Here is a 44,924-nt window from a genome sequence, read left to right as displayed (position 1 = left end):
CGAGCGGAAGGGCACTCCCGGGTCGCGCAAGGGGGGCAAGCGCGACCCGGGGCCGCATCGTCGGGATCGGGCTAGAGGGCCCGCGCGATCACGACGATGAGGGTCCAAAGACCAAGGTTCACGGCCAGCAGGCCCAGGCGATACAGGGCCACGGCCGAGGGCTCGGCGGTGAGGGCGACAGCGGTGGCGGCGGGGCGCTTCACGTTGGTTTCCATCCTGCGGCGCTCTGAAATCGCGCCTTGACCAAAGAATAGGCGCTCGGCGCCTGCGCACCCATGCGACAAAAGCGACGGATCGGTCCAAATGGCCGGACCGATTGTCGCAGTTCGTTCACGGAGGGCCGCATGCCGGTCTGGGATCCCGACGTCTACCAGCGCTACAAGGCCTATCGCGACCGGCCGGCCCTGGACCTGATGCTGCAGATCCCCCGCGGCCTGGCGCCGCGCGAGATCTGGGACCTGGGCTGCGGGACGGGCGAGCACGCGGCCCTGCTAGCCAGCCGCCATCCCGGCGCCCGGGTGCACGGCCTGGACTCCAGCCCGGAGATGCTGGCGCGCGGGCAGGCGATGCGAGGTGACATCAACTGGGTGCTCGGCGACATCGCGACCTTCGCCCCCGAGGTGCCGCCCGACCTGATCTTCACCAACGCCGCCCTGCAATGGGTGGACGGCCACGAGGCGCTGTTCCCGCGCCTGATGGGGCTGCTGGCGCCGGGCGGTGTGCTGGCCTGCCAGATCCCGGTGGTGGCCGACGACGGCTGGCGGCGCAGCCTGCGCGAGACGGCGCTGGACGGGCCCTGGGCCGCGCGGCTGGCCGATGTCGAGCGCGTGCGCTCCGGCGCCGATCCGCGGCCCTACCACGACTGGCTGTCGCCGCTGAGCCAGGACCTCGACGTCTGGGTGACGACCTATGTCCACGCCCTCGGCGGCGAGGATCCCATCATCGACTGGACCTCGGGGACCAGCCTGCGGCCTTACCTGGAAGCGCTGGGCGATCCGGCCGAACAGGCGGCGTTCCTGGCGGCGTGGCGCGCGCGGCTGGCGGTCGACTATCCGCGCCGCGAGGATGGAGTGACCCTGTTCCCGTTCAGCCGCCTGTTCGTGGTCGCCCGCCGCTACTGAGGGGCGTCCCAAGACCGCCTCGCTCGGCCAGGTCGGCCAGGCTGGGCCGGCGGCGCAGCTCGGTCACGGGCTTGCCCAGGCTGTCCAGGGCCAGGGCGGCGGCCGCGCGGCCTGCCGCGACCGCGGGGTCGAAGGCCTTCCAGTCACGAATGTCGATCTCGTTGAGCTTGGGGGTGATCAGCACGTCCGAGGCCTCGCGGCTGGCGGCCAGGTCGCGGCCCGTCGACACAGTGGCGGCCCGCATCAGCAGGGCGACGATCGGCGGGCCCTTGCGCCATTCGCCCGACCACAGCCAGCGCCACAGCGAGGCCGGGCGGTCGACGTCGTCGGCGGTGATGCTGCGGCCGCGGGTGACGTCCACCCCGACGATCGGCCCCAGCTGGAAGGCGCGCATGACGTCGGCCGGAAAGTTCTTCATCACCGCCCCGTCGACCAGCACCGAATTGCCGTCCGCCACCGGCGGCAGCACGCCGGGCAGCGAGATCGAGGCCCGCAGCGCCTCGCGCAGCACGCCCTGGCGGTGCAGGTGATAGGCGCCCGAGGTCAGGTTCGACGACACGCAGAAGAACGGCAGCCACAGGTCGGCGATCTCGATGTCGTCGAAGTGCTCGGCCAGCCGCGCCTTGACCTTCAGGCCCTGGGTCATGGCCACCAGGGGGAAGGCGATGTCGTCCAGGGGGCTGGTGTCGACGAAGGCCTTGCGGATGCGGGTCTCCATCTCGCCGTCGTCCCAGCCCATGGCCAGGCCCGCGGCGACGACCGCGCCCATCGAGGCGCCGCCCACGAAGTCGATCGGCACGCCGCGCTCACGCAGGGCCTGGATGGCGCCGATATGGGCGTAGGCCCGCGCTCCGCCGCCGGACAGCACCAGGCCCACCGACTGCCCGGTCAACACCCGCGCCAGGCGCTGCACGTCGGCCATGCCGTTCTCGCGCAGATGGAACAGCCGCGCGGCCCGGGTGGCGTCCAGCCATTCGCCCGAGCCCTTGGGATGGGTGACCTTGGCCGGCTGCAGCAGGATCAGGTCGACCAGCCGCTGGTCCTGCAGCGGACCCGAAGCGTAGGACGGGATGACGGCCGGCGGCCGGTGGTCGCCCAGGCCGACGCGGAACAGCCGGTCCACCTGGCGGCCGACCACGTGCTTCCAGGCGGTCTCCTCGGCCTCGGCGACATACAGGACAAAGTCGTGCTCGCGCTCGACGGTGCTGAACCATTCGGTCGGGGCCAGCAGCGACGCCGCGCCCTCGACAGTGACCGAATAGCCCAGTACGGCGATGGCGTGGGCGATGCGCTCGACGATCGGCCGGATCGCCTTGCCGGGCTCGACCGCGATGAAGCCGAACACCGACGGGTCGCCGATCGAGGCGTGGGCCCCGGCGTTGCGCGCCCGGCGGATCATCAGCCGCGACAGCTCGATCATCACGTCCGGATCGCGCTCGACGGCCTCGAAGAAGGCGGCGCGGGGCAGGGCCAGGACTTCCGAATCACGCAGGGCCACCAGGTTGGCCGAGTGGGCCGAGCCGGCGATCATCGCCATCTCGCCGGCCGGCTCACCGGGGCGGATCACGCCGAGGAACTGCGGCTCCTGGCCTTCCTCCCGCCGGAAAGCGCCCAGCCGCCCGGTGCGCAGGAAGTAGAGATAGTCCGCCGCCTCGCCGGGCGCGTACAGTGTCGCGCCGCCCGGCAAGGAGAACCAGGCGGCGTCGCCTTCGCGGTGTTCTTGCGCGAAGAGCCGGGCGAGGGCCGTATCGGCCATGAAGTCGGGCAGGGTGACCACGGGTGGGACGCTAACTTGAACCGCGGATCTTGGCCATCGAAGGTCAAAAACTGCGGCTTTCGGTGGGAAACGGAAAAGGCTATGCCTCGCTAATGCCGAAGATGAACACGGGTATCGACAAAAACGGCGAGACTTTCGCCAAAAACGCCGCGCACAATCGCGCACTGGTGGAGACCCTGCGCGAAAGGGTCGCGCAGGCGGCCCTGGGCGGTCCCGAAAGCGCCCGGACGCGCCACGCGGCCCGCGGCAAGCTCCTGCCCCGCCAGCGGGTCGAGCGCCTGCTGGATCCCGGCTCGCCGTTCCTGGAGATCGGCCAGCTGGCCGCCTGCGACCTCTATAACGGCGAGGCGCCGGGCGCGGGCCTGATCACCGGCGTCGGCCGGGTGTCCGGCCGCGAGGTGATGATCGTCGCCAACGACGCCACGGTGAAGGGCGGCGCCTATTTTCCGATGACGGTGAAGAAGCACCTGCGGGCCCAGGAGATCGCCCAGCAGAACCGCCTGCCGTGCGTCTATCTGGTCGACAGCGGCGGGGCCAACCTGCCGCACCAGGCCGAGGTCTTCCCCGACCGCGACCATTTCGGCCGCATCTTCTTCAACCAGGCCCGGATGAGCGCGGCGGGCATCGCGCAGATCGCCTGCGTCATGGGCTCGTGCACGGCCGGCGGCGCCTATGTGCCGGCGATGAGCGACGAGACGGTGATCGTCCGTGACCAGGGCACGATCTTCCTGGCCGGACCGCCGCTGGTGAAGGCCGCCACCGGCGAGGTGATCAGCGCCGAGGAACTGGGCGGGGCCGACACCCACGGCCGTCGCTCGGGCGTCGTCGACCACGTGGCCAATGACGACGAGCACGCGCTGGAGATCGTCCGCTCGATCGTCGCCAACCTGAACACCACCAAGCGGGTCGAGACCGAGATCCGCGACGCCCGGCCGCCGCTGTTCGACGCCGAGGACCTGTACGGCATCGTACCCACCGACGTGCGCGCGCCCTATGACGTGCGCGAGGTGATCGCCCGCGTCGTCGATGGCAGCGAGTTCGACGAGTTCAAGGCGCTGTACGGCGCGACCCTGGTCTGCGGCTTCGCCCGCATCTGGGGCTTTCCGGTGGCGATCCTGGCCAACAACGGCGTGCTGTTCAGCGAAAGCGCCGTGAAGGGCGCGCACTTCATCGAGCTGGCCTGCAAGCGCAAGATCCCGCTGGTGTTCCTGCAGAACATCTCGGGCTTCATGGTCGGCGGCAAGTACGAGGCCGGCGGCATCGCCAAGGACGGGGCCAAGCTGGTGACCGCGGTCGCCAGCGCCGAGGTCCCCAAGTTCACCGTGCTGATCGGCGGCAGCTTCGGGGCCGGCAACTACGGCATGTGCGGCCGGGCCTACAGCCCGCGCTTCCTGTTCACCTGGCCCAACAGCCGCATCAGCGTGATGGGCGGCGAGCAGGCGGCGAGCGTGCTGTCCACGATCAAGCGCGACGGGATGGAGGCCAAGGGCGAGACCTGGGCGGCCGAGGAGGAGGAGGCGTTCAAGGCCCCGATCCGCGCCCGCTACGAGGCCGAGGGCGACCCCTACCACGCTACCGCCCGCCTGTGGGACGATGGGATCATCGACCCGGCCCAGACCCGCGACGTGCTGGGCCTGGCGATCAGCGCCAGCCTGAACGCCTCGATCCCCGAGACCACCTTTGGCGTCTTCCGGATGTAAGCCGGGAAAGGACAAGCCATGACCAACCCCATCGCCGACCCGATCGTCGAGGTTCCCGACACCAACGCCATGACCCCGCTGGTCCACCTGGACTCCACGCCGGAGGGCGCGGTCACCGTCTGGATCAACCGTCCCGCCCGGAAGAACGCCTTCGATGCGGCGACCATCGCCGCCCTGCACCAGGCGTTCGAAACCCTGCATGGGGCCGAAGGCGTGCGGATCGTCTTCCTGCGCGGGGTGGGCGGGGCGTTCTGCGCCGGGGCCGACCTGGAGTGGATGAAGGCGGCCGCCGACTGGAGCGAGGACGACAACCGCGACGACGCCCTGGCCCTGGCCCAGATGCTGAAGGCCCTGCACGACATCCCGGCCCTGACCGTGGCCCTGGTCGAGGGGCCGGCCTTTGGCGGCGGAGCCGGCCTGGTGGCGGCCTGCGACCACGCCCTGGCGACGGCCGACGCGCGGTTCGCCTTCTCCGAGGTCAAGCTGGGCCTGACCCCGGCCACCATCAGTCCCTATGTGATCGCCGCCCTGGGGCCGCGCACCGCCAAGCTGCTGTTCGCCACCGGCCGGGTGTTCGACGCCGACCAGGCCTGGAGCTACGGCCTGGTCGACGAGGTGTTCGACGACGCGGCCGGGCTGGTCGCCGCCCAGGACGCCCTGGTCGAGGAGGTCGCGGCCTGCGCCCCCGGCGCGATCGGCGACGCCAAGGCCCTGGTCAACGACTTCGTCGGCCAGAAGATCGACCGCGGCCTGCTCGACGAGACGGCAAGACGCATCGCCCGCCGCCGTGTGTCGGACGAAGGCCAAGAAGGCGTGCGCGCCTTCCTCGAACGCCGTAAACCCGGCTGGACCATCTAGAGTCGAGCAGGGGGCCATATGACGGGCGAAATGGAAGCAGCGGCTGCGGACTCGTTCAGCGCGTTCTTCAAGCGACGCAAGAAGCACGCCTTCGAAGGCGTCGGAAGGCCGTGCGCCAACTGCGAGACCACGCTTGAAGGCCCTTATTGCCACGCCTGCGGCCAGAACGCCGACACCCACCATCGCTCGATCGGCCACCTGATCTGGGAGGCGATCGAGGGGATGTTCCACCTCGACGGCCGCCTGGCCCTGACCCTGCCGGCCCTGTTCTTCCGCCCCGGGACGCTGGCCAAGGATTACATGGAGGGCCGGATCGTGCGGCACGTGCCGCCGTTCCGCACCTTCCTGGTGGCCCTGCTGCTGTTCATCTTCGCGGCCGAGCACGCCATCCATTCGGCCCAGCACCACGCCGAGGAAGAGGCCCACAAGCGCGCCGAGGCCCTGGCCACGCCACAAGGCCGGGCCGCCGAGGCCGCTCGCCTGCGCGCCGAAGCCCTCAAGGACCGCAACGCCAGCCTGAAGGAAGCGGCGACCGACCGCGACGCCGCCCTGGCCGAGGCCGCCGTCGACCGCGACGCGGACCTGAAGGATCCCGACGAGGACAAGGCTCGGGTCCTGGAGCGCTACCAGAAGGTCGCGACCAAGGCGCCTGCCGACTACCAGGAAGCCGTCGCCAAGGTCCAGGCTGACTACGCCAAGACGATCGCCACGGCCGACCTGCTGGCGGCGGGCAAGCTGCCCGACGGTATGGGCCAGACGCCGGAGGAGAAGCGCAAGGCCGAGGCCGAGCAGATTCGCGGCTTGTCGTTCAGCGGCGACGGCGACGTTCCTTCCGTGACGATCCACGACAACGGCAAGGCGGAAACCGGCGCGACGGCCCTCCCGCCGGAAGCCCAAGCCGCGATCAAGGACGCGAGGGCCAAGGGGCACGATCCGTCCAAGGCTCTCCGCTGGAGCGGCGGCTGGCTAAAGGAAAGCATCGCCAAGGCTCGCGAGAACCCCGAATTCTACGTGTTGGTGCTGTTCACCTGGGGCCACCGCATGGCGGTGCTGCTGCTGCCGATCGTCGGCCTAGCCCTGGCCCTGGTCTATCGCAACAAGCCCAAGTTCTTCATCTACGACCACCTGTTGGTGGCGATGAACCTGCTGTCCTTCGCGTTCCTGACCAACGCCCTGGGCCTGGTCCTACCCGACGCCGTCAAGACCTGGTGGTTCGGGCTCCTGGTGCTCTGGACGCCGGTGAACCTGTTCCAGACGCTGCGGGGCGCCTACGGGTCCAGCATCGTGGGCGCGGCGCTCAAGACGCTGATCGTCTGGTGGGCCACCGTGTTTTCCTTCTCCCTCCTGCTCGTCGGCCTGGCGCTTCTGGCCCTGGCGCAGATCTAGGAATATCGTCTTGATCTCGTCTGTCCTCATCGCCAATCGCGGCGAAATCGCCCGTCGGATCATCCGCACCGCCCGCGAGCTGGGCGTGCGGACGATCGCGGTCTATTCCGAGGCGGACGCGCAGGCGCCGTTCGTGATGGAGGCCGACGTCGCCATCCTGATCGGCCCGGCCCCGGCCCGCGAGAGCTACCTGGTCCCGGAAAAGATCCTGGCCGCCGCCCGCCAGACCGGCGCCGAGGCGATCCACCCGGGCTACGGCTTCCTGTCCGAGAACGCCGACTTCGCCCAGGCGGTGATCGACGCCGGCCTGGTCTGGATAGGCCCGCCGCCCTCGGCGATCCGGGCCATGGGCCGGAAGGACGCGGCCAAGAAGCTCATGATCCAAGCTGGCGTGCCCACCACCCCCGGCTATCTGGGCGAGGACCAGGCGGCCGAGCGCTTGGCGGCCGAGGCGGCCAAGATTGGCTTCCCGGTGCTGATCAAGGCCGTGGCCGGCGGCGGCGGCAAGGGCATGCGCAAGGTCGGCAAGGCCGAGGATTTCGCCGCCCTGCTCGCCTCGTGCCAGCGCGAGGCCGCCGCCAGCTTCGGCGACGACCGCGTGCTGCTGGAAAAGTACGTCACCCGTCCGCGCCACATCGAGGTGCAGGTGTTCGGCGACAGCCACGGCAATGTCGTCCATCTGTTCGAGCGCGACTGCTCGCTGCAGCGCCGTCACCAGAAGGTCATCGAGGAGGCCCCGGCCCCGGGCATGGACGAAGCCACCCGGGCCGCCGTCTGCGACGCGGCGGTCAAGGCGGCCAAGGCGGTGGGCTATGTCGGGGCCGGCACGGTGGAGTTCATCGCCGACGCCTCCGAGGGCCTGCGCGCCGACCGCATCTGGTTCATGGAGATGAACACCCGCCTGCAGGTCGAGCACCCGGTCACCGAGATGGTCACCGGCCAGGACCTGGTTGAGTGGCAGTTGCTGGTCGCCTCGGGCGAGCCCCTGCCGCTGGCCCAGGACGAGATCACGCTGGACGGCTGGGCCATGGAGGCCCGCCTCTATGCCGAGAACCCCGCCACCGGCTTCCTGCCCAGCACCGGGCCGTTGACCCACTTCCGCCTGCCCGAGGGCGACGTGCGAATCGACAGCGCGGTGGAGGAGGGCGGCGAGGTCACCCCGTTTTACGACCCGATGATCGCCAAGCTGATCGCCCACGGCGTCGATCGCGAGGACGCCGCCGCCCGCCTGGCCGAGGCTTGCCGCTTGGTCGAGGTATATCCGGTCAAGACCAACGCCGCCTTCCTGGTCCAGTGCGCCAGCCATCCCGACTTCGTCGACGGCGACGTCGACACCGGCTTCATCGAGGCGCGGCTGGAGGAGTTGACCCAGCGGACCTTTTCGGACGCCCCGACCCTGGCGGCGATCGGCCAGCGCCTGGAGGCCTTCATGGAGGTCGACCAGCCCCGGGCCGACGTCTGGGCCAGCGCGCCGTCGCGCCTCTTGGGCTTCCGGATGAACGCGCCCCGGGCGGCGATGGACCTGCCTCTGCGCATCGACGGCAAGCCCGTGCCGCTGCGCGTGGCCTTGGCGGGCGGAACGGGCGACGACTGGTCGTGGGACATCACGGTCGAGGACGGCCGGCCGCTGGACGATGTCGACGTGCTGCCCTCGGCGTTCGGCGACGATCCGCTCTATGTGTTCGAGGGCGGCGACGTGCGCGAGTTCGACTTCGCCTACCAGGCCGGCGGGGCCCATGCCGCCGCCTCGGACGGCGCGATCCTGTCGCCGATGCCGGGCAAGATCGTCTCGGTGGCCGTCGAGGCCGGCCAGGCGGTGGTCAAGGGCCAGACCCTGCTGACGCTGGAGGCCATGAAGATGGAGCACGCCCTGGCCGCGCCGTTCGACGGCGTGGTCACCGAGCTGTCGGCCGTCGCCGGCGGCCAGGTCAGCGAAGGCGTGGTGCTGGCGAAGCTGGAGCCGGTCGCCTAAGTACCCGCCATGCCCCTGCACATCATCAAGCTGGTCGTCGGTTGCGACAACATCGACGAACTCGTCGCCTGGCACGCCGAGGCTGACCGCCCGTGGATCATGCACACCCGCATGACGCCCAAGCGCGTCGACGAGGTGCTGGACGGCGGCTCGCTGTACCGGGTGATGAAGGGCCAGATCCTGTGCCGCCAGACGATCCTGAGGATCGACACGGTCGGCGAGGGCCAAGCCTCGCGCTGCGAGGTGACGGTCGATCCGACCATCGTCCGCGTCGCGCCCACGCCGCGTCGCCCGTTCCAGGGCTGGCGGTATCTCAAGCACGAGGACGTTCCGCCGGACCTCACCGAGGCCGAGGCGGCCGAGATGCCGGCCGACCTGGCGCGTCAGTTGCGGGAGCTGGGGGCTTGGTAATACCCCATAATCCGCTCATCCCGGCGAATGCCGGGATCCAGATGGGATAGCTGGGAGGCGGGTTCCTCTAGCTCCGAGTTCATCCAATCAGGCACAACGCCATAGGATCTGGGTCCCGGCATTCGCCGGGATGAGCGGGTTCTTGAGCTAGACCGCCATGTTGTCGATCAGTCGGGTCCTGCCCAGCCAGGCCGCCACCAGGATGCGGCCGTCGGCCTGGCCGATCGGGCCTGGGCCCAGGCGCGACAGGTCGCCGGCCTCGCGGACATCGACATAGTCCACCTGGCGGAAGCCCGCGGCGAGGATGGCGGCCTTGGCCGTCGCCTCGGCCTCGTCGATGCGCCCGCCCGCCGCCACGGCCCGGGCCGCGGTCTTCATGGCGTTGGGTAGGGCGACGGCGGCGGCGCGCTCTTGCGGACTGAGATAGGCGTTGCGCGAGGACAGGGCCAGGCCGTCGGCCGCCCGGGCGGTGGGCGCGCCGACGATCTCGACCGGGATGTCCAGGTCCCGAACCACCCGCTTGATGACCTGAAGCTGCTGGTAGTCCTTCTCGCCGAAGATCGCGATGTCGGGCTGCGACTGCATCAGCAGCTTGGTCACCACCGTGGCCACCCCGCCGAAGAACTGCGGACGCGCCGCGCCTTCCAGCGGCTCGGACACGCCGGTCAGGTCGACGGTGGTGGAAAAGCCTGGGGCGTACATCTCCTCGACGCCGGGCGCGAACATCAGGTCGCAGCCGGCCCCGGCCAGCAGATCGGCGTCGCGGGCCTCGCCGCGCGGATAGGAGTCGAAGTCCTCGTGCGGGGCGAATTGCCTGGGATTGACGAAGACGCTGGCCACGGTGCGCTGGACGCGGCTCTGGCCCAGGGCGATCAGCGACAGGTGGCCCTCGTGCAGGGCGCCCATGGTCGGGATCAGCGCCGCGCGCTCGCCGGCAGCCTTCCAGGCGCGGACCTGGGCGCGCAGGTCGGCGACGGTGCGGACGATGGTCAGCGCCTTGTTCGGCTTCTGGTCGGCCACGGCGAACTCCTGTCTCGAACAGGCGTTGGCTTATGACGGACGCGGGCCCGGGCGTCCACCTGCGACAATGGGTCCACAGGGAAGCGACCCCGGGATTGACGTGGCGTCCTCTCAGGGCGTCTCCTGCATGTTAATCTTTCATTGAGAGTCGCCGAGTCGGGCGAAAAGAAGGAAAGAAGGCATGGCCGAAACGCGTGTCATCGTCGTCGGCAACGAGAAGGGCGGGGCGGGCAAGTCCACCATCGCCGTCCATCTCGCCACGGCGCTGCTCTATGGCGGCGCCAAGATCGCGCTGCTGGATCTCGACCTGCGCCAATGCACCTCGATGCGGTTCTTCGAGAACCGCAAGGCGTGGGTGGCCGGCAACGGCGTGACCCTGCCCGAGCCGCTGCCGTTCCGGCTCAGCGACGACGACGTCGCCCTGGCCGCCGCGCCGGAAACCGACCAGGTGGCCCGGTTCGAGGCCGCCTTCGTCGCCGCGCGCGAGGCCGCCGATTTCGTGCTGATCGACACCCCCGGCGGCGACACGGCCATCTCGCGCATGGCCCACGGCCTGGCCGACCTGATCGTCACGCCGATGAACGACAGCTTCGTCGACTTCGACATGCTGGGCCATGTCGACCCGGTGACCATGGAGCTGCAGAAGCCCAGCCTCTACTCCCTGACCGTCTGGGAGGCCCGCAAGGCCCGCGCCCTGTCCGGCCAGCGCCAGGCGCTGGACTGGGTGGTGCTGCGCAACCGCCTGGCCACGACCGAGGCCCGCAACCGCAAGCGCGTCGAGGATCGGCTGACGGCCCTGTCCAAGCGGGTCGGCTTCCGCATGGGCCCCGGCCTGCGCGACCGGGTGATTTATCGCGAGCTGTTCCCGTTCGGCCTGACCATCGCTGACCTGTCGCCGCAGGTGCGCCCGGTGCCGGTGTCATTGCAGCACCTGGCCGCGCGCCAGGAACTGCGGGCCCTGATGCACGCCCTTGGCCTTTCGGCCTATTCCGGGGAAACTCTGCTCGCCGCCCAATAGCGCAAGGGTCGGCGCCGGGATTCACGTCTCATGTTTTATCTGCTGCTGGGCGGCGCGATCCTGCTGTTCGTCCTGTCGGGCCGCGCCACCCGCGTCTTGAAAGGCGACGGCTGGCGGATCGGCGCGGGCATAACGGCGCTGCTGGCCTTCGCGGGCGCGGCCTATGGCGGCGTGCGCAGCGAGTGGCCGATCTGCATCGTGCTGCTGGTGATCGGCGCCTGGAGCGCCACGACCGCCCGCCAGCGCCCGACGGTCCGCAAGGCGACGCCGGTGAGTTCAGGACCCAGCGCCTCCGAGGCGCGGGCGATCCTGGGCGTGGGCCCGCGGGCTTCGAAGGCGGAGATCCAGGCGGCCTATTCGCGCCTGATCCGCATGGCCCACCCGGACAAGGGCGGCACCGCCGGCCTCGCCGCGCAGCTCAACGCCGCGCGGGACCGGTTGCTGGACGGGAAGTAGGAGTTGCGATTCCAGGTTTCGCCATTTCCGGGGTAGCGCAGCGAAGACCCGGGATCCAGGTCAACCGCGCCGTCTTCGCCCAGTCCTCTGGGTCCCGGACAGCCTCTGCGAGGCTTCCGGGATGACAACGGGGAGAGTGCGCCCGCCCGGCGTGACCGCCTACTGCGGGGCCAGCACAATGCAGGGCTGGCGCTTGGCGCTGATCGCGCGGCAGGCGCCGCGGGCCGCGTCGGCGGTCAGGCCCTGAAACTGGGCGCGGAAGGTGCTGCTGGCGGCGCCCTCGACCGCGCCTTCGGCGTCGGCCACGAACTTCGAGAAGCGTGAGCGGACCAGCATCAGCTGTTCGTTGGCCAGGCTCTTGGACTTGAACGCCCCGACCTGCACGGCCCATTCGCCCCTGGCCTTCTTCGGCGCGGGCTTGGCCTGGGCGGTCTTCAGGGTCGGCGAGACCTTCAGGGCGGCGGGGGGGCGGGGATTGTCGGTCAGCACGATCTTCAGCCCGGCCTGGTCGCCGTCGCCTTCCTCGGTGGAGGGGCGCATGATCGGGCCGGTCGGCTCGTCTTCGTAGAGGTTGGCGGCGATGGTCGTACGCTCGCCGTGCGAGCGACGCTTGAGCACGTCGAAGCCCGTGGTCAGCAGGTCTTCCATGTTGTTGTCGCGCCAGGCGGTGGACGAGCCGCCCAGGACCACGGCGATCAGGCGGCGACCGTCGCGCACGGCCGAGCCGGCGAGGTTGAAGCCCGAGGCGTTGGTGTAACCGGTCTTCAGGCCGTCGAAGCCTTCCATGTTGGTCAGCAGGCGGTTGTGGCCGGGGATATAGCGGCCTCGGAACTCGAAGCCCTTGATGCTGAAGTAGGAATAGTACTGCGGGAAGTCGCGCATGGTGGCGCGCGACAGGATGGCCAGGTCGCGGGCGGTGCTGATCTGGCGGCTGTCGGGCAGGCCCGAGGCGTTGACGAAGCGGCTGTTGCGCATGCCCAGTTCCTGGCCGCGCAGGGTCATCAGGGCGGCGAACCGCGACTCGCTGCCGCCGAGTCGCTCGGCCATGGCAACGGCGGCGTCGTTGGCCGATTTCACCGTCATGGCGCGGATCGCCTCGTCGACGCTGATGCTGTCGCCGGGCTGCAGGCCCAGCTTGGTCGGGCTCTGGGCGGCGGCGTGCGATGAGAATGGCACGCGGTCAGTCAACTTCAGCCGGCCTTCGCTGAGCGCCTCGAAGGTGAGGTACAGCGTCATGATCTTGGTGACCGAGGCCGGGTAGCGCGGGCTGTCGGCCCTCTTGTCGTAGAGCATTTCACCCGAATTGGCGTCGATGACGATCGCCGCGTACTTGGGCTCGGCGCTGTTCATCTGCAGATACGGGATCTGAGCCGAGGCGGCGACCGGGACGGCCAGGCCGCACATCATGGCGCCGGCGAGACCGAGGGCGGCGAGAACGGAGCGGACCGGGATAAGCTTGGCGAACATGGCGAATGCGTCCGTCATTTTGAACTGAGCGGTTCCGCACCGCCACACGCGTGACCCTAGCATGCGCGTCGTGGCCTTTCGCTAAGGTAAACAAGTGGTGAGCGATTTCGCCGCAGAGATGGATAATTTCAAGGCGTTGCGGCGAAGCTTCGCTCTCGCCCGCCGCGCGAGCTGGAATCTACGTCAGGTTTTGGTGCGCTGCACAATTTCCTTGACTGCTGCAGTGCAACATGAGACACCGATGTTGTCCCAACGCATGGTCCGGATCCCGCTTCTCCGCCGCCATGCCCCGCCCATTGCCCAGGAGCCTTCCCCATGGCCGCCGCTGAAACCCTGAAGAACACCGTCGAACAGTTCAGCACCGCCTCGAACCAAGCGTTCAAGGACGGCGTCGAAAAGTCTCTTGCCGCCCTGGCCGAGGCCAACACCCATTCCAAGAAGAACCTCGAGGCCGTGGTCGCTTCGGTGACCGCCGCCACCAAGGGCGCCGAAGCCCTGGGCGCCCAGACCTTCGCCTATTCGAAGAAGGCCGTCGAGGATCAGGTCGCCGCCGCCAAGTCGCTGGCCGGCGCCAAGAGCGTCCAGGAAGCCGTCGAGCTGCAGACCGCCTGGGCCAAGTCGGCCCTGGAAGCCTACATCGCCCAGGTCAGCAAGGCCTCGGAGATCGTCTCGGCCTCGATCAAGGACTCGGTGAAGCCGCTGAACGAGCGCGTCACCGCGACCGTCGAAAAGCTGCAGGCCGCCCGCTAAAGGCGACCGGCTCCTTCCAGAGCCGAGAACAGTTTGAAGGCCCGAGCCGGCAACGGTTCGGGCCTTTTTTCTTGTCCTGCCATCCCGCCGCGCTAAGCATGCGTCCAGGTCATTGGAGCGTATGATGTCGAAGGTCGAACAGCGTCTGGCGGAACTGGGGATCGTGCTGCCGCAACCGGTCGCGCCCGTCGCCAACTATGTGCCCTTCGTCCAGACGGGAAACCTGGTCCACATTTCCGGCCAGATCTCGCTCGACGCCAACGGCGGCCTCAAGGGCACGGTCGGGACCGACGTCGACCTGGAGACCGCCCAGCAGGGCGCGCGGCTGTGCGGGATCAATCTGCTGGCCCAGATGAAGGCGGCGGTCGGCGACCTGGACCGGGTCAAGCGGGTGGTCAAGCTGGGCGGTTTCGTCCAGGTCAGCCAGGACTTCACCGACATTCCCAAGGTCATCAACGGCTGCTCGGACCTGATGGTCGAGGTGTTCGGTGACGCCGGCCGCCACGCCCGCTCGGCGGTGGGCGTCTACAAGCTGCCGCTGGGCTTTTCGGTCGAGGTCGACGCCGTGGTCGAGGTGGACTGATGCGCGCGGCGCGGCCCCGCCCCGGAACCGAGGTCTTCGGCGAGGCGTGGGAGCGCCTGTTCGCGCCGGCCGTGGCCCATCGCGGCCTGTGGTCGCCCGGCGGCCCGCCCGAGAACTCCCTGGCCGCCTTCCAGGCCGCCTGCGCCCACGACTATGCGATCGAGCTGGACGTCCAACTGACCGCCGACAACCACGTCGTGGTCTTCCATGACGACCACCTGGAGCGCCTGACGGGCGCGCCGGGCAGGCTGCGTGACCACACCGCCGCCGACCTGGGCCGGTTGAGCCTGTCGGGCACGGACGAAACCATCCCGACCCTGGCCGACGCCCTGACCGTGATCGGTCACCGGGCGATGGTCTATATCGAGCTGAAGACCCCGTTCGGCGAGGTCGGCGAGCTGGAAAAGCAGGTCAGCCAGATCCTGCTGGACCACAATGGCCCCACGGCCGTGATCGGCTTCAATCCCTATTCCCACGCCTGGTTCGCCGAGCACCAGCCGCAGATCCTGCGCGGCTTGGACAGCTATGGCTGGGCCGACGAGAACGCCCGCAAGCTGGCGCCGGAGCTTCGCAAGTCCCTGGCCAACCTGGAGCAGGTCGAGATCGCTCGGCCCGACTTCCTGGCCCTGGGGGTGGACATGCTGCCGAACGCCCGCGCCGGCGCCCTGCGCGCCCAGGGCATGCCGGTCGTCGCCTGGACCGTGCGCTCGGCCGAGCAGTGGGACAACGTCCGCGGCCATTGCGACAACCTGATTTTCGAGGGTTTCGCCGCGTGACAGCCGTCAAGGCGGAGGTGCGCGTCCACCGGCGCATCGCCGAGATCGGCCGCAACGCCTGGGACGCCTGCGCGGCCCCGCGCGGCGATCCCTTCGTCAGCTTCGACTTCCTGGACGCCCTGGAGGAAAGCGGCTGCGCGGTCGAACGTACCGGCTGGGCGCCGCACCATCTCTCGGTCGAGGACGAGGCGGGCCGCGTGGCGGCGGTCATGCCGCTGTATCTGAAGTCCCACAGCCAGGGCGAATACGTCTTCGACCATAGCTGGGCCGACGCCTACGAGCGGGCCGGTGGGCGTTATTATCCCAAGCTCCAGTGTTCCGCGCCGTTCTCGCCGGTCACCGGTCCGCGGTTGATCGTCAGGCCCGACATCGACGCCGACGACGGCCGCTCGGCGCTGTTGGGTGGAGCCCTGACCCTTTGCGACAGGCTGAAGGCCTCGTCGCTGCACGTGACCTTTCCCAAGGCCGACGAGTGGGCGTGGATGGGCGAGCGCGGGATGCTGCGTCGCCAGGATCAGCAGTATCACTGGTTCAACAACGGCTACGCCAGTTTCGACGACTTCCTGGCGGCTCTGTCGTCCAACCGCCGCAAGACCATCCGCCGCGAGCGCCGCGACGCCCAGGCCGGCCTGGAGATCGTCGGCCTGACCGGCGACCAGTTGACCGAGGATCACTGGGACGCCTTCTTCGGCTTCTATATGGACACCGGCGGCCGCAAGTGGGGCCGGCCCTATCTGAACAGGGCCTTCTATTCGCTGCTGGGCCAGCGGATGGCCGACAAGGTGCTGCTGATCCTGGCCCGCCGGCCGGGCGGGCCCTGGATCGCCGGGGCCCTGAACCTGATCGGCGACGACTGCCTTTACGGCCGCCACTGGGGCTGCAACGAGGACGTGCCGTTCCTGCATTTCGAGCTCTGCTACTACCAGGCCATCGAGCACGGGATCCGCCTGGGCCTGCCGCGCGTCGAGGCCGGGGCCCAGGGGCAGCACAAGATCGCTCGCGGCTACCTGCCCAGCCCGGTCTATTCGGCCCACTGGATCGCCGACCCGGCCCTCCGCGAACCGGTGGCCCGCTATCTGGAGCGTGAGCGCGAGGCGGTCAGCGCCGAGATGGAGATGCTGACCGAGGAATACTCGCCGTTCCGGGAGGAGCGGTAGGGCGCTGTGGACAGGTCGGCGTCTAGCGTGGAGGGCGCCGCCCTCGTCCTTCGACAGGCTCAGGATGAAGGGTTACTGTTGATGAGGGCTACTTTTTAGGACGGTTCAGTAGAATTCCTCATCCTGAGCCTGTCGAAGGACGAGGAATTCGGCCCAAGATCGTCAACTGTCCGCCACGCCTACGGCGGGGCCGGGCGATCGGCTGGGCGCTGGCTATCAGGACCGCTCCCACGCCGCCTTCAGCAGCGCCCGGATCTCGGCGTCGACCTCGGCCGGCGCGGCTAGGGCGACCTTGGCCTTCAGGCGTTCGGACCAGCTTTCGGCCTTCGCCGGCGACAGGCGAGGGGAGGCGTCGGGCGTCACGGCTAGGCCCAGCGTCGCCCCGCCGCCCTTGACGGGCTTGGCCGCCGCGAACTGCACCTTGTGGGACCAGGCGGTGAAGCCCTTGCGCTGGCCGGTGACCAGGCCCTCGAAATCGGCGATCGCCGCCTGCAACGCCTGCAGGATCGCGGCCGAGGCCGGATCGGTCCACAAGGCCGCGCGCAGGGCGCCGGCGTCGTCCCAGCCGGGCCCTTCGGCGGGGAAGGCCTCGCCCAGGATGTAGGCGGCGCGGTTGACGCCCAGGCCATGGGCGGTCTTCAGCCACTGGGTCCGGGCGCGCGGCCGGGTCTCCTGGCAGTCGCGGCGAACGATCTCGACCCACTGGGCCAGGGTCTTGCCGGTGTCGCGCTCGAGGCTGGCCTGCACCGAGGCGAACCACTTCTTCTGGCGTTCGGTGAGGTGTTCGGTGGAGCCGTCCTTCATGCCCATGCTTGCGCCTCCCCGGAGGTTTGCTACGACCGCCTCGCAGGACAGGAGACGACCATGAGCCTTCACGGAATCTACGACACGGACAATATCTTCGCCAGGATCATCCGGGGCGAGATTCCGGCGGTGAAGGTGTTCGAGGACGACCAAGTCCTGGCCTTCATGGACGCCTTCCCGCAGTCGCCCGGCCACCTGCTGGTGATCTCCAAGACCAGCCAGGCCCGCAACCTGCTGGAGGCCGAGACCAAGACCCTGGGCCGGCTGATCGGCGCGGTGCAGAAGGCGGTCCAGGCGGTGACCACCGCTCTGAGCCCCGACGGCGTGGTGGTCACCCAGTTCAACGGCGCCGCCGCCGGCCAGAGCGTGTTCCACCTGCATTTCCACGTCATCCCCCGCTACGCGGACGCGCCGCTCGGCCGGCACGGCGAAGGCATGGCGGACGTCGAGGAACTGAAGGCGCTGGCGGAGAGGATCGCGGCGGCGCTGTGAGAGCGCCCGCCGTCAAGGCCCTAGCTTGAGGATGGCGGTGGCCAAGCCGACGATCGCGGTCACGCCACCCATCAAGGCGAAGCTCTGAAAGCGGAGCCTGTCGTTCAGTTCGGCCAGGATCTGGTTCTTGGTTATGGTCAAGTCCGCCTTCAGACCCTGGATGTCCATCTTGGTCGTGCTGGCCAGATCGGCCAAGTCGGCCTTCGTCGTCATGTCGGCGATATCAGCTTTTCTCACCATGTCGGCGATGTCAGCTTTCGTCGCCATGCTGGCGAAGTCGGCCTTGGTCGCCATGTCGGCGATGTCGATCCTTGTCGCTAAACCACTGACATCTGGAAAGTGCGCCGCCGACTGCACCAGTTCCACGATCGCCTCGGCCGCACGTTCTTCCAAACCCGCGTCGCGGAGGCGTTTCGAGGCGCTGAGGGTGTCGAAGGCGACGTTCATGCGATCAACCTAGTCGCGTGTTCTCGTTTTGTCCAGTCGTCATTCGCGAGCGAGAAAAACAAGAAGGCCCGGATCGCTCCGGGCCTTCCGCTGTCTTGCCGCTGGTAAAGCCTATTCGGCCAGGGCCGGTTCGGCTTCGTCTTCCTTCGAAGCCTTGCCGGGCTTTTCCGGATTGCTCTCGATCTCGAAGTCGATCTTGCTGTCCTTGAGGATGACCTTGACGTGACCGCCGCGGACCAGGCGTCCGAACAGGATGTCGTCGGCCAAGGGCTTCTTGATGTGCTCCTGGATGACCCGCGCCAGGGGGCGGGCGCCGTAGAGCTCGTCGAAGCCGTTCTTGGCCAGCCAGTCGGCGGCGTCGTCGCTCAGAGAGATCGTCACGTTCCGGTCGGCCAGCTGGACTTCCATCTGCAGGACGAACTTCTGCACGACCATCCGGATGATTTCCGGCGTCAGCGACTTGAAGGCCACCACCGCGTCGAGGCGGTTGCGGAACTCCGGGGTGAACAGGCGCTTGAGCGCGGCCTCTTCCTCGCCCTGCACCTTGTCGCGGCCGAAGCCGATCGCCTGGCGCTGGGCGTCCGAAGCGCCGGCGTTGGTGGTCATGATCAGGATGACGTTCCTGAAGTCGACCTTCTTGCCGTTGCTGTCGGTCAGCACCCCGTGGTCCATGACCTGGAGGAGGATGTTGTAGACGTCCGCGTGGGCCTTCTCGATCTCGTCCAGCAGCACCACGGCGTGCGGGTGCTGGTCGACGGCGTCGGTCAGCTGGCCGCCCTGGTCGTAGCCGACATAGCCGGGGGGAGCCCCGATCAGCCGGCTGACGGTGTGGCGCTCCATGTATTCCGACATGTCGAAGCGGATCATCTCGATCCCGAGGGTCGAGGCCAATTGCTTGGCCGCTTCGGTCTTGCCGACGCCGGTCGGGCCGCTGAACAGGTAGCTGCCGATCGGCTTTTCCGGGTCGCGCAGACCGGCCCGCGCCAGCTTCATGGCCGAGGACAGCTGCATGAGCGCCTCGTCCTGGCCGAACACGGCGCGCTTGAGGTCCGCCTCCAGCTCGCGCAGGGACTCGGTGTCGGACTTGGAGACCGACTTGGGCGGGATGCGGGCGATCTTGGCCACGACAGCTTCGATCTCCTTGACGCCCAGGACCTTCTTGCGGCGGCCTTCCGGCAGCAGCATCTGGCCCGCGCCCGCCTCGTCGATCACGTCGATCGCCTTGTCGGGCAGCTTGCGGTCGGTGATGTACTTGGCCGACAGCTCCACCGCCACCTTCAGGGCCTCGTTGGTGTACTTCAGCTTGTGGAAGTCCTCGTAATAGGTCTTCAGGCCCTTGAGGATCTTGATGGTGTCTTCCACCGTCGGTTCGTTGACGTCGATCTTCTGGAAGCGGCGGACCAGGGCCCGATCCTTCTCGAAGTGCTGGCGGAACTCCTTGTAGGTGGTCGAGCCCATGCACCGCAGGGTGCCCGAGGCCAAGGCGGGCTTGAGCAGGTTGGAGGCGTCCATCGCCCCGCCCGAGGTGGCGCCCGCGCCGATCACCGTGTGGATCTCGTCGATGAACAGCACCGCGTTGGGGTGGTTCTCGAGTTCCTTGACCACCTGCTTGACGCGTTCCTCGAAGTCGCCGCGATAGCGGGTGCCGGCCAGCAGCGCGCCCATGTCGAGCGAGTAGATGGTGGCTTCCGCCAGGACTTCGGGGACCTGGTTGGTGATGATCTTGCGGGCCAGGCCCTCGGCGATGGCGGTCTTGCCGACGCCCGGCTCGCCCACCAGCAGCGGGTTGTTCTTGGTCCGGCGGCACAGGATCTGGATCGCGCGTTCCACTTCGTTCGCGCGGCCGATCAGCGGGTCGACCTTGCCCTGGCGGGCCTTCTCGTTGAGGTCGACGCAATAGGCTTCGAGGGCCTCGCCGCCGGTCTTGGCGTTGGGCTTCTCGACGTCTTCCTCGACCGTGGCGCCCTTGGCCGCCTTGGGCTCGGACGCGCCGGCCTTCTTGGCGATGCCGTGGGCGATGAAGTTCACCGCGTCGTAGCGGGTCATGTCCTGCTCTTGCAGGAAGTAGGCGGCGTGGCTCTCGCGTTCCGAGAAGATGGCGACCAGCACGTTGGCGCCGGTCACTTCCTCGCGGCCGGAGGACTGGACGTGGATCACCGCGCGCTGGATCACGCGCTGGAAGCCCGCCGTGGGCTTGGCGTCGTCCTCGTCGTCGACGACCAGCGAGGCCAGTTCGACGTCGAGATAGGTCACGAGGCTCTTCTTCAGAGCGTTGAGGTCGACATCGCAGGCCCGCATGACGCCGGCCGCGTCGTCGTCGTCGGTGAGCGACAGCAGCAGGTGTTCAAGCGTGGCGTACTCGTGCTTGCGCTGATTGGCGTAAGCGACGGCGCGATGCAGGGATTCTTCAAGTGGGCGCGAAAAAGAGGGCAAGGGGAGGCTCCTCAATCCTTTTCCATGGTGCACTGCAGGGGGTGCTGATGCCTGCGCGCCGAGTCGATCACTTGCGCGACCTTGGTCTCGGCAACTTCGTAGGTGAAAACGCCGCAAACGCCGACGCCATGCTGATGAACGTGCAGCATGATCCGGGTCGCATCTTCGCGCGACTTGTTGAAGAAACGTTCAAGTACGTAAACGACGAACTCCATCGGAGTATAATCGTCGTTCAAGATCAGTACGCGATACAGCGAGGGCTTTTGTGTCTTCGGCTTCACTTCCGTGATGACCGAAGAGCCCGCGCCGTTGTTTTGTCCGCCTTGCTTTCGCTCGGCCATTGACCGCTTTCTCCCGGCGGGCCGAACAACCCGCCTTACATGGATTAGATATGGAAACGCGGCAGCATTGGAAGGGGCTGCCGCGCCGCTGCGCCGCTTTAACACAGGGGCGCCGCGCAAAGTGGCGTACCGCTTGGGATAGCGGCGATGAGGGCAGGTTGGTTGCCTGGGGTGAGGAGCGCAAATGGGGGCCGTTTTCACGCTCCGCAAGGGGCGGATGGGGCGACTCAGTGGCGCTCAAAGATCCTCCCCCTGTGGGGGAGGTGTCGGCGCAGCCGACGGAGGGGGGAGTGATCGGGCGTCGCTGACACCCGGACTGACGACCCCAGAACTCCCCCCACCGATCGCTGCGCGATCGCCTCCCCCACAGGGGAGGAGCGACTACCCCAGCTTCACCAGCATCTTCCCCAGGTTCTCGCCCTTGAACAGCTTGATGAAGGCGTCCGGCGCACGCTCGACGCCGTCCTCCACGGTTTCGTTCCACCTGATCTGGCCCGCGCCGATCCAGCCGGCCATGTCCTTGAGGAACTGCGGGGCCAGGTCGTAGTGGTTGGAGACGATGAAGCCCTCCAGCCGCAGGCTCTTGCCCACCGCCTGGATGATGTTGGATGGGCCGGTCAGCTTTCCGGTCTCGTTGTATTGCGAGATCATCCCGCACAGGGCGAAGCGGGCGAACGGCCGGGCCGAGTTCAGGGCGGCTTCCAGGTGCACGCCGCCGACGTTCTCGAAATAGACGTCGATACCCTTGGGCGCGGCCTTCTCCAGTTCGGCGACGACGTCGGGCGTGGCCTTGTAGTCGATCACGTGGTCGACGCCGATGCTCTTGAGGAAGGCGACCTTCTCGGGGCCGCCGGCCGAGCCGATCACCGTGTGGCCCTTCAGCTTGGCGATCTGGCAGACCACCGAGCCCACGGCCCCGGCCGCGGCCGAGACGAACACGACGTCGCCGTCCTTCAAGGCCGCGATCCGCAGCAGGCCGACATAGGCGGTCAGGCCCGGCATGCCGGCCACGCCCAGGAAGGTCTGGGGCGGCAGGCCGTGGGTGTCGATCCTGGTCACCCCGCCCATCCCGCCGGCGGCCAGGGCCTTGGGCGAGACATTGAACACCTCGCGCCAGCCGAACATCGTCGACACGATGTCGCCCGGCTTGAAGTCCGGGTCGTTCGAGGCCGTGACCTCGCCGATCGCGCCCCCCTGCAGGGCCTTGCCCAGCTCGAACGGCGGCACATAGCTCTTCCGGTCGGTCATGCGGCCGCGCATGTAGGGATCGACCGACATCCACAGGTTCCGGACCTGGATCTCGCCGTCGCCGGGCGCGGCGACCTCGACGGTCGCCAGTTCGAAGTTGTCGTGCACGGGCGCGCCCACTGGGCGGCTCTTCAGACGGATTTCGCGCGAGGTGACCATGGTCGTTTCTCCCAGCCCTCGCCATCGAGGTGCGTTGTTCAAACGAACGTTTAGACCGGTCTCGCCCGCGGCTCCAGCGCTTCCCGCACGAAAGCGAACGGTTTAGACAGCGGCCATGACCCAAGATCTTCTCAAGGCGGGCGTCGTCGGCGCCGGCGTGTTCGGCGGCTATCACGCCAAGAAGTATGTCGAGCTGGACGGCGTCGAGCTCGTCGCGGTGTTCGACATCGACCTGGCGCGGGCCCAGGCCCTGGCCGAGCCGCTGGGCGCGCGGGCCTTCGACGACATGGCCGCGTTCCTGGCCGCCGTCGACGTGGTCACCGTCGCCACCCCGGCCGTGCACCACGCCAAGGCGGGCCTGGCGGCGCTGAAGGCCGGCAAGCCGGTCTATTCCGAGAAGCCCCTGGCCGTGACGCCGGCCGACGCCGACGCCCTGGTCGCCGCAGCCGCCAAGGCCGGCCTGCCGCTGGCCTGCGGCCACCAGGAGCGCGTGGTGTTCCAGGCCATGGGCCTGCTGGACATCCCCGAGCAGCCGCTGCGCCTGGAAGCCGTGCGTCGGGGCACGCCCTCGGACCGCAACCTCGACGTCTCGGTGGTGCTGGACCTGATGATCCACGACATCGACCTGGCCCTGGCTCTCTGCGACGGCGAGCCGGTGACCGTGGAAGGCGAGGGGGCGATCACCCGTTCTACCTCGCTGGATTGGGTGAAGGCCGAGGCCACCTTCGACAACGGCTTCACCGCCGTGTTCGACTCATCGCGCGTCGCCGAGGCCCGCGAGCGGACCATGAAGGTCGTCTATCCCTCGGGCGAGGTCGAGATCGATTTTCTGGCCCGAACCTTCCGAAACACCACCCCGTTCCCGCTGATCGAGGACTTCACCGAGACCCCGGCCGGCAAGGACCCCCTGGGCCAGAGCGTCGCCGGCTTCCTCAAGGCCGTGCGCGGCCAGGCGCCCCGCCCGGTGGTGACGGGCGACGAGGCGGCGCGGGCGCTGGACCTGGGACTGGCGGTGGAGCAGGCGGCGAGGGGGTAATCGCTACGCTCTATGGTAAAAGGAAAAGTCTTCTAAAATTCGAGTTGGCGGACATTTTCCTCAATCTCTGGGACATAATATTTACAACAAAGTGATTTACAAAGAACACTCCAAAGAAAATCAGCAGTGAAGCGAAGTACGCTTCCTTTTGTATTCCAGTGTATGCTTCCATAATTTTGGATTTATTGAAGGCGGCTTCCGCTTCATGTTTGTCAATTTTCTTGCATTTTGAAGGGAGGAAACGCATTTTTACCGGGAGGCATGCGATAAAATTCCTATCTTTATTCGGCAATATAAAGTCGTCAGAAGTTATCTGGCGAATTGTAATGATCTCTCCGTTTCTATCTGTATATGTCGGATAATTTGCTTTTCCAGATAGAAAAAATCCTGCAATTAAGACGACGCTTGCCATGATTGTCGACGTCATGATGTTCGCAACCATAAATGGCATGGATGATTTCCAATTTTTTCCTATGGAAACGTCCTTTAAACGCGCAGAAATACTTATTTGGTCAGAGTCAATTTTCTTAATTGTTTGATCTAAAATTCGAACGACGCCCTTTATTTTTACGATTTCTCCAGGCTTCAGGATTGTCCAGCGAAGGTTTCCTAAGCCATTGCTAATTTGAAAATTAACCCCCGCGTCACTAATGGAGCGTGCTTCTGCGGTGATGAGTTCTATGCCGGGCTTCGTCGATACATTTATAGATTGAACAAAATGATCTTTTGTGACATCCATACTTCCAGTATTTTCTATATATCCAAAAAATAGATAAAGCTGTCCGGATATTGGAAATCCATTATGAAGTACTTCGAGACTTATGTCTCCAGTGGCATCCCAGTCGCCAAACTTTGAAACCTCGGTAATATCACAAAATATTCTGGTTCTTCGTGTTAATCTTGGCGATATAAGAGTTGCAGCGACTCCTAAAACCGCGATGGCGGTTCCGACTATGGCGAGTGCTGTGCCGTTCATTCTTCCCCCCGATATGCGCCCGACGTTTGGTCGTGGCCGTAAAGGCCAAAATTCGGCACAATGAATCATTGCTCAGCTCGGGGGAAATTTGAAGTGCCCAGTGAGAATGGCTTTGTAAGGTCGGGAGCAAGAATGCGTGCGAGGCTTCCGGGACGATAATTTTTTGAGAAGCTACGGAACCAGCAACAAACTCCCCGTCGTCCGGCCCGCCTCCAGGTCGGCCTGGGCCTTTCCGGCGTCCTCCAGCGCGTAGGTCCCGCCGATCTCGACCGTCAGGTCGCCGCGGCCGAGCGCGCCCAGCAGGTCGGCCGCCGCGGCCCGGTAGCGGGGAACGTCCGCGACATAGGCCATGACGCTGGGCCGCCACAGGGCCAGGCCGCGCTTGCCGAGGTCGGTGACCAGCACGGGCGGGACGGCGCCGGCCGCCTGGCCGACATTGACCACCAGGCCGAACGGCGCGACGGCGTCGAAGGTCCTGCGCAGATACGCGCCGCCCAGGCCGTCATAGGCGACGTCGACGCCCCGTCCGCCGGTCAGGTCCAGGGTTTGGGCGACGAAGTCGGCGTCGCGGCCGACGATCACCTGCGTCGCCCCGGCCTCGCGCGCCACCTGGGCCTTGGCCTCGGAACTGGCCGTGCCGATCACGGTGAAGCCCAGCCGCGTGGCCCAGCGGGTCAGCACCTGTCCAAGGCCTCCCGCGGCGGCGTGCACCAGCAGGGTCGAGCCCGGGGCCGGCGGACGCGGGCCGCGCAGCAGCATCTGGACCGTCAGGCCGCGCAGCATGGCGCCGGCCGCCAGGCGCGTGTCGATGTCGGCGGGCAGCTTGACGGCGCGCGCGGCCGGCAGGTTGCGGGCTTCGGCGTAGCCGCCCAGCGGCGCGCCGGCATAGGCGATGCGGTCGCCGACCGAGATGTCCTCGACGCCGGCGCCGACCGCTTCCACCACGCCCGCGCCCTCGACGCCGAGCACGCCCGGCAGGGGCAGGGGGTAGAGGCCGGTCCGGTAATAGATATCGAGGAAATTGACGCCGGCCGCGTGCTGGCGGACCCGCACCTCGCCGGCGGCGGGCGGCGCGAGCGGGCGGCGGGCCAGTTGGAGTTGGTCAACGCCGCCGGGGGCGAGAAGTTCGATGCTGCGGATCATGGGGCTCTCCTTGGAGTTCCAGAGTGCGCCGGCGATGATCTCCGGGAAATTCCATGATCTCGCAATCATCATGTGCGAAAACACACGGATGGATTGGGAAGATCTTCGTCATCTCGCCGCCGTCGGACGGCTGGGGTCGCTCTCCGGCGCGGCCCGCGCCCTGGGTGTCGATCACGCCACGGTCGGCCGGCGCGTCGCCGCCCTGGAAGCGCGCACCGGCCTGCGCCTGCTGGAGCGCCGCGGTCGCGGCACGGCCTTGACCGAGGCCGGCGAACGGGTCGCGGCCCTGGCCTTTGACATGGAGGACCGGGTCCTGGCGGTCGAGCGCCTGGTCCAGGCCGAGCGCCAGCCGCCGAGGGTCGAGGTGGTGGTCAGCGCCCCGCCGGCCCTGGCGATGTTCATGCTGGCCGGCGGCCTGGCCGCCCTGCGCCGGGAGCAGCCGTCGATCACCGTCACCCTGCGCGGCGAGGCGTCCCTGGTGTCGCTGACCCGGCGCGAGGCCGACCTGACCCTGCGCCTGCAGGCCCCGGACGAGCCGACCAGCGTCGCGCGCAAGGTGGGCGAGATGGCCTACGCGCTCTACGCCGCCGTCGATTACCCGCACGGGCCGGACGACGACTGGGCGCTGGTCAGCTACGACGCCGAGATGGACCGCCTGCCGCAGCAGGCCTGGCTACGCGCCTTCGCGACAGGGCGGCCGGTCAGCTTCCGCAGCAACGACATGGCCATCCTGCAGCCGGCGGCGCGGGCCGGCCTGGGCGTGGTGCTGCTGCCCTGCTTCATGGCCGACCCGGACCCGGGGCTGCGACGCTGGTCAGGCGCCGCGCCGCCCAACCGCGGCCTGTGGCTGGCCGTGCACGAGGACCTGCGCCGGCTGGCGGCGGTGCGCGCGGTCGGCGACCACCTGGCGGCCGTGATCCACCAGCAGCGCGACCGCCTGCTGGGCGTCTAGCGCGGTTTCTAGGTCAGCCCTGGGGCGAAACCTCGTCCTTCGACAGGCTCAGGATGAGGTTTTCTGCCGTCGGGGCCTATAATCGGGGCCTGTAAATGGTCCTCATCCTGAGCTTGTCGAAGGACGAGGACCACGCACGGTCTTGAATGCCGAGCCCCTATTTCGGCGCCACCTTGACCAGCACCACGTCGTTGGCCCGCATGGTCACCGAGACGCTGGCCGCGCCCGTCTTGCCGACGGTCAGGGCCCGGGTCTCGGGCTTGTCCGTCGTCAGGGCGTTCAGGTCGCGCACCTGCTGCTCGCTCAGCGTCTTGGGCGAACCCATCTCCAGATAGGCCGTGTAGGCGTCGTTGGCCTTGAAGCCGGTGCGGAAGATCTGGACGTCGTAGCGGCCGGGCTTGAGGCCCTTCAGGTCCAGGCTGACGGGCTCGATGTCGCGGGTCGGCTGGACCTTGGTGTAGTAGGGGCGGTTGCTGACCGCCTGGACCGGCTGACGGAAGGCCCAGACCAGGGCCTGGACGCCGCCGTTGTCCGCCGTGGCCCAGGTCTCGGCGTCTGCGACCTTCACCGCCTTGTCGCCCAACTGGTTCAGATACTTGTAGGCGAACCAGGCCGGCTTGCGGATCCCTTGCGGGTTCATCAGGCCAAAGCCGCCCTCGAACGGCGCGGACGGCGGGCCGGGTTCCTCGAACAGGTCGCTGTAGGTCCAGTAGCTCATGCCCTGCAGCAGGCCCTCGCTGGCCCTCAGCTTGCTGAGGATATAGGGCGCGCTGACATAGGAGTCGTGCACCGGGTCGCGCGGCGTGTAGCTGGTGCTCCATTCGGTGAAGTACAGCGGCAGGCCGGGCTTGAACGAGGCCTCGATTTCGCGGCGCACCCGGCGCACGTCGCCGACGATGGCGTCCGGCGAGGGCGACAGCTTGGTGTCCTGCTGGCCCTTCTCGTCCAGGAAGCCGCCATCGACGCCGTAGGTGTGGGTGGTGACGAAATCGACCCCCGCGCCCGAAGCCTGGACGTGGCTCAGGAATTCGGGCGTCCAGGCCGCGCCGGCGGTCGATGGGCCGCCGACCTTCAGGGCCGGGTCGATGGCCTTGATGGTCCGGGCGGTGTTGTCATAGAGCTCGAAATAGGCCTTCTGGTCGGCCTTTTCCCAGAAACCGTCCAGGTTGGGTTCGTTCCAGACCTCGAAATACCAGGACCGCACCTCGGCCTCGCCGTAGCGCTGCTGGCAGTGTCGCACGAAAGCATCGACCAGGGCCGCCCACTGCTTCGGGTCGGGGTGGGAGGTGTTGCCCTTCCAGTAGAAGATCGTCTGTTCCGAGGTCTTCATCGCGTCGGGGGTGAAGCCCAGCTCGACGAACGGCTTGACGCCCATCTTCAGCAGGCGGTCGTACAGCTGGTCGATCTTGGTCCAGTCATAGACCGGCTTGCCGTCGACGACGCGATAGGTCCCCAGCACGTCGTGGAAGATGGCGTGGAAGCGGACATAGCGGAACCCGAGCTCGTCGCGGGCGGTCTTCATCTGGGTCAGGCTGTCGTCGCGCAGCAGGGTGCCCGGATAGTCCGAACCCACCGACAGGTCGTAGAAGCGGTCGCGGGGCGTCGTCGGGGCTTTCGCGTCGATCGCGATGTGGCGGACGGCCGGCTTGTCCTGGGCGAAGGCGGATCCCGCCAGCAGCGCCGCCACGGCCGAGGCCAGGATCGTGGCTCGGAGCAAGGTCCTGGTGAGGTTGGCGTTCATGGCGGCGGGTCCTTCCTGCAAGATGGCCCGCTCTCGTTGTCGGAGCGGTGCTTCTTGGGACCGGTACCATTATTCGTGCGGCGTCGTACAGCCCGCCTTCCGTCGCCGGCGCGGGCGTCGGGTGGGGTCTGTTCGTGCGCGATGACCGTGTCTTCGCGAACGGTTCGCAATGAAACGCGCGTCGAGCGGCCCGTTTCCGGCAAAAACTCGGCGTCGAACCCTTCCGTCGCGCCGCCAGCTGAGCTAACCACGGCGCACTATTTGGAAGGCGTACATCATGACCAAGAAACCCGACGGCACCTGGGACAAGTCGCAACTCCCCAGCCGGCATGTAACCGAAGGGCCGGCCCGCGCGCCGCACCGCTCGTATTACTACGCCATGGGCCTTGGCACGCGCGAGATCGCCCAGCCGTTCGTGGGCGTGGCCTCGTGCTGGAACGAAGCCGCGCCTTGCAACACCGCCCTGATGCGCCAGGCCCACGCGGCCTCGCAAGGCGTCAAGGCGGCCGGCGGCACCCCGCGCGAGTTCTGCACCATCACCGTGACCGACGGCATCGCCATGGGCCACGAGGGCATGCGCAGCTCGCTGGTCAGCCGCGACGTGATCGCTGACTCGGTCGAGCTGACCATGCGCGGCCACGGCTATGACGCCCTCGTCGGCGTCGCCGGCTGCGACAAGAGCCTGCCGGGCATGATGATGGCCATGCTGCGCCTGAACGTGCCGTCGGTGTTCCTGTATGGCGGTTCGATCCTGCCGGGCCGCTTCCAGGGCCGCGACATCACCGTGATGGACGTGTTCGAGGGCGTCGGCGCTCACGCGGCCGGGACCATGGACGCCAAGACCCTGTGCGAGCTGGAGCAGCACGCCTGTCCGTCGGACGGCGCCTGCGGCGGCCAGTTCACCGCCAACACCATGGCCTGCGTGTCGGAAGCCATCGGCCTGGCCCTGCCGCTGTCCTCGGCCCTGCCGGCCCCGTATCTGGACCGCGACCAGTACGCCGTCGCCTCGGGCGAGGCGGTGATGCGGCTGATCGAGCAGAACATCCGCCCGCGCGACATTTGCACCCGCAAGGCGTTCGAGAACGCCGCCGTCGTCGTCGCGGCGACCGGCGGCTCGACCAACGGCGCCCTGCACCTGCCGGCCATGGCCCACGAGTGCGGCATCGAATTCACGCTGAAGGACGTGGCCGAGATCGCCGCCCGCACGCCCTATATCGCCGATCTCAAGCCCGGCGGCCGCTATGTGGCCAAGGACATGGGCGAGGCCGGCGGCGTGCCGATGCTGCTGCGCACCCTGCTGGACGCCGGCCTGCTGCACGGCGACTGCATGACCGTGACCGGCAAGACCCTGGCCGAGAACCTGGCCGACGTGGTCTGGCGCGACGACCAGGACGTGATCCGCCCGGTCTCCAACCCGCTGTCGCCGACCGGCGGCGTGGTCGGCCTGTGGGGCTCGCTGGCCCCCGACGGCGGCATCGTCAAGGTGGCCGGCCTCAAGCACCAGGTGCACCGCGGCCCGGCCCGGGTGTTCGACGGCGAGGCGGCCTGCTTCGAGGCGGTGTCGAACCGCGACTACAAGGAAGGCGACGTCCTGGTCATCCGCTACGAAGGCCCCAAGGGCGGGCCGGGCATGCGCGAGATGCTGTCGACCACCGCCGCCATCTACGGCCAGGGCGTGGAGAACATCGCCCTGATCACCGACGGCCGCTTCTCGGGCGCCACGCGCGGCCTGTGCATCGGCCACGTGGGTCCGGAAGCCGCGGTGGGCGGGCCGATCGCCCTGGTCAAGGATGGCGACATCATCAGCATCGACGCCACCAAGGGCACGATCGACCTCGAGGTCGACCCGATCGAGCTGGAGAACCGCCGCCGGCACTGGGAACCGCGCCGGCACGACTACAACAGCGGCGCGATCTGGAAGTTCGCCCAGCTGGTGGGACCGGCCTATCTCGGCGCCGTCACCCATCCGGGCGCGGCGGAAGAGACCCACGTCTACGCGGATATCTGAACGGCGGCGAGCGCCGCGCGGCCTATTTCTTGACCTTCTTGATCTTCTTGAAGTCCTTGTAGAACAGGTCTTCCGGTGGGCGGTCCTCAGGGGCCGGGGCGCGGAAGTCGTTGGGGCGCAGCAGGCCCTGGTCGAACATCGTGCGGCGCTGCTCCACCGCCGCCGCCGCGCGGGCCGAGGCGCCCAGCCTGACCGGGACGATGACGCCGCGGTCGCGGTCCAGCCAGGCCGCGGCCTCCTCGGAGCTGACCACGCCGTCGCGATCGGTGTCGGCCGGCGCGAGGGCCAGCGGCCGGGGCGCGGCCAGGGCCGGCGCGGCGCAGCAGACGGCGAGGGCGGCGGCGAGAACCAGGCGCATCGATCGGGACTCCGCAAGACCCGCGAGGCAGGCGGGCAACGCATTTGGGCGGTCAAACACGCGAGGAGTCAACGGGATCAGTCGTCCAGGTCGAACGGCAGCTCGTCCTGGTCGTCCCTGGGCGGGCGCGACGCCTTGGAGACCGGCTTGTAGGCCTTTTCCAGGGTCAGCGGCGGATCGTCGTCGAGGTCCTCGTCCGCCTCCCAGGGCGCTTCCAGCGGATCGGCGGTGGTGTCGATCTCGTCGAACAGCGGGGCGGTGGCGGCGGGACGAGCCTGCGGCGCGGCGCTGACCGCCTCCAGGGCCGGGGTGTAGGGCTTCGGGGCGCGAGCGACCTCCGGCTCGGCGACCGGCGGACGGGTCTGGATGGCCGGCTCGGACGATGGCGCGGTCCTGGCCTTGGGAGCCAATGGCCGGCGGACGATGGCGTCGGCGCGCAGCAGCCAGCGGTTGGCCTCCTGGATGGCGTTGGCGGGCGAGCGGCTCTCCCGGTGCTGCTGGTCGCCCTCCAACCACAGGTCCAGTTCGAAGTCGGGATGGCGCGGGTCGTCGAAGATCAGCTTCAGGGTCACCTGGGCGGCCTGCTGGACGATCTGGTCGATGGCCCGGCGCTGCTCGCCACGGAACACCCGGCCGATCACCTGGCCGTCGACCGACAGCTCCGCGCCCATCAGCTCGTCGATGCGGTAGATCAGGCACCAGGCGCCGCTGTCCCAGGCCACGGCGGCCTGGTTGGTGGTGAAGTTGAAGCCCGCGCCCCGGCCGCGCCCCTTGGCGACGATCACGGTCTCCGGCGGCCCCTTCAGCACATGGCGCAGGGCGCGGCGGATCCGGCGCTCCTCGTCCATGAACCAGATGGCGGCGCTGCCCACGAAGGTCACCGCGGAGGCCGACAAGGTCACGAGCAGCAAGAGACGCCAGAGTTCGCTCATGGGATCAGGCTAGCGGGAGTCCGTGTTTTCGAACAGCCGGGGTTTTCCCGGAGACGTCAGAGATTGAGCTCGGCCACCACCGGCACGTGGTCCGAGGGCTTTTCCTTGTCGCGCTCGTCGCGGTGGATCGCCACGCCGGCCAGCCGGTCGGCCGCCTGGGGCGACAGCAGCAGGTGGTCGATGCGGATGCCCAGGTTCCGCGGCCAGGCGCCGGCCTGGTAATCCCAGAAGGTGTAGCCGCCCGGCGCGCCGTCGGCCTGCATGTAGGCGTCGGTGAAGCCCAGGTTCCTCAGGGCCCGGAACGCGGCCCGGCTCTCGGGCTGGAACAGGGCGTCGCCCAGCCAGGCCTCGGGATTGGCCACGTCCTCGGCTTCGGGAATGACGTTGTAGTCGCCGGCGATGACCAGCGGCTCCTCCAGGGCCAGCAGGCCCTGGGCATGGGCGTGCAGGCGCTTCATCCAGGCCAACTTGTAGGCGAACTTCTCGGTCCCGATCGGGTTGCCGTTGGGCAGGTAGATGCCGACCATCCGCACCGGAGTCGGGGCGGCGATCACCGCCTCGATGTAGCGCGCCTGCTCATCGACCTCGTCGTCCTGCAGCAGGGGCAGGCCCTTGCTCACGTCCTCCAGCGGGAATTTCGAGAGCAGCGCCACGCCGTTGTAGGTCTTCTGGCCATGGACGGCGATGTTGTAGCCCAGGCGCTCGAAGGCCTCGGTCGGGAACTTCTCGTCCAGGCACTTGATCTCCTGCAGCACGGCCACGTCGGGCGCGGCCGATTCGAACCATTCCAGGACTCGTTCCAGGCGGGCGTTGACGGAATTGACGTTCCAGGTGGCGATGCGCATCGAGGGCTCCAGTCGGCGGCGGGAGGCTAGGGCGCACGGGGAACGGGCTCAAGTCGCGGCTTTGGATTTGGTGAGGTCGGGCGCCCTGCGTCCTTCGAGGCCCGCTGCGCGGGCGCCTCAGGATGAGGAGCTTTGGAGCTCTGAATCCCTCATCCTGAGGTGCGAGGCGCAGCCGAGCCTCGAAGGACGCAAGGCCGCCTCAGATCGAGAAGCTGACGCCGCAGCCGCAGCTGGACTTGGCGTTGGGGTTGCGCACGCGGAACTCCGCGCCGGCCAGTTCGTCGACGAAATCGATCTCCGAACCCTTGAGCAGGGCCAGGGAGATCACGTCGACCAGGGCCGCGGCCCCGTCGCGCTCGACCTTCAGGTCGTCGGGCTGGGCGCTGTCGACCAGGTCGAACCGGTACTGGAAGCCCGAGCAGCCGCCGCCATCGACGGCGACGCGCAGCATCACCGGATGGCCCTCGGCCTCCGAGATCGTCTGCAGCCGGCGGGCGGCGTTGGGAGAAAGCGTTACGGCGGTGTCGGTCATGGCTGTGGAAAATCCATACTTCGCCTATATGAGGGCGTGCGCGCCCCAGGGAAAGGGGCGATCAGCAAAGGCCTTCCATGTCGTCGTCTCCTTTCTTCGTCCAGCGCGCCCCCTATGCCGAGGATCCGGCCAGGTCCCTGGGCCGCCGCTTCCCGGAAGACGAGAGCCGCACGCGCACGCCGTTCGCCCGCGACCGCGACCGCATCATCCACACCTCGGCCTTTCGCCGACTGAAGGAAAAGACCCAGGTGTTCGTCGCCCACGAGGGCGACAACTTCCGCACCCGTCTGACCCATTCGCTGGAGGTGGCGCAAGTGGCGCGTTCGCTGGCGACCGCGCTGGGCCTGGACAGCGACCTGGCCGAGACCATCGCCCTGGGCCACGATATCGGCCACCCGCCGTTCGGCCACGCCGGCGAGGACGAGCTGCAGTCGTGCATGAAGGCGTTCGGCGGCTTCGACCACAATGTTCAGACCTTCCGCGTCGTCACCGAGCTTGAGCGCCGCTATCCGGACTTCAGCGGCCTGAACCTGACCTGGGAGACCCTGGAAGGGATCATCAAGCACAACGGCCCGGTGACCGAGAAGCTGGGCAAGCCGTCGTGGAAGGCGATCTCCAAGTACGACAGCGAGTACAAGCTGGGCCTGAACACCTGGGCCTCGGCCGAGGCCCAGGTCGCGGCCCTGGCCGACGACATCGCCTACAACAACCACGACATCGACGACGGGGTCGAGGCGGGGCTGTTCACCCTGGACGAGCTGATGGACGTGCCGCTGATCGGCCCGATCCTGGTCGCCGTGCGCAGCGAGCGCCCGGATCTGGACCCGCGCCTGACCCGGCTGGAAGCCGTGCGGCGGATGATCGGGGCGATGGTCGACGACGTGATGGGCGAGACCCTGCAGCGGGCCGCCGCCACCGGCGTGCAGTCGGCCCAGGACGTCCGCGCCCTGGACCACGCCCTGGTCGCCTTCTCGCCGGACATGGCCGAGGACCTGGCGCGGCTGCGCCAGTTCCTGCACGCCCGGATGTACCGCCACTGGCGCGTCAACCGGACGCGCAGCCAGGCGCGCCGTATTCTCGCCGAGATGTTCAATCTCTTCTTGGCCGAGCCCGACGTCCTGCCGTCGGAATGGTTCGCCCGGTCGCAGAACCGCGACGAGGCTGGCCGCGCTCGCGTCGTCTGCGACTACATCGCGGGCATGACCGACCGGTTCGCCATCGAGGAACATCGCAAGCTGTTCCAGCTGGACGTCTGGAACTAGCCCGCGCGAAAGCGGGGCGGCGATGTTCACGGGTAGTTCTGGGCGGGCCCGGGCTCCGATAAACTATGTTGGCGCGCGTCCGATTCGCTGTGAGCGATCCCGCGCGCATGAAGTCTGGAGCCTCGACGCGAATGTCCGATCCCCACCGCGGCGCCTATACGCCGCCCACCGATGCGCCGCTCTCGTTCGACGCGCGTCAGCCTGTTCGCGGCTCGCGGCCCCTGCCCATGACCCTGATCATCAGCGCTGTGGTGCTGGCGACCTTGGTCGTCGCGGTGCTGTTGATCTATCGCGGCGGCGTGCGCGGCCCCAATGAGCCGCCGCGCACCGTCGGCGAGCCCGTCGCCCAGATGAAGGCCGCGCCGCCGGCCGGGACCGCCCAGCCGGCCGATCCGGCCTCGGGCCTGCAGATCTACAAGAGCGAGGCGCCCGAGGCCTCGCCGACCTTCGCCGCCCAGCCGGAGGCGCCGCTGGCCCGTCCGACCCCGCCGCCGCCCAGCGCCCCGGTCCAGACCGCGACCCTGCAGCCGGCCAAGCCGGCGCCGGCCGGTCCCGCCGCGCCGGTCTCGGCCGCCCCGGCCACCAAGCCCGCCGCCAAGCCGGCCCAGACCATCGAAGGCCTGGCCACCGCCGCGGTCTCGCCGCGCGCCACCGCTCCGGCCGCGACCAAGCCCGCCGCCGCGCCGGTCCCCGCCGCCTCGGCCGGCGGCCCGGCCAGCGTGCAGATCGGCGCCCTGTCCTCGACCGCCCTGGCCGACAAGGCCTGGTCCGACGCCGCCCGTATCGCGCCCGGCCTTGCCGCGGGCAAGGGCAAGCGGGTCGAGGCGATCGACAAGAACGGCACGACCCTCTACCGCACCGCCGTCACCGGCTTCGCCTCGCGCGCCGAGGCCAAGGCGTTCTGCGACGCCCTCAGCGCCGCCGGCAAATCCTGCTTCGTGAAGTAAGGGAGCAGGGCGCATGGCCAGCATCTCCGCCGCCATCCTCGGCTGCGCCGGGACCACCCTGACGGCGGAAGAGGTCGCGTTCTTCCGGGACGTGAAGCCTTGGGGCTTCATCCTGTTCAAGCGCAATATCGCCGACCCCAACCAGGTCCGGGCTCTGACGGCGGCGTTGCGGGCGACGGTCGGACGCGCCGACGCCCCGATCCTGATCGACCAGGAGGGCGGCCGCGTCGCCCGCTTGGGCGCCCCCCACTGGAAGACCTATCCGCCCGGCCGCGCCTATGGCGAGCTGGTGGCCAACGACCCCCTGGTCGCCCGCGAGATCACCCGCCTGGGGGCGCGCCTGATCGCCCATGACCTGCTGTCGCTGGGCATCAATGTCGACTGCGTGCCGGTGCTCGACGTGCCCGATCCCAAGGGACACGAGATCATCGGCGACCGCGCCTATGGCGACACGCCGCAGCAGGTGGCGACCCTGGGCCGGGCGGCGGCGGAGGGCCTGCTGGCCGGCGGCGTGCTGCCGATCATCAAGCACATCCCCGGCCACGGCCGCGCCATGAGCGACAGCCATCTGGAGCTGCCGGTGGTGAAGGCCAAGCTGGCCGAGCTGGACGCCCGCGACTTCGCGCCGTTCCGGGTGCTGTCCGACATGCCCATGGCGATGACCGCCCACGTCGTCTACACGGCGATCGATCGGTCCCGTCCGGCCACGACGTCGAAGAAGGCGATCAGGAAGATCATCCGGGAATCCATCGGCTTCGACGGACTTTTGATGAGCGACGATCTGTCGATGAAGGCGCTGTCGGGCGACTTCAAGCAGCGCGCCAAGGACAGCTTGGCCGCCGGCTGCGACGTGGTCCTGCACTGCAACGGCGACATGGCCGAGATGAAGGCGGTGATGTCCGGCGTCGGCAAGCTGTCGCGCGAGGCCCGTCGGCGGGTCCAGGCGGTCATGGGCCGGCTGGTCAAGGTTCCCGAGCCGCTGGACGTGGCCGAGGCCCGCGCCCGCTTCGACGCGGCCTTCAACGGGCGCTTTGCGTGAGCACGGGATTCCAGCCCACCCTCGACTTCGAGGCCGCCAACGAGGCGGCCGAGGACGGCGCGGCGCTGGTCATCGACATCGACGGCTACGAAGGCCCGCTGCACGTGCTGCTGGCCCTGGCGCGCAGCCAGAAGGTCGACCTGCTGCAGCTGTCGATCACCAAGCTGGCCGAGCAGTACCTGGCCTTCGTGCAGCAGGCCCGCCGCGTGCGGTTCTCGCTGGCCGCCGACTATCTGGTGATGGCCGCCTGGCTGGCCTATCTGAAGTCGCGCCTGCTGCTGCCCAAGCCCGAGCGGCCCAAGGCCGAGGAGCCGCCGGCCGAGGAGATGGCCGCCCAGCTGGCCTTCCGCCTGGCCAAGCTGGACGTGATGCGCAAGGCCGTCGAGGCCCTGAAGGAGCAACCGATCCTCAAGCGCGACGTGTTCATGCGCGGCGATCCGGAGGCGGTGAAGATCGTTTCCTCGACCCGCTTCGAGGGCGACCTCTACGCCCTGATGACCGCCTACATCACCCAGCGCAAGCGCGAGCATGGTCGCCACTACGCCCCGCGCCCGCCCCAGGCCTATCCGCTGGAGGACGCCCGCGACCGCCTTCGCGACCTGCTGCCGGAGATGAAGGACTGGACCACCCTGTCGGGCGTCGCCCCGGTCGAGCGCTGGGAGGACGACCCCGACGGCCCCAGCCCCGCCAGCTATCTGGCCTCGACCCTGTCGGCCAGCCTGGAACTGGTGAAGGAGGGGATCCTCGAGGCGCGGCAGATGGAAGCGTTCTCGGACATCTACCTGCGCACGCGGGCCGAGCCGCTGGAGCCGATCGTATGAGCCGCACGATTCAATCCCTCCCCCTGTGGGGGAGGCGGCCCGAATGGGCCGGTGGGGGGAACCGTCCCACTTCGGCCAACTCCCCCCACCGATCGCTGCGCGATCACCTCCCCCACGGGGGGAGGGACTAGGCCATGACCCTCGACCCGCTCTTCACCACCCGCTGCATCGAGGCCCTGCTGTTCGCGGCGGCCGAGCCGCTGAGCGTCGAGGACCTGGCCAAGCGTCTGCCCGAGGGGGCGGACATCGGCGCGGGCCTGGCCGACCTGCACGCGCGCTATGTCGGCCGGGGCATCGAGCTCGTGCAGGTGGCCGGCCGCTGGCGGTTCCAGACCGCGACGGACCTGGCCTTCCTGATGACCGAGGAGCGCGAGGAGCCGCGGCGGCTGTCCAAGGCCGCCCAGGAGACCCTGGCGATCATAGCCTACCACCAGCCCGTCACCCGGGCCGAGATCGAGGCCGTGCGTGGGGTCCAGGCCAGCCGGGGCACGCTGGACGTGCTGCTGGAGCTGGGGCTGGTCAAGATGCGCGGCCGTCGCCGCACGCCCGGCCGCCCGGTGACCTTCGGCACCACCGACGCCTTCCTCGAGCACTACGGCCTGGCGACCCTGGGCGATCTGCCGGGAATCGCCGAGATGCGCGCGGCCGGCCTGCTGGCCCTGGACCTGCCGCCGGGCTTTACCGTGCCCGATCCGATGGGCCTGCGGGCCGGCGAGGACGAGGACCCGCTGGACGACGGCGACGAGGCGCCGGAATTCGCTCAGGATTTCCTGGGAGACCTGGAGCGGGGCTAGGGGCTTTACACATCGTCGCAGGCGCCCGCTTATCGTGCGGCGCCGCTTTGCCCCCCGCCTCGCGTCGGCCTATATTGTCAGAGATATTGTAACGACACGCCACAGCGGCTAATGGGCCGCTGTCGCAAGGAGCATCGTCGTCATGGGTGGTATGAGCTGGATTCACTGGGTGATCGTGATCGCGGTCGTCGCCCTGCTGTTTGGCGGGCGCGGCAAGCTGTCCGGCATCATGGGCGACGCGGCCAAGGGCATCAAAGCCTTCAAGGACGGCCTGAAGGACGATCCGTCCGACGACGTCGCGGCCAACAAGTCCACGGGCGCCCTGCCGCGCACCGAGGCCGAGAAGGAAGACCTGCGCAAGTCGTAGGGGATTTGTCGCGCCGCGCTTCCACGAGGGGAGGGCGGCCGCGACCATCGTTCACTTCGCGCGCGGGCCTTTCAAGGCCGCTCGCTCTAAGGCGCGTCCATGCTCCCTGATATCGGCGGAACGGAACTCCTGGTCATCGCCGCGGTCGCCCTGATCGTGGTGGGTCCCAAGGACCTGCCCGTGCTGCTGCGCAAGCTCGGCCAGTTCGTCGCCAAGATCCGCGGCATGGCCAACGAGTTCCGCGCCAGCTTCGACGAAATGGCCCGCCAATCGGAGCTCGATGAGCTGCGCAAGGAAGTCCAGGCCATGCGCGAGGGGCAGTACACCGCCCCGATGCGCGACGCCGCGGCCCAGGCCGGCGACGCCAGCCACGTCGACCAGGTGTTCGCCGACATCGACGCCAGCCTCAACAGCGGCGCCGTCAAGGTCTCGCCGCACGACGCCTACCAGCCCGCGACCCTGCTGGAAGCGCCCGCCCCCAGCGTCGAGATCGTCTCCAAGCCCAAGCGCAAGGCTCCGGCCAAGAAGGCGGCGGCCGAGCAAGCCGAGATCGTCTCCAAGCCCAAGGCCGCCAAGGCGTCCAAGGCCGACCTGTCGGTCCCGGCCAAGCCGCCCCGTAAGCGCGCCGCCAAGACCTCGACCAATTCGGATAGCGCCTCGTGACCAACGCCATCGGACACGATCCGGAAGACGAGATCGAAGCCTCGCGCGCGCCGCTGATGGACCACCTGATCGAGCTGCGCCGGCGGCTGATCATCTGCGTGGTCGCGCTGTTCGTCGGCTTCGGGATCTGCTTCGCTTTCTCGCAGCAGCTGTTCCTGTTCCTGATCCACCCCTACGAGGTGGCCGCCAACATGGTCGCCGCCAGCAAGGCTGGCGGGCATCACGGCCCGTTCGACCTGATCATGACCCTGGTCGGCCTCAAGGAGGTTCCCTTGGCCGCGGCCGGTCACCAGAAGTTCGTTTTCACGGCCCTGCTGGAGCAGTTTTTCACCAAGCTGAAGCTATCGGCGTTCGGCGCGGTGGTCGTGACCTTCCCCGTCCTGGCGTGGCAGCTCTACCGGTTCGTCGCGCCGGGCCTGTACAAGAACGAGCGCAACGCCTTCCTGCCGTTCCTGGTCGCCTCGCCGGTGCTGTTCGTGATGGGCGCGGCGCTGGTCTATTACATCATGCTGCCGTTCATCGTCTGGTTCTCGCTGAACCAGCAGATCTTCGGTCAAGGCATCTCGGTCGAGCTTCTGCCCAAGGTCAGCGACTATCTGACCCTGGTGACCTCGCTGCTGCTGGCGTTCGGCCTGTGCTTCCAGCTGCCGGTCGTGGTCTCGCTGCTCGGCATGGCCGGGATCATCAGCTCCAAGATGCTGCGCGAGGGCCGTCGCTACGCCATCGTCGGGGTGTTCATCGCCGCCGCCATCCTGACCCCGCCCGACCCGATCAGCCAGATGACCCTGGCGATCCCGATGTGCCTGCTCTACGAGATCTCGATCTGGTGCGTGTGGCTGATCGAGCGCCGCAAGGCCAAGGACGAGCGCGAAGCGGGCAAGGACGTGGTGGCGGTCTAGCGGCCGCCTTTCGATAGCTATTTTCCAACGTCATTCCCGCCCTTGTGGCGGGAATGACGGGCGTTATTTGGAAATGGATGACGCTCAGCGACCGGACACCGCGCTTGGCGCCCCCGCCGACGCGCCTTAGAGAGGTCGCTTCTTAACGACTTCTCTTTCGAGCGTTCCGATGCACGACATCAAGGCCATCCGCGACAATCAGCAAGCCTTCGAAGCCGCCTGGTCGGCCAAGGGCCGCTCGGGCGCGGCCGCCGAGGCGGTCAGGCTGGACGCGACCCTGCGCGCGGCCCTGACCGCCTTGCAGGAGGCCCAGGCCAGGCGCAACGAGAGCTCCAAGCTGATCGGCATGGCCAAGGCCAAGAAAGACGAGGCGGAAGCCGCGCGCCTGATGGCCGAGGTCGAGCATCTGAAGGGCGTGATGGCCTCGGCCGCCCAGACCGAGGCCGAGGTCGGCGGACAGCTGAAGGACCTGCTGGCCAGCCTGCCCAACATCCCCGCGCCCGAAGTGCCCAAGGGCGAGGACGAGGCGGGCAATGTCGAGGTCCGCCGCTGGGGCGACGCGTCCAAGCTCCCCGCCGGCCGCCTGAACAATCCCAAGGACCATGTCGACCTGGGCGCGGCCCTGGGCGGCATGGACTTCGAGGCCGCCGCCCGCATGAGCGGCGCGCGGTTCGTGGTGCTGAAGGGCCAGATCGCCCGGCTGGAACGGGCGCTTGGCCAGTTCATGCTCGACCTGCAGACGGTCCAGAACGGCTACACCGAGATCAGCCCGCCGCTGCTGGTCAAGGACGAGGCGCTGTTCGGGACCGGGCAGCTGCCGAAGTTTGAAGAGGACCTTTTTCAAACTCGACCGGAAACTCAATCGACGCCTGAGGCCGCGCTCGAATTGCGTCAGTCCATTATCGACTCTGCTCGCATGGGCAAAGGTCCGTTGAAGTCGGATGGAGAGGGGTCGCTCGAAGCTAGAGCTGATCGCCTTATTGAATTCATAGCGACGCATGGTCAGGTGACCGCACCGGAGCGCCGCCGCTGGCTCATCCCCACCGCCGAAGTCTCCCTGACCAACATCGTGCGCGAGCAGATCACCGACGAGGCCGAACTGCCGCTGCGGATGACCGCCCTGACGCCGTCGTTCCGCTCGGAAGCCGGGGCCAGCGGCCGCGACACCCGCGGCATGATCCGCCAGCACCAGTTCTACAAGGTCGAGCTGGTCTCGATCACCACCCCCGACCAGTCCGAGGCCGAGCACGAGCGCATGGTCCAGTGCGCCGAGGCCGTGCTGAAGGCCCTGGAGCTGCCGTTCCGCACCATGCTGCTGTGCACCGGCGACATGGGCTTCGGGGCCCGCAAGACCTATGACCTGGAGGTCTGGCTGCCGTCGCAGAACACCTATCGCGAGATCAGCTCGTGCTCCAACTGCGGCGACTTCCAGGCCCGGCGCATGGACGCCCGGTTCAAGAAGGCCGGCGAGAAGGGCACGCACTACGTCCACACCCTGAACGGCTCGGGCCTGGCCGTCGGCCGCACCCTGGTGGCCGTGCTGGAGAACTACCAGGACGAGACCGGGCGGATCACGGTGCCGGATGTGCTGGTCCCATACATGGGCGGCGTGACGCATATCGGGGGCGCCGCGTGACCCCCTCAGTCGCTCCGCGACAGCTCCCCCAGAGGGGGAGCATCTAATGGCCGCCGCACCGTGCAGATCCTCCCCCTCTGGGGGAGGTGGCCCGAAGGGTCGGAGGGGGCTCGCCCGTTAGATGCGCATCCTCCTCACCAACGACGACGGCATCCATGCCGAGGGCCTGCAAAGCCTGGAGCGCATCGCCCGGGCGCTGTCGGACGACATCTGGATCGTCGCGCCGGAGTACGAGCAGTCCGGGGCCGGACGGGCCCTGACCCTGTCGGACCCGATCCGCGTGCGCCGGGTCGAGCCGCGCCGCTTCGCCGTCGAGGGCACGCCCACCGACTGCGTGGCCATGGCCGTCCAGCAACTGATCGAGGGCCCGGCCCCGGATCTGGTGCTGTCGGGCGTCAACCGCGGCCAGAACCTGGCCGAGGACGTCACCCTGTCGGGCACGGTGGCCGGCGCCATCGAGGGCATGGCCTTTGGCATCCCGTCGATCGCCCTGTCCCAGGCCATGACCTATTTCCACGACGAAGTGGTGGCCCACTGGGAGACGGCCGAGCACTTCGGGCCGGGCATCGTCCGCCGCCTGCTGGAGATCGGCTGGCCCAGGGACGTCATCATGAACGTCAACTTCCCGGCCCTTGCCCCGGAACAGGTCACCGAGGTGGAAGTCACCCGCCAGGGCTTCCGCGACTCGCACATGCGGAGCATGGAAAAGCGGACCGACCTGCGCGGTCGCGACTATTACTGGACGGGCTTTGTTCTCAAGCCGTCCACGCCGGCGGAGGGCACGGATCTGAAAGCCGTCTACGAGGGGCGCATCTCGGTCACGCCGCTGCACATCGACCTGACCCACAACCCGACGGTGGCGGCCCTGAAGGGCCTGCTCGGCGGCGCGCCTCCCAAGCTGGAGGCCGCTTCGTGATGGTCCAGGCCAAGGCCGACACGCCCGAGGCCCGGTTGCAGGCGCTGATGAAGGCCCTGCGCGCCCAGGGCGTCACCGACCCGGCCGTGCTGAACGCCATCGAGAAGACCCCGCGCGACCTGTTCACGCCCGACCTGTTCAAGGAGCGGTCGTGGGAGGATTCGGCCCTGCCGATCGCCTGCGGCCAGACGATCAGCCAGCCGTTCATCGTCGGCCTGATGACCCAGGCCCTGACCCTGGAGCCGCGCTGCCGGGTGCTGGAGATCGGCACCGGCTCGGGCTACCAGACCGCCGTGCTCAGCCGCGTCTCGCGCTTGGTCTACACCATCGAGCGCTACCGAACCCTGATGAAGGAGGCCGAGGCCCGCTTCGCGGTGCTGGGCCTGACCAATGTCATCACGAAATTTGGGGATGGATGGGAGGGTTGGCCCAAACAGGCGCCGTTTGACCGCATTCTGGTCACGGCGGCGGCGCAGGATGAACCCGAAGCTCTGCTTTCGCAGCTCAAGCCCCAGGGCGTGCTCGTCGCGCCCGTGGGCAAGGGGCCGGTGCAGAGCCTTCGCCGCTACGCCGGCGACGGAAAGGGGGGCTTCACCGTCGAAGTCCTGTGCGACGTGCGTTTCGTCCCGATCCTGGACGGCGTCGCCCGCGAATAGCGGGCCGCGCCGCCGGGTTTCTCCCGTGAGTCCTGCACGGGGTTCTCGGGGCGGGGCGCTATGTTTAATGATTGATTTACCCTTGCGACGGCGACTGGAGCCTCGCGAGGCAAAGGAGAGGCTATGAGGCAGTTGTGGACGCGCGCGGCGGTGATCGCCCTGACGGCTGGAACCCTCGCGGCCTGCGAGAGCACGGGCGGCGCGCAATATCCCACCCGGTCGCAGACCCCGACGCCGAACTTCCCCATCGTCCAGGCCCCACCGGCCAACCAGCAGCCCGAAGGCCCCTCGACTCCGCCGGACGAGCCGCAGCCCACCTTCTCCGCGCCCGCCGGCAATGTCGGGGTCTCCAGCCAGCCCCTGGCCCCGGCGACCACCACCCAGCCGCCGCCTCCGCCTCCGCCGCCCCCTCCGGTCGCTGAAACCCGTCCGGCCCCAGCGCCGGCCGCGCGTCCCGTGGTGGTCACCACCGTCGGCGGACCCGTGGTGACGATCGCCGGCCCGCCCGAGAGCTACAAGGTCAAGGCGGGCGACAACATCGACGCCATCGCCCGCACCCTGGGCACCACCCGCGCCCAGCTGGCCAAGGACAACGACCTGAAGTCGCCGTACCGGATCCATCCCGGCCTGGTGCTGCAGGGCCCGGAGACCAAGGACGCCAAGGCCTATGTCGTCCAGACCGGCGACACCATGTTCGCCATCGCCAAGCGCTTCTCGGTCTCGGCCGCGGCCCTGGCCGAGGCGAACGACCTGAGCGCCGGCTCGGCCATCCGCAAGGGCCAGAAGCTGCGCCTGCCGGACGGTTACCGGGACAAGGGCCCGACCAGGACCACGGTGATGCAGGCCCAGGCGCCGGCCCAAGCGCCGATCGGCGCGGCCTCGCCGAGCCGCGAGGCGGCCCGCCCATCACCGGCTCCGACCCCGTCGCGCATGGCCGAGACCGAGACCGCGTCCGAGCCGACCACTGTCGTGACGACCAAGGTCACCGGCCCCGTCGTCGAGGTCGCCGGCCCCCGCCGCAGCTATACCGTCAAGCGCGGCGACGCCATCGACTCCATCGCCCGCGAGCTCGACACCACCCGCGCCGACCTGGTCAAGGACAACGGCCTCAAGCCGCCGTACCGCATCAACCCCGGCCAGCGGCTGAAGGGGCCGGAAACCACCGCCAAGGCCTATGTGGCCGGCGGCTTCGACACCCTGACCGACATCGCCAAGCGCTTCAACGTCAAGCCGGCCGCCCTGGCCAGCGAGAACGGCATCCGGGTCGGCTCGACCATCAAGCGCGGCCAAAAGCTGCGCCTGCCGGCAGGCTACAAGGACAAGGGCCCGCTGAAGACCACGGTGACGACCCTGCCGCCCGCGCCGCGCGTGTCTCCGGTCATGCCGGCCCCGACGCCCGCCCCGACCCCCACTGGGCCGGTCCCCTACACCCCGACCCCTTCGTCGCCGCGCCCCTACACGCCGTCGCCCAGCACGAGCTATCCGCGCCCGTCCAGCGGTCCGGTCTCGGCCCAGCCGGTGACGCCGCCGCCGTCGGCCGGCCAGATCATCGGCTCGAGCCCGCCGCCGACCGAGGCCGAGATCACCGCCGCCGGCCGTGGCCGCTTTGTGTGGCCGCTGCAGGGCGAGACGATCTCCGACTTCGGCGCCAAGGGCACGGGCCAGCGCAACGACGGCGTCAACATCCGTGCCCCGGCCGGCACGCCGGTCCGCGCCGCCGCGGCGGGCGAGGTGGTCTATGCCGGCAACCAGGTGCCCGGCTTCGGCAACCTGGTGCTGGTCAAGCACGCCGACGGCTGGGTGACGGCCTATGCCCACCTGTCGGCCATCGAGGTCAAGATGCGCCAGCAGGTCGCCCAAGGCGCCACCCTGGGCGCGGTCGGCCAGACCGGCGGCGTCCCCGAGCCGCAACTGCACTTCGAAGTCCGCTACGCCCCGACCCCGAAGGACAAGGCGCGGCCGGTGGACCCGGGTCTGGTGCTGCCGAGGTAGAATCCTTGATCCCTCTCCCAGCGGGAGAGGGCG

At 68.5% G+C, this 44,924-nt stretch carries 44 protein-coding genes and 1 pseudogene; 28 read left to right on the top strand and 17 right to left on the bottom strand.

All coding sequences use genetic code 11. The features are described from left to right. Nucleotides 1–71: 71 nt before the first annotated feature. Nucleotides 72–203: a hypothetical protein gene (locus ACSQ2G_RS23570; RefSeq protein ID WP_436034795.1), complete on the bottom strand. Its 132-nt coding sequence runs from the start codon at nt 201–203 to the stop codon at nt 72–74. A gap of 141 nt (nt 204–344) precedes the next feature. On the opposite strand from ACSQ2G_RS23570, the gene ACSQ2G_RS23565 reads away from it, so the two are divergent. Beyond that, on the top strand, nt 345–1,121 hold the full coding sequence (locus tag ACSQ2G_RS23565; RefSeq protein WP_436034794.1) for a methyltransferase domain-containing protein: 777 nt from the start codon (nt 345–347) through the stop codon (nt 1,119–1,121). Here ACSQ2G_RS23565 and ACSQ2G_RS23560 read toward each other — a convergent pair. Next, nucleotides 1,087–2,877 carry a patatin-like phospholipase family protein gene (locus ACSQ2G_RS23560; RefSeq protein ID WP_436034798.1) on the bottom strand — a complete coding sequence of 597 codons (1,791 nt, stop codon included), beginning with the start codon at nt 2,875–2,877 and terminating at the stop codon, nt 1,087–1,089. The genes ACSQ2G_RS23565 and ACSQ2G_RS23560 overlap by 35 nt on opposite strands. Nucleotides 2,878–2,990: 113 nt before the next feature. Between ACSQ2G_RS23560 and ACSQ2G_RS23555 the strand changes: the two genes are divergently transcribed. From ACSQ2G_RS23555 to ACSQ2G_RS23535, 5 genes are read left to right on the top strand one after another with little or no spacing between them, the layout of a single operon-like run. After that, on the top strand, nt 2,991–4,598 hold the full coding sequence (locus tag ACSQ2G_RS23555) for a carboxyl transferase domain-containing protein (protein WP_436034793.1): 1,608 nt from the start codon (nt 2,991–2,993) through the stop codon (nt 4,596–4,598). Between the two features lie 18 nt (nt 4,599–4,616). Next, nucleotides 4,617–5,456, top strand: coding sequence for an enoyl-CoA hydratase-related protein (locus ACSQ2G_RS23550; protein ID WP_436034792.1), 840 nt, complete (start codon nt 4,617–4,619; stop codon nt 5,454–5,456). Nucleotides 5,457–5,474: 18 nt separating this feature from the next. Beyond that, entirely contained in the window at nt 5,475–6,842 is a 1,368-nt protein-coding gene (locus tag ACSQ2G_RS23545; RefSeq protein ID WP_436034791.1) for a DUF3667 domain-containing protein, read from the top strand. Nucleotides 6,843–6,852: 10 nt separating this feature from the next. After that, complete coding sequence (locus ACSQ2G_RS23540) at nt 6,853–8,814, top strand: acetyl/propionyl/methylcrotonyl-CoA carboxylase subunit alpha (protein ID WP_436034790.1); 1,962 nt, start codon at nt 6,853–6,855, stop codon at nt 8,812–8,814. Nucleotides 8,815–8,823: 9 nt separating this feature from the next. After that, complete coding sequence (locus ACSQ2G_RS23535) at nt 8,824–9,225, top strand: DUF1489 family protein (RefSeq protein WP_436034789.1); 402 nt, start codon at nt 8,824–8,826, stop codon at nt 9,223–9,225. A gap of 147 nt (nt 9,226–9,372) precedes the next feature. On the opposite strand, the gene panC is transcribed toward ACSQ2G_RS23535, so the two are convergent. After that, nucleotides 9,373–10,218, bottom strand: a complete 846-nt coding sequence (panC, locus tag ACSQ2G_RS23530) for a pantoate--beta-alanine ligase (RefSeq protein WP_436034797.1) — start codon at nt 10,216–10,218, stop codon at nt 9,373–9,375. 208 nt (nt 10,219–10,426) lie between these two features. Between panC and mipZ the strand changes: the two genes are divergently transcribed. Together mipZ and ACSQ2G_RS23520 are read left to right on the top strand one after the other, a co-directional pair. Continuing rightward, the gene (gene mipZ, locus ACSQ2G_RS23525) at nt 10,427–11,263 is read left to right on the top strand and encodes a division plane-positioning ATPase MipZ (RefSeq protein ID WP_436034788.1); all 837 of its coding nucleotides are present in this window, start codon (nt 10,427–10,429) and stop codon (nt 11,261–11,263) included. Between the two features lie 30 nt (nt 11,264–11,293). Next, complete coding sequence (locus ACSQ2G_RS23520) at nt 11,294–11,719, top strand: J domain-containing protein (RefSeq protein ID WP_436034787.1); 426 nt, start codon at nt 11,294–11,296, stop codon at nt 11,717–11,719. Nucleotides 11,720–11,878: 159 nt separating this feature from the next. Here the strand turns inward: ACSQ2G_RS23520 and ACSQ2G_RS23515 are convergent, their stop codons facing one another. Continuing rightward, nucleotides 11,879–13,186: a serine hydrolase gene (locus tag ACSQ2G_RS23515; RefSeq protein ID WP_436034786.1), complete on the bottom strand. Its 1,308-nt coding sequence runs from the start codon at nt 13,184–13,186 to the stop codon at nt 11,879–11,881. A 315-nt stretch (nt 13,187–13,501) separates the two neighbouring features. Between ACSQ2G_RS23515 and ACSQ2G_RS23510 the strand changes: the two genes are divergently transcribed. The 4 genes from ACSQ2G_RS23510 to ACSQ2G_RS23495 all read left to right on the top strand — a co-directional run bounded on the left by ACSQ2G_RS23510 (nt 13,502) and on the right by ACSQ2G_RS23495 (nt 16,452). Next, nucleotides 13,502–13,936, top strand: coding sequence for a phasin family protein (locus tag ACSQ2G_RS23510; RefSeq protein ID WP_436034785.1), 435 nt, complete (start codon nt 13,502–13,504; stop codon nt 13,934–13,936). A gap of 124 nt (nt 13,937–14,060) precedes the next feature. Continuing rightward, nucleotides 14,061–14,519 (top strand): RidA family protein, encoded by a 459-nt coding sequence (locus ACSQ2G_RS23505; protein ID WP_436034784.1) that lies wholly within the window; start codon nt 14,061–14,063, stop codon nt 14,517–14,519. Continuing rightward, nucleotides 14,519–15,295 (top strand): glycerophosphodiester phosphodiesterase, encoded by a 777-nt coding sequence (locus ACSQ2G_RS23500; protein ID WP_436034783.1) that lies wholly within the window; start codon nt 14,519–14,521, stop codon nt 15,293–15,295. The genes ACSQ2G_RS23505 and ACSQ2G_RS23500 overlap by 1 nt, the downstream gene beginning before the upstream one ends. Beyond that, complete coding sequence (locus ACSQ2G_RS23495) at nt 15,292–16,452, top strand: GNAT family N-acetyltransferase (RefSeq protein ID WP_436034782.1); 1,161 nt, start codon at nt 15,292–15,294, stop codon at nt 16,450–16,452. Before ACSQ2G_RS23500 ends, ACSQ2G_RS23495 begins: the two co-directional genes overlap by 4 nt. Before the next feature lie 216 nt (nt 16,453–16,668). Here the strand turns inward: ACSQ2G_RS23495 and ACSQ2G_RS23490 are convergent, their stop codons facing one another. Beyond that, the gene (locus ACSQ2G_RS23490; protein WP_436034796.1) at nt 16,669–17,256 is read right to left on the bottom strand and encodes a DUF4287 domain-containing protein; all 588 of its coding nucleotides are present in this window, start codon (nt 17,254–17,256) and stop codon (nt 16,669–16,671) included. Nucleotides 17,257–17,316: 60 nt separating this feature from the next. On the opposite strand from ACSQ2G_RS23490, the gene ACSQ2G_RS23485 reads away from it, so the two are divergent. Next, nucleotides 17,317–17,748 carry an HIT family protein gene (locus tag ACSQ2G_RS23485; protein ID WP_436034781.1) on the top strand — a complete coding sequence of 144 codons (432 nt, stop codon included), beginning with the start codon at nt 17,317–17,319 and terminating at the stop codon, nt 17,746–17,748. Between the two features lie 12 nt (nt 17,749–17,760). Here ACSQ2G_RS23485 and ACSQ2G_RS23480 read toward each other — a convergent pair whose 3' ends face one another. From ACSQ2G_RS23480 to ACSQ2G_RS23465, 4 genes are all read right to left on the bottom strand, one after another. Then, nucleotides 17,761–18,195, bottom strand: coding sequence for a hypothetical protein (locus ACSQ2G_RS23480; protein WP_436034780.1), 435 nt, complete (start codon nt 18,193–18,195; stop codon nt 17,761–17,763). A gap of 111 nt (nt 18,196–18,306) precedes the next feature. Continuing rightward, entirely contained in the window at nt 18,307–20,628 is a 2,322-nt protein-coding gene (clpA, locus tag ACSQ2G_RS23475; protein ID WP_436034779.1) for an ATP-dependent Clp protease ATP-binding subunit ClpA, read from the bottom strand. 11 nt (nt 20,629–20,639) lie between these two features. After that, nucleotides 20,640–20,969 carry an ATP-dependent Clp protease adapter ClpS gene (gene clpS, locus ACSQ2G_RS23470; protein ID WP_007672483.1) on the bottom strand — a complete coding sequence of 110 codons (330 nt, stop codon included), beginning with the start codon at nt 20,967–20,969 and terminating at the stop codon, nt 20,640–20,642. 381 nt (nt 20,970–21,350) lie between these two features. Then, nucleotides 21,351–22,376, bottom strand: coding sequence for an NADP-dependent oxidoreductase (locus ACSQ2G_RS23465; RefSeq protein WP_436034778.1), 1,026 nt, complete (start codon nt 22,374–22,376; stop codon nt 21,351–21,353). A gap of 115 nt (nt 22,377–22,491) precedes the next feature. On the opposite strand from ACSQ2G_RS23465, the gene ACSQ2G_RS23460 reads away from it, so the two are divergent. Then, entirely contained in the window at nt 22,492–23,412 is a 921-nt protein-coding gene (locus ACSQ2G_RS23460) for a Gfo/Idh/MocA family protein (RefSeq protein WP_436034777.1), read from the top strand. Between the two features lie 10 nt (nt 23,413–23,422). Here ACSQ2G_RS23460 and ACSQ2G_RS23455 read toward each other — a convergent pair whose 3' ends face one another. Together ACSQ2G_RS23455 and ACSQ2G_RS23450 are read right to left on the bottom strand one after the other, a co-directional pair. Next, nucleotides 23,423–24,388: a hypothetical protein gene (locus ACSQ2G_RS23455; RefSeq protein ID WP_436034776.1), complete on the bottom strand. Its 966-nt coding sequence runs from the start codon at nt 24,386–24,388 to the stop codon at nt 23,423–23,425. A gap of 171 nt (nt 24,389–24,559) precedes the next feature. After that, nucleotides 24,560–25,531 carry a quinone oxidoreductase family protein gene (locus ACSQ2G_RS23450; protein WP_436034775.1) on the bottom strand — a complete coding sequence of 324 codons (972 nt, stop codon included), beginning with the start codon at nt 25,529–25,531 and terminating at the stop codon, nt 24,560–24,562. Between the two features lie 88 nt (nt 25,532–25,619). Here ACSQ2G_RS23450 and ACSQ2G_RS23445 point away from each other — a divergent pair, with 88 nt between their 5' ends. Beyond that, nucleotides 25,620–26,483: a LysR family transcriptional regulator gene (locus ACSQ2G_RS23445; RefSeq protein WP_436034774.1), complete on the top strand. Its 864-nt coding sequence runs from the start codon at nt 25,620–25,622 to the stop codon at nt 26,481–26,483. 157 nt (nt 26,484–26,640) lie between these two features. Here the strand turns inward: ACSQ2G_RS23445 and ACSQ2G_RS23440 are convergent, their stop codons facing one another. Continuing rightward, nucleotides 26,641–28,224: a GH39 family glycosyl hydrolase gene (locus tag ACSQ2G_RS23440; protein WP_436034773.1), complete on the bottom strand. Its 1,584-nt coding sequence runs from the start codon at nt 28,222–28,224 to the stop codon at nt 26,641–26,643. A 277-nt stretch (nt 28,225–28,501) separates the two neighbouring features. On the opposite strand from ACSQ2G_RS23440, the gene ilvD reads away from it, so the two are divergent. Beyond that, the gene (gene ilvD, locus ACSQ2G_RS23435; protein WP_436034772.1) at nt 28,502–30,232 is read left to right on the top strand and encodes a dihydroxy-acid dehydratase; all 1,731 of its coding nucleotides are present in this window, start codon (nt 28,502–28,504) and stop codon (nt 30,230–30,232) included. A gap of 22 nt (nt 30,233–30,254) precedes the next feature. On the opposite strand, the gene ACSQ2G_RS23430 is transcribed toward ilvD, so the two are convergent. The 5 genes and pseudogenes from ACSQ2G_RS23430 to erpA form a co-directional block, all read right to left on the bottom strand. Beyond that, the gene (locus tag ACSQ2G_RS23430; RefSeq protein WP_436034771.1) at nt 30,255–30,590 is read right to left on the bottom strand and encodes a hypothetical protein; all 336 of its coding nucleotides are present in this window, start codon (nt 30,588–30,590) and stop codon (nt 30,255–30,257) included. Between the two features lie 77 nt (nt 30,591–30,667). Then, entirely contained in the window at nt 30,668–31,522 is an 855-nt protein-coding gene (locus ACSQ2G_RS23425) for a hypothetical protein (RefSeq protein WP_436034770.1), read from the bottom strand. 56 nt (nt 31,523–31,578) lie between these two features. Continuing rightward, complete coding sequence (gene xth, locus ACSQ2G_RS23420) at nt 31,579–32,367, bottom strand: exodeoxyribonuclease III (RefSeq protein ID WP_436034769.1); 789 nt, start codon at nt 32,365–32,367, stop codon at nt 31,579–31,581. Between the two features lie 80 nt (nt 32,368–32,447). Beyond that, nucleotides 32,448–32,539: pseudogene (locus tag ACSQ2G_RS23415) on the bottom strand (hypothetical protein); the annotation flags it as partial. A 27-nt stretch (nt 32,540–32,566) separates the two neighbouring features. Beyond that, nucleotides 32,567–32,899 carry an iron-sulfur cluster insertion protein ErpA gene (gene erpA / locus ACSQ2G_RS23410; RefSeq protein ID WP_310079689.1) on the bottom strand — a complete coding sequence of 111 codons (333 nt, stop codon included), beginning with the start codon at nt 32,897–32,899 and terminating at the stop codon, nt 32,567–32,569. Nucleotides 32,900–32,976: 77 nt separating this feature from the next. Here erpA and ACSQ2G_RS23405 point away from each other — a divergent pair, with 77 nt between their 5' ends. The 12 genes from ACSQ2G_RS23405 to dipM all read left to right on the top strand — a co-directional run bounded on the left by ACSQ2G_RS23405 (nt 32,977) and on the right by dipM (nt 44,891). Continuing rightward, the gene (locus tag ACSQ2G_RS23405; RefSeq protein ID WP_436034768.1) at nt 32,977–34,161 is read left to right on the top strand and encodes a deoxyguanosinetriphosphate triphosphohydrolase; all 1,185 of its coding nucleotides are present in this window, start codon (nt 32,977–32,979) and stop codon (nt 34,159–34,161) included. A gap of 131 nt (nt 34,162–34,292) precedes the next feature. Then, nucleotides 34,293–35,108, top strand: a complete 816-nt coding sequence (gene ftsN, locus ACSQ2G_RS23400) for a cell division protein FtsN (protein ID WP_436034767.1) — start codon at nt 34,293–34,295, stop codon at nt 35,106–35,108. 13 nt (nt 35,109–35,121) lie between these two features. Continuing rightward, nucleotides 35,122–36,147, top strand: a complete 1,026-nt coding sequence (gene nagZ / locus ACSQ2G_RS23395; protein WP_436034766.1) for a beta-N-acetylhexosaminidase — start codon at nt 35,122–35,124, stop codon at nt 36,145–36,147. Next, a complete protein-coding gene (locus tag ACSQ2G_RS23390; protein WP_436034765.1) occupies nt 36,144–36,968 on the top strand; it encodes a segregation and condensation protein A in 825 nt (274 codons plus the stop codon). The genes nagZ and ACSQ2G_RS23390 overlap by 4 nt, the downstream gene beginning before the upstream one ends. Before the next feature lie 134 nt (nt 36,969–37,102). Next, complete coding sequence (scpB, locus tag ACSQ2G_RS23385; protein ID WP_436034764.1) at nt 37,103–37,762, top strand: SMC-Scp complex subunit ScpB; 660 nt, start codon at nt 37,103–37,105, stop codon at nt 37,760–37,762. Nucleotides 37,763–37,904: 142 nt separating this feature from the next. Beyond that, nucleotides 37,905–38,129 carry a twin-arginine translocase TatA/TatE family subunit gene (tatA, locus tag ACSQ2G_RS23380; protein WP_436034763.1) on the top strand — a complete coding sequence of 75 codons (225 nt, stop codon included), beginning with the start codon at nt 37,905–37,907 and terminating at the stop codon, nt 38,127–38,129. A gap of 99 nt (nt 38,130–38,228) precedes the next feature. Further along, nucleotides 38,229–38,792, top strand: a complete 564-nt coding sequence (tatB, locus tag ACSQ2G_RS23375; protein WP_436034762.1) for a Sec-independent protein translocase protein TatB — start codon at nt 38,229–38,231, stop codon at nt 38,790–38,792. Continuing rightward, nucleotides 38,789–39,691, top strand: a complete 903-nt coding sequence (gene tatC / locus ACSQ2G_RS23370; protein WP_436034761.1) for a twin-arginine translocase subunit TatC — start codon at nt 38,789–38,791, stop codon at nt 39,689–39,691. The genes tatB and tatC overlap by 4 nt, the downstream gene beginning before the upstream one ends. 169 nt (nt 39,692–39,860) lie before the next feature. After that, entirely contained in the window at nt 39,861–41,327 is a 1,467-nt protein-coding gene (gene serS, locus ACSQ2G_RS23365) for a serine--tRNA ligase (RefSeq protein WP_436034760.1), read from the top strand. A gap of 121 nt (nt 41,328–41,448) precedes the next feature. Then, nucleotides 41,449–42,243: a 5'/3'-nucleotidase SurE gene (gene surE / locus ACSQ2G_RS23360; protein ID WP_436034759.1), complete on the top strand. Its 795-nt coding sequence runs from the start codon at nt 41,449–41,451 to the stop codon at nt 42,241–42,243. Beyond that, complete coding sequence (locus tag ACSQ2G_RS23355) at nt 42,243–42,899, top strand: protein-L-isoaspartate(D-aspartate) O-methyltransferase (RefSeq protein ID WP_436034758.1); 657 nt, start codon at nt 42,243–42,245, stop codon at nt 42,897–42,899. Before surE ends, ACSQ2G_RS23355 begins: the two co-directional genes overlap by 1 nt. A gap of 123 nt (nt 42,900–43,022) precedes the next feature. Further along, nucleotides 43,023–44,891 (top strand): cell division endopeptidase DipM, encoded by a 1,869-nt coding sequence (gene dipM / locus ACSQ2G_RS23350; RefSeq protein WP_436034757.1) that lies wholly within the window; start codon nt 43,023–43,025, stop codon nt 44,889–44,891. The last annotated feature ends 33 nt before the right edge of the window (nt 44,892–44,924 follow it).

The sequence above is a fragment of the Caulobacter sp. LjRoot300 genome (assembly GCF_964253875.1).
Lineage (GTDB): Bacteria > Pseudomonadota > Alphaproteobacteria > Caulobacterales > Caulobacteraceae > Caulobacter.
The sequence above is the reverse complement of the archived record's forward strand: the minus strand, read 5'-3'. Positions and strand labels throughout refer to the sequence as shown.

Bases quoted from the DNA above. Each gene is read 5' to 3' on its own strand.
- ACSQ2G_RS23430 (WP_436034771.1), bottom strand. From the start codon at position 30,590: ATGCGCCTGGTTCTCGCCGCCGCCCTCGCCGTCTGCTGCGCCGCGCCG.
- ACSQ2G_RS23485 (WP_436034781.1), top strand. From the start codon at position 17,317: ATGAGCCTTCACGGAATCTACGACACGGACAATATCTTCGCCAGGATC.
- scpB (WP_436034764.1), top strand. From the start codon at position 37,103: ATGACCCTCGACCCGCTCTTCACCACCCGCTGCATCGAGGCCCTGCTG.
- tatA (WP_436034763.1), top strand. From the start codon at position 37,905: ATGGGTGGTATGAGCTGGATTCACTGGGTGATCGTGATCGCGGTCGTC.
- ACSQ2G_RS23405 (WP_436034768.1), top strand. From the start codon at position 32,977: ATGTCGTCGTCTCCTTTCTTCGTCCAGCGCGCCCCCTATGCCGAGGAT.
- dipM (WP_436034757.1), top strand. From the start codon at position 43,023: ATGAGGCAGTTGTGGACGCGCGCGGCGGTGATCGCCCTGACGGCTGGA.
- xth (WP_436034769.1), bottom strand. From the start codon at position 32,367: ATGCGCATCGCCACCTGGAACGTCAATTCCGTCAACGCCCGCCTGGAA.
- ACSQ2G_RS23465 (WP_436034778.1), bottom strand. From the start codon at position 22,376: ATGGTCACCTCGCGCGAAATCCGTCTGAAGAGCCGCCCAGTGGGCGCG.
- ACSQ2G_RS23490 (WP_436034796.1), bottom strand. From the start codon at position 17,256: ATGAAGGACGGCTCCACCGAACACCTCACCGAACGCCAGAAGAAGTGG.
- ACSQ2G_RS23515 (WP_436034786.1), bottom strand. From the start codon at position 13,186: ATGTTCGCCAAGCTTATCCCGGTCCGCTCCGTTCTCGCCGCCCTCGGT.
- ACSQ2G_RS23455 (WP_436034776.1), bottom strand. From the start codon at position 24,388: ATGAACGGCACAGCACTCGCCATAGTCGGAACCGCCATCGCGGTTTTA.
- ACSQ2G_RS23355 (WP_436034758.1), top strand. From the start codon at position 42,243: ATGGTCCAGGCCAAGGCCGACACGCCCGAGGCCCGGTTGCAGGCGCTG.
- nagZ (WP_436034766.1), top strand. From the start codon at position 35,122: ATGGCCAGCATCTCCGCCGCCATCCTCGGCTGCGCCGGGACCACCCTG.
- ACSQ2G_RS23535 (WP_436034789.1), top strand. From the start codon at position 8,824: ATGCCCCTGCACATCATCAAGCTGGTCGTCGGTTGCGACAACATCGAC.
- erpA (WP_310079689.1), bottom strand. From the start codon at position 32,899: ATGACCGACACCGCCGTAACGCTTTCTCCCAACGCCGCCCGCCGGCTG.
- ACSQ2G_RS23460 (WP_436034777.1), top strand. From the start codon at position 22,492: ATGACCCAAGATCTTCTCAAGGCGGGCGTCGTCGGCGCCGGCGTGTTC.
- ACSQ2G_RS23500 (WP_436034783.1), top strand. From the start codon at position 14,519: ATGCGCGCGGCGCGGCCCCGCCCCGGAACCGAGGTCTTCGGCGAGGCG.
- surE (WP_436034759.1), top strand. From the start codon at position 41,449: ATGCGCATCCTCCTCACCAACGACGACGGCATCCATGCCGAGGGCCTG.
- ACSQ2G_RS23480 (WP_436034780.1), bottom strand. From the start codon at position 18,195: ATGAACGTCGCCTTCGACACCCTCAGCGCCTCGAAACGCCTCCGCGAC.
- ACSQ2G_RS23425 (WP_436034770.1), bottom strand. From the start codon at position 31,522: ATGAGCGAACTCTGGCGTCTCTTGCTGCTCGTGACCTTGTCGGCCTCC.
- ACSQ2G_RS23505 (WP_436034784.1), top strand. From the start codon at position 14,061: ATGTCGAAGGTCGAACAGCGTCTGGCGGAACTGGGGATCGTGCTGCCG.
- clpS (WP_007672483.1), bottom strand. From the start codon at position 20,969: ATGGCCGAGCGAAAGCAAGGCGGACAAAACAACGGCGCGGGCTCTTCG.
- ACSQ2G_RS23445 (WP_436034774.1), top strand. From the start codon at position 25,620: ATGGATTGGGAAGATCTTCGTCATCTCGCCGCCGTCGGACGGCTGGGG.
- ACSQ2G_RS23555 (WP_436034793.1), top strand. From the start codon at position 2,991: ATGCCGAAGATGAACACGGGTATCGACAAAAACGGCGAGACTTTCGCC.
- mipZ (WP_436034788.1), top strand. From the start codon at position 10,427: ATGGCCGAAACGCGTGTCATCGTCGTCGGCAACGAGAAGGGCGGGGCG.
- ACSQ2G_RS23565 (WP_436034794.1), top strand. From the start codon at position 345: ATGCCGGTCTGGGATCCCGACGTCTACCAGCGCTACAAGGCCTATCGC.
- ACSQ2G_RS23520 (WP_436034787.1), top strand. From the start codon at position 11,294: ATGTTTTATCTGCTGCTGGGCGGCGCGATCCTGCTGTTCGTCCTGTCG.
- ACSQ2G_RS23545 (WP_436034791.1), top strand. From the start codon at position 5,475: ATGACGGGCGAAATGGAAGCAGCGGCTGCGGACTCGTTCAGCGCGTTC.
- ACSQ2G_RS23450 (WP_436034775.1), bottom strand. From the start codon at position 25,531: ATGATCCGCAGCATCGAACTTCTCGCCCCCGGCGGCGTTGACCAACTC.
- serS (WP_436034760.1), top strand. From the start codon at position 39,861: ATGCACGACATCAAGGCCATCCGCGACAATCAGCAAGCCTTCGAAGCC.
- ACSQ2G_RS23440 (WP_436034773.1), bottom strand. From the start codon at position 28,224: ATGAACGCCAACCTCACCAGGACCTTGCTCCGAGCCACGATCCTGGCC.
- ACSQ2G_RS23550 (WP_436034792.1), top strand. From the start codon at position 4,617: ATGACCAACCCCATCGCCGACCCGATCGTCGAGGTTCCCGACACCAAC.
- ftsN (WP_436034767.1), top strand. From the start codon at position 34,293: ATGTCCGATCCCCACCGCGGCGCCTATACGCCGCCCACCGATGCGCCG.
- tatB (WP_436034762.1), top strand. From the start codon at position 38,229: ATGCTCCCTGATATCGGCGGAACGGAACTCCTGGTCATCGCCGCGGTC.
- ilvD (WP_436034772.1), top strand. From the start codon at position 28,502: ATGACCAAGAAACCCGACGGCACCTGGGACAAGTCGCAACTCCCCAGC.
- ACSQ2G_RS23510 (WP_436034785.1), top strand. From the start codon at position 13,502: ATGGCCGCCGCTGAAACCCTGAAGAACACCGTCGAACAGTTCAGCACC.
- ACSQ2G_RS23560 (WP_436034798.1), bottom strand. From the start codon at position 2,877: ATGGCCGATACGGCCCTCGCCCGGCTCTTCGCGCAAGAACACCGCGAA.